Source organism: Paractinoplanes durhamensis (assembly GCF_016862175.1).
Classification (GTDB): Bacteria; Actinomycetota; Actinomycetes; order Mycobacteriales; family Micromonosporaceae; genus Actinoplanes; species Actinoplanes durhamensis.
Genome location: NZ_BOML01000021.1, coordinates 281,290 through 337,061 on the forward strand (window position 1 = coordinate 281,290; position 55,772 = coordinate 337,061).

Genomic DNA, 55,772 nt, shown 5'->3' on the forward strand with positions numbered 1-55,772 from the left:
CGCGCCGCCACGCCTGCTCCACATCGCGCAGCAGCCTGGCCAGCAGGACACGGTTGACGACCTGGATCCCGGTCGCACCGCCCGGACCCATGATCAACAGGGCGCTGCACTGGTCGAGCTCGGCGCTGTCGCCGTCGTACCGAGCATGAATCGCTTGATCGATGATCTGTTCCGCGAGCTCGGTCTGCGCCGGAACACGCGGTGCACCGAACAGGCCCAGCGGATCGGCGTCGGCGGGACCCGCGGACCTCCGGCGTTGCGCGGCTTCCGCCGCCTTCCGCTTGGCCTTGTGCCGCTCGCGACTGTTCTTGCCCATTGATCTCCGCTCCACCCGATTCCGGCAGCCGTCAACGCTACCCAAGCCGCCAAGCTCATGGACGCACTCGATCGGGTGGAATCGGCCTCCTACATGATCTTGCTACGGTCGGACGGTGCTCATTGACCGTCGTCGACTTCTGTCCGGGGCGATCGTCTTGGCACTCACCGTCCTGGGGCTCGGCGCGGCCCGGGCGCGGCTGCCGATGCGCGACGTCCGGCCCGTGCCCGGACCGGCGTCCCCGAGCATTTCGGCCGTCGTGAGCCCGCCGGTCGAAGCCGGCTCGTCGCACGGCGCGATGGAGTCGCTCGCCGGGCCGGCCGCGCGGGCCGACCTGGAGGTCATGACCTTCAACCTGCGCTACGCCGCCGCCGTCGCGCCCCACTCGTGGGCCCAGCGCCGCCCGGTCACGCGCGCGCTGCTGGCCGCCGAGCGGCCGGACCTGATCGGCACCCAGGAGGGGCTTCCCGATCAGTTGCGGGACATCGAGAGCGACCTCGGCCCGGACTACGACCGCATCGGCCTGGGCCGCGACGGCGGCGACCGCGGCGAGCACATGGCGATCTTCTTCGACCGGACGCGGCTGGTCGCGCAGAAGTCGGGCAACTTCTGGCTCTCCGACACACCGTCGGTCCCGGGCTCGATCAGCTGGGGCTCAAGGTCCATTCGCATGGTCACCTGGGTGCTGTTCGCCGACCGGGAGACCGGGCGGCATTTCTACGCGGTCAACACCCACCTCGACAACTACAGCGAGAATGCCCGGCGGCACGGCGCGGCGCTGCTGGCGCAACGAATCGCCACGTTCGGCAGTTCGCCGATCGTGCTGACCGGCGACTTCAATTCCCCGGCGACGTCCACCAGCGCCGTCTACCACCTGCTCGTCGACGGGGCCGGCCTCCGCGACACCTGGATCACCGCGCCGTCGAAAGGCCCCGCGTATGCGACGATCCACAACTTCCAGACGCTGGTACCGAACGGCGTGCAGGCCGACTGGATCCTCACCTCGCCGGGCGTCACCGCGCTGGCCGCGCTGATGAACACCTACCGCCGCGGATCGCAGTACCCCAGCGACCACCTGCCGGTCCAGGTCCGTCTGCGCCTGCCCTGATCGTCAGACATTTGGTGGCGGGTCGCGCGAACCCTCCCGGACAGGGCATAGTGGCCCGCGCGCCATCGACCGGTGTCGCTTGCCTTTGGTGAAGTTGGTGGGACGTGACGACGCGCGTACGTATCCGATGGGCCCGAGTCGCCGCATTGATCGCACTCACCGGCGGGACGCTCGCGGTGTCGGCGGCACCCGCGGCGGCCGCCCCGGAGACCGTCAGCATCGTGAGCGTGTCGGCGGAGAACGTGAAGCCCGGCGAGAAGGTACGCGTGCGATTCCGCGTCACGAACAACGGGAGCGGGGCCGAAACGGCCATCGTGGTGGTCGGCGGCGGCCTGCGATGCACCGCCGGATGCCGGGTGGAGCCGAACCTCGGAGCCGGCCAGGGCCAGACGTTCGACGCGACGGTCGTCGCCCCCGATGCCCGGCCGGGTGAGATCACCGGCCTCAACATCTCGATCGGCGTACGGCTCGGCGGGCAGAACAGCTTCGCCTACAAGATGGTCTACGTCCACGGCGCGGGCGCGTCGTCGCCCGGCGAGGACGAGCCGGCGACCGGGGTGAGCGGGGTCTCCGGCCGGGTCCGCGACACCGCCGGAAAGGCGATCGGCGGCGCGGCCCTGACCATCCGGGACAGCGCCGGGCACGAATACCGGACGACCAGCAACCGCAGCGGCCAGTTCTCGATCACGTCGAGCGCCGGCAAGCCGATCGATGAGGGCTCCATCACGGTCAGCGCGACCTTGGACGGCTACCGCACCGCCCGCACGACCGTCCGGGGCACCGCCGGCGACGTCGCGACCGTGCGGCTGACCCTCGCCGCGGTGGCCGCGCCCACCACGGCACCGCCGTCGTCGGCCGCGGCGGCAGCAAGCCCGCCGGCCGCGGACGAAACCCCCGCGGCCACGCCACCCACCCTCAAGGCCGTCAGCGACGACAGCAGCAGTTCGCTGCCGTTCTTCATCCTGGGCGGCTTGCTGGTCGCCGCGGGCTTGGGAGCGCTCGCGCTGGTGGCGATGCGCCGGCGGACCGCATCGGCCGGGGCGGCGGCCGGCGGGGGAATGGCCGACGCTCCGACCGCGGTGCTGCGCACCGGCCCGTACGGCGGGCCGCCGCAGGGTGGCTACCGAGCCTAAATATCGACGCTGGTCGGCGTCGTCGGGATGCGGGCGGCGGCTGCGGCGACGGTGGCCAGGTCTTTGCCTGCGAAGCCGGCTCGGCTCAGCACGGCCAGGGACTTGTTTGTTGCCAGCGTGCACAACGCCAGCTCGGTCGCCTCCTGCTCGGTGGCCCCCGCCGCCCGCAATGCCTGCGCCAGCCTTGCCAGCAAAAGGTCGATCATGCCGCGGACCATCGCCTGGCCCTCGGCGTCGAGTGCCGGGAACTGTGTTGCCGAAATCGTGAGCAGGCAGCCGTCCGGGACCTTCGGGTCGGCGATGCGGTTCAGGGAGACCTGCAGGAAGGCGGCCATCACGGCGGACGGGTTCGGGTGCGGGCCGGACAGTGCCTGTTCGTACAGCGGGTGGTAGGTCTCGGCGTACCGCAAAAGGCTTTTTCGGAAGAGGTTGCTCTTGTCGCCGAAGGTGCCGTAGAGCGAGCCCCGGCCCAGGCCGGTGCCCTCGGTGAGGCGATCGATCGAGGCCTCCGAGTAGCCCCAGCGCCAGAAGACGAGCATCGCGCGCCGTAGCGCCTCGTCCACGTCGAATTGTTTGCGTCCCGCCATGGTCGTCAGCGTACCCATCTTGTACCGATCGTTCAAACATGGGTATGGTCGGCGGCATGACCAAATTGAGTTCGCTGCGGCTGCCCGATGGGTTCACCGACGTTTTCACCAGCCGGCTCGTGGAGGTGAACGGGCTGCGGCTGCACGCCGTCACCGGTGGCGTCGGCCCGGCGTTGCTGCTGGTCGGCGGGTGGCCGCAGACCTGGTACGCCTGGCGGGAGATCATGCCGGCGCTCGCCCGTCACCACACCGTCGTCGCCGTCGACTCGCGCGGGGCCGGGCTTTCCGACAAACCCGATGACGGGTACGACGCCGGCACGCTCGCCGCCGATCTGGTCGCGTTGATGGCCGCGCTCGGGCACGACCGGTTCGACGTGGTCGGCCACGACATCGGCACGTGGACCAGCTACGCCCTCGCCGCCGATCACCCCGAGCGGGTGACCCGCCTCGCCATCGTCGAGGCGGTGATCCCCGGCCTCACGCCGTCGCCGCCGTTCTTCGGCTCGGCCGCGGCCAACCAGAGGCTCTGGCAGTTCGGCTTCAACCGCCTCACCGACCTCAACGAGGAGCTGGTCCGGGGCCGCGAGCGGCTCTTCTTCGGCTGGCAGTTCGCCACCAAGGCGGCCACTCCGACCGCGATCCCGTCGTACGCCGTGGACGTCTACGTCGACGCGATCACCGCGGATCCGCGCGCGCTGCGGGCGAGCTTCGCGTATTACCGGGCCCTGGACGAGACGATCGCGCAGAACGAGCAGCGCAGCAAAACTCGGCTGACCCTGCCGGTGCTCGGCGTCGGCGGCGCACTGTGGAGCGGCCCGAACGCCGCCCAGACGATGCGCCTGGCCGCCGACGACGTCACCGGCTTCGTCCTCGACGACTGCGGCCATTACCCCGCCGAGGAACAGCCGGCCCGCTTCACCGAGATCCTGGAGGACTTCCTTCGGGTTTGAGGGCAGCGAGGATCGCCGCCGGCCGGTCGTCGAGCGGTCCGCTCAACTCCAGGACAGGGGTGTCCGGCCAGGCGTCGAGCGGGTCGTCGTAGACCAGCTCCAGGAGCGCGTCGTTCATCCGCGAGCGGAGGCCGGGCAACTCCGGGGCAGGCAGGAGCCGCTCGGTCTCCGGCGTGATCACCACAACGACAAGCAGATCGAGCGTCGCAAACGCGAGCCGCAACGCGGCGGCATCGGCCTGCTCCGCTGGATCCGCCCCGCCGGCGGCCAGGTAAGCGAGATAGTCGAGCGGCGTGCGGTCGAAGACGACCCCGGACGTCGCCGGCACCCGAAGGCTTCGAACCGAACAGGCCAGCATCGCCCGGTAATCCTCCGGCGACGGCGGAAGCCCGAACTCATACCCCTCTTCCTCAAGGAGGTAGTACGGCTCGTCGACCATGACGTGCCCCGGCAGACGCGCACAAAGCGCTTCGACCAGCGTGGTCTTCCCGATCCCGTGCGTCCCGGAGACCGCGACCCTCATCCGTGCTCCCACCCCTGATCCGACCCATCGGCAGCGCCGGGTGGCGCGGCGCTGATGGGCCGACTGCCACTCACAATCTACGAGGCGATCGGGAACTCGGCTCGCAGGCCGGTGCCTGTGATCTTGAGGTCGAGCTCGCTTTCCAGGGCGCGTGCCAGGCGGTGCAGCAGAGGAAGTGTCGGGGTGACCGCGCCGCCCTCCAGTCGTGAGATCAGGGTCTGTGTCGAGCCTGCCCGTTTTGCAAGCGCGGCCTGGCTGATGCCCGGGACCGTCCGCCGGTCATAGACGGCCTGACCGACGGCGATTCGAGCGCCAGCTTCGACGTACTCGGGACCTTCCCTGTGTTCGTCGGGAACGGTCCACTTGGTGTGGTAACCCGTCATCGTCAGTCCCCTTCGCGGTCTTTGAGGTGGGGTCCGGAGTCGCTCCAAGGCGGGTGTATGGGCTGGGTGGGAGCGACACGGATACCCGCACGCCTGTGCTCACGACTATAGTCGTTGGCCTAGGGTCGGGGTTTCGAGATGCTGTGCTGAGTCGTGATCTCGCCTTGTGCTAAATAGGGATTACCGGGCGTGCTATCTTGTGATTGGCGCGTGTGTTATTTCGGGATCGGAGCCTTCGTGAGCGCCTACGTTCCTCGCCTCCTCGACACAGAGCTTGGCGCTGTCGCTGCTGCTCATCCCGCAGCTCTCGTCGTTGGTCCGCGTGCCTGCGGCAAGACGACCACGACCCGTCGTCACTCCGGCTCGGTTCTCCGTCTGGATGTGCCCGCCCAGGCCGCCGTCGTCCGGGCCGACCCCGATGCCGCGCTTCGCGGACTTGCCGAGCCCGTGCTGATCGATGAATGGCAGTTGGTGCCGGAGGTGCTCGGTGCCGTCAAGCGTGCTGTGGACGACGATCCTCGGCCCGGGCGGTTCGTGCTGACCGGATCATCGCAGGCTGACCTCACAACTTCAGGCTGGCCCGCAACGGGTCGGATCGTCCGCCTGACGATGTATCCACTCGTCAGCCGGGAACGCCATGGCGACCCCACCTCACCGTCGCTGATCGACCGGATCCTGAGCGACGGCGCGGACGCGTTCGGAAATTCGGCGTCTGGTTGGGACCTGCAGGATTACGTGGACGAGGCGCTCTCCAGCGGTTGGCCCGAGGCGCTGCGGGTGCCCGCCGGTCGCGCGCGCGACCGGTGGCTGACGGGTTACGTCGACCATCTCGCCACCCGGGAGGCGCCGTCGCTCGGTGTCGCGCGCGATCCGGGCCGCATGCGGAAGTACCTCCACATGCTGGCGGCCAACACCGGCGGAGTTCCGACCCACAAACTGCTCTACGACGCCGCCGGCATCGACCGCCGCACCGCCGTCAGCTACGACAATCTGCTCGACAGCCTCATGATCACGCAGCGGGTCCCCGCCTGGGCCGGCAATTTCATCGACCGCGCGGTGCGTCTGCCCAAGCGGTACCTCATCGACCCAGGGCTGATCGCCCCGCTCCTGCGTGTCGATCACCGCCGCACCCTGCGCGACGGCGATCTGCTGGGCCGGATCCTGGACACGCTCGTGGCGGCGCAGTTCCGGGCCGAATGCGCCGTCAGCGTCGTCGGTGCGGACATGTACCACTTGCGAGATGCCAACGGCCGCCGTGAGATCGACCTACTTATCGAGGCGCGAGACGGCCAGATCATCGCGATCGAGGTCAAGGCGACGGCCGCCCCGTCCCGAGAGGATGGCCGCCACCTCGAATGGCTGCGCGAGAGGCTTGGGTCGAGGCTGGCCATGGGACTTCTTGTCCACAGCGGCCCCCGTGTCTTCGGACTGGCTGAACGAATCCTCGCGGTCCCCATAGCCGGTCTGTGGTCACGTTGATGACCACTGCGTCGACATCTTCCGTGTCAAGGAAGGGGCCTATAGCAGCTGCCCTGGGCTGGCAGGGAAAGACACGGTCACTCGCAGGCCGTCGTTTCCGGTTGAGGTGGCGGCGATGAGGCCGTCGTGGGCTCGGGTTATCGAGCGGGCTATTGCCAAGCCCAAGCCTGCACCGCCGCTGTGGTCTATTCGGGCTGCGGCTCGGCGGCGGAACGGCTCGAACAGGGCGGAGACCTCGTTCGGTGGTACGTCGTCGCCGGTGTTGGTCACCACCAGGGCCGGGGCGTCGGCTACCTCGATCTCGACCGTGCCGTCGGGGCGGTTGTACTTCAAGGCGTTCTGGAGCAGGTTGGTGACCAAGCGCTCCAGCAGCACCTGCTCGCCCAGGACGATTCGCGGCTGCAGCGTCGTGGTGATCGTGATGCCGGCCTCGGCGGCCGCCATCTCGTGCTTCTCGACCACCTCGGCCACGATCTCGTCCAGCCGCAGGGGAGTCCGGGCGATCAAGCCCCGGTCGCTCTCGCTCAGCACCAGTAGGCCCTCGATCAAGCGCTCGTTGCGCTCGTTGGTCTCCAGCAGCTGGGCGGTCAGCAGGGTCAGCTGGTCGTCGGTGAGGGCCCGGGCCATGCTCACCTCGATCAGCGTGCGCTGCACCGCCAGTGGGGTGCGCAGTTCGTGGGATGCGTCGGCGGCGAAGCGGCGCTGCGCCTCGTAACCGATCGCGATCCGGTCCATCATCTCGTCGATCGCCCGGCCCAGGACGGCCAACTCGTTGCGGCCGGGGCCGGGGCGCAAGCGGTGGCCGAGGTTCTGCGGGCCCACGTTGGCGATCACCGGGACCAGGTCGAGGACCGGGCGCAGGCACCAGCGCACCAGGAACCAGCTGGCGGCCAGCAAGGCTGTCAGCACCACCAGCAGGGTGACCGCCGGGACCAGGCTCCGGAACTGGGAGAGCACGTCCCCGCAGGTGGTGTTCCATCGGCACCAGGACGGCCGGTAGGCCATGCCGGTCTGGAAAAGCCAATCCGCCACCGACGGGGCGAACTGGGCGGCCAGCAGCACTATCGCGCAGAGCAGGAGGATGCGGCGGGCGGGGGATCGCATGCTCATGCGCCCAGCCGGTATCCGGTGCGGGGCACGGTGTGGATCACCGGTGGGTCGCCCAGTTTGCGGCGCAGGGTCATGAGCGTCATCCGGACCGTGTTGGTGAACGGGTCGGTGTTCTCGTCCCACGCCTGTTCCAGCAGCTCCTCGGCGCTGACCACCCGGCCGCCGGCCCGCAGCAGCACGTGCAGGACGGCGAACTCCTTCGGGGAGAGGGTCAGCACGCCGCCGTCGCGGGTGGCGGTGTGCCTGGTGACGTCCAGGACGATGCCGTCCTGCTCCAGCACCGGTGGCAGGGCCGGGACCGACCGCCGGGACAGTGCCTGCAACCTGGCCACCAGCTCGGCGAACGCGAACGGCTTGGTCAGGTAGTCGTCGGCGCCCAACCCCAGGCCCTCGACCCGGTCCCGGATGCCGGCGGCGGCGGTCAGCAGCAGCACCCGGCTGGTCAGGCCGGAGGCGGCCATCCACCGGCACACCTCGTCGCCGGTCTTGCCGGGCATGTCCCGATCCAGCACCACCACGTCATAGCGGTTGACGCCCAGGCGTTCCAGGGCGCTGTCGCCGTCGTAGACGACGTCGACGGCCATCGACAGCCGGCGTAAACCCTCCGCCACCGTATCGGCCATCAGCTTCTCGTCCTCCGCCACCAGCACCCGCACGCCACGACCCCCTTAAAAGCAAAACCCTGGCACAGCCGGGATAAAGGATTCATAAGTACGCCGTTGACGGGCACCTGACGGCCGGATCACCACGATGGTCACCCTCCACCCGATCGACCGGAGGGCCCCTTGTTCAAGATCCTGCGCACGTGTCTGGTGGTCCTGCTGGCGACCGCGGGCTTCGCGGCCGGGGGCGCACGGCCCGCGGAGGCGATCGCGAACGGCCAGAACGCGCGCGACGGAGCGTATCCGTTCGCGGCCCGGCTCACGATGACCGGGCTGCCGGCCGACAACGGGGAGACCCGGGACAGCTCCTGTTCCGGCGCGCTCGTCGCGCCACGCTGGGTGATCACCGCGGGGCACTGCTTCCGGGACCGCGGCGGCCGCCGGGTCAGCCGAACGGTGGCCCGGCGGACCACGGCCACGCTCGGCCGCACCAGGGTGGCCGGGCCGGGTGGTCAGGAGATCGAGGTGGTCGCGGTGCGGCAGTCGGACACCGCCGACGTCGCCCTCGCCGAGCTGAGGACGGCGGTCACCGGCATCACGCCGCTGCGGATCGGCACCACCGAGCCGGTCGTGGGGGAGGTGGTGCGGCTGGCCGGGTTCGGGCTGATGACCGACAGCGAGGACAACCCGGCAACGAGACTGCAAACGGGGCAGTTCACCGTCGGCAGCGTCGGGCCGGCCCTCATCGAGACCTCCGGCCGGGCTCCGCACGCGGACACCAGCCCGTGCCGGCACGACTCCGGCGCCCCGTACTTCCGGGAGCTCAACAAGAACAAGGAACTGGTCGCCCTGGTCAGCTCGGGTCCGGCCTGCCCGCATCGGGGTGGCGACTCCAGCGCCCGGATCGACAACATCAGCGGCTGGATCGGCGCCACCATCGCCACCGAGCCGAGCGGGACGGCCGACCGCTGGTGGCTCTGGCCGGCCGTGCTCGCGGTGGTTGTGCTGGTCGCGATGCTCGGTCTCCTCAGGTTCCGTCCGCGCCGCCCGATGGTGGTGGATCGGACGGTGCATTACCGAGGAGACCTTCATGGTGCAGCAGCGCAGCGAGACCGGGCAGCAGCTCGCTGATCTCCTTCGGGCCGCCCGGTCGTCGCTGGGGCTGAGCCTGGCGTTCCTGAGCCGGATGGACGGCGTCACCCAGCACATCGAGGTGGCCGAGCCGGCGACCTCTGCTTACCTGTGCGACGGGTCCACCCGGGTGCAGGAGACCTCGATCTGTCAAGCGATCATGGAGGGGCGGCTTCCGGCGGTCATCGGGGACATCACCGAGTTCCCGTCGGCGGCCGAGCTGCCGGCGGTCCGGGACGGGATCCGCAGCCTCATCTCGGTGCCGGTGGTGCTCAGCGACGGGTCGGTCTACGGGACCTTCTGCGCCGCCGGGTTCGCCGCCTCCCGGGACCTGGCCGAGCGCGACCGGGCGCTGATGGAGGTCCTGGCGCACGCGGCCGCGATGATCATCGAGCCGGACGTGCGGACCGACCGGCGCAACGCCGAGATCGGCAGCCGGCTCGAACCGGTGATCCACGGCGGCGGGCCGGTCGTCCTGCTGCAGCCGATCGTCGACCTGGCCACCGGGCGCCGGATCGGATCCGAGGCGCTGAGCCGCTTCCCGTTGCAGTGGAACCTGCCACCCGACCTGGTCTTCGCCGAGGCCGCGCTGATCGGGCAGCGTGAGCGCCTGGAGGTGCTGGCGCTGGAGCAGGCCGCGGCCCACCTGCCGCACGTCTCCGGCTACGTCGCGATGAACGTGTCGCCCCGGACCCTGACCACCCCGGACTGCCTGGCCGTACTGGGCCGGATGCCGCTCGACCGGGTCGTGCTGGAGCTCTCCGAGCATGACCCGATCGAGGACTACGACGGCCTGCGGCTGATCCTCGCGCCGTTCCGGGCCCGCGGGATGCGGCTCGCCATCGACGACGTCGGCGCCGGCTTCTCGTCGCTGCGGCACATCGTGGCCGCCGCCCCGGACGTCCTCAAGCTCGACCGCAGCATCGTCACCGGGGTGGCCGGCGACCCGGTGCTGAGCGCCGTCGTCCGGGCGCTGACCGAGTTGGCCGGCGTCATCGGCGCGGCCGTGGTCGCGGAGGGGATCGAGACCGGCGCGGACGCCGCCACCCTCACCGGCCTGGGCGTCGGCCTCGGCCAGGGCTGGCACTTCGACCGGGCCACCACCCCGGAAGCGCTGCGTGACGAATACCGCGCTGGAATTCTGCACTTCTAGTGCACTATCGTCGAGGGCATGCCTCGGTCATGGACCTTCGCGGTCGCGCGAAAAGATCTCGGTCGGACGACGCTCGTCGAGGGCGAAGTGCCGGAGGAGGGCGAGGTCGTCCTGAAGATCGACCGCGTCGGGCTGACCGCCAACAACATCACCTACGCGGTGCTCGGCGAGCAGATGCGCTACTGGGAGTTCTTCCCACCGGAGCCGCGCGGCCTGACCGCCGACTGGGGGCTGCCGCCGCTGTGGGGGTTCGCCGAGGTGGTCGCGTCCGCGGTGCCCGAGGTCAAAACCGGGGAGCGGGTCTACGGCTACCTGCCGCCGGCGAGCCACCTGGTGGTGCGGCCGGACCGGATCGACGACACCGGCTTCCGTGACGCCAGCGCCCATCGGGCCGATCTGCCGTCGCCCTACAACGTCTACCGGTCCACCAAGGGCGATCCGGTCTACCGGCCCGAGCAGGAGGACCTGCTGATCCTGTTCCGGCCGCTGTTCTACACCTCGTTCATGCTCGCCGACCAGGTCGCCGACAGCGACTTCTACGGCGCCGAGGCCCTCGTCCTGTCGTCGGCGTCGAGCAAGACGGCGTACGCCGCGGCGCTGGAACTGCAGGGCCGCGGCCCGCGCCTGATCGGGCTCACCTCGCCGGGCAACGTCGCGTTCACCCGGTCGCTCGGCTGCTACGACGAGGTCGTCTCCTACGACGACATCGGCGCGCTGGCCAACGTGCCGACCGGCTACCTCGACCTGTCCGGTGCGCCGGCCACCCGCGCCGCGCTGCGGGCGCACCTCGGCGACCGGCTGGTCCGGGACGTCGCGGTCGGGCTCACCAGCCAGGTCCCGAACGCGGCCGCCGCCGGCGAGGTCTTCTTCGCCCCGGTCCAGATGCGCAAGCGTCGCCAGGACTGGGGTCGCGACGGCCTCGAACAGCGGTTCGCCGAGGCCTGGCAGCGGTTCGCCGGGGTGGCGAGCGGGTTGATCGACATCAGCGTCGGGGAGGGGCCGGAGGAGCTGAGCCGGGTCTGGCTCGAGGTCCTCGACGGCCGCACCCCGCCGCGGGTCGGGCACATCATCCGGATGTGACGGCCAGGTGGTGCAGGACGCCGCCGGTCCACGCCGGGTATCCGGCGGCAAGAACGGAGGCGACGTCGGCGCCGGCCGGGTCGACGACGAGACCGGCGTCGATTGCCCTGCGGGCGGCGGTGGTCATGGCTTCCGGGTCGGGTCCGGCTTCCTTGAGCGTACGGATGAGGGAGCCGCTGCCCGCCCGGATGACGACCGGGATGCCGCCTTTCGCGCGGACCTCGGCGGCCGCGGTGCCGGGGGAGTCGCTGCGGATCTCGACGACCGGGGCGTCCGGCGCGAAGAACACGGCGGCCAGCGGATTCGCGACGACCTGCGGGAACTCGCTCAGGTCGGCCGGGTGCGATCCGTCCGCGGCCGGGGTGTCGGCGAGCGTGCGCATGGCGAAGAAGAGGTAGCTCAGGGCCGGAATTTCCGGGGCGCTCAGGAGCGTACGAAATGCGGCTGTCTCGATGGTGAAAGCATCTTCGGCCGAGGCTGTTGCGCTGCGGGAAGCCACGTCCAGCACCGCGGCCAGGGCGCGGACCGGTGAACCGGCCGAGCGGCGGCGCACCTCCTCGGCCAGCCCGGCCGGCTGCGCGGTGCCGCCCGGGATCTCGTAGCCGGGACGCTCCCAGCGCTGGGTGAACCACCCCGCCGGCTGGGCGAGCACCCAGGCCCGGGCGGCGGCCACCACGTCGTCGGCGAGCTCGTCGACCAGGCCCGCCGCCAGGGCCGACGAGGGGTGGAAGGCGGTGCCGGGGCCGACGATGTCGAGCACGGTCGCGGCGATGCCGGTCATCCGGGTCACCCGGACCACCCCGCCGCCACCGGGCATGATGCCCATCCCGGTCTCGGCGAGCGACCAGATCACCGACGGATCCACCGGCCCGACCCGGTAGTGGCAGGCCAGTGCGATCTCGAAGCCGCCGCCGAGCGCCGAGCCGTTCAGCGCGGCGGCGACCGGCCGGCCCAGCGTCTCCAGCCGGCGCGCCTGGTCGCGCAGCGGCACCAGCAGCTCGTAGGTCGCGGCCGCCTCGTCCGGGGTGATCTCGGCCGGGACGAACTCCGGGCCGGCGATGAACGAGCGCTTGGCCGAGGTGAGCACCACGCCGCGCAGCCGGTCCCGGTGGGCGGTCAGGTCGTCGAGGCAGGCGCCGAGGCCGTCGAGGTGCCGCCGGTTGAGCATGTTGGCGGTGCGGCCGGGATCGTCGAGGGTCACGGTGACCACGCCGTCGGCGTCCCAGACCCAGCGGACCGACCCGAACTGTTGGATGTTCGTCATACCGTCAGGCTAGGCGAAGGTATGATGAACGTCCAACGGTAGTCTGTGGAGCATGGCGAGCGACGACGATCCGGTCCCGGACATCTCCGGGGTCGCGCTGGTCGACGTGCTGCGGGCGGTCGCCGACCCGATCCGGCTGCGGATCGTGCAGACCCTCGCGGACGGCCGGCCGCACGCGAAATGCGGCACCCACTGGAATTTCGGCGTCCATAAAAGCACGATGACCCACCATTTCCGTACGCTCCGCGAGGCCGGCCTGACCCGCACCACGGTGACCGGCCGCACCCACACCATCGAGCTGCGCCGCGCCGAGCTGGAGACGCGTTTCCCCGGCCTGATCGACGCGCTGGCGACCGGGGACGCGGCGTAACCTGGGGTTTTCCGTTTGGCACACGGTATGGTGCCATTCTGGCTTGCTTGTGTGCCACGGCTGTGCCACGATGGCACACATGGACCTGACCCCGTATGTGAGCAACCTCGGCCGCGAGTTCGCCACGCTCGCTGAGGCCGGCGGCCCGGAATCGCGTGCGCTGGTCGAACGCCTGAGCGGATCGCTCGAATCGGCGATCCGGATCACCCTGCTGGACGCGCTGTCGGCCGCCGCCGACGAGATCACCCGGGACATGGCGCCCGGCTCGGTGGAGGTGCGGCTGCGCGGCCGCGAGCCGGGCTTCGTCGTGACCCAGCCGGCCGCCCCGGCGGCCGTCGAATCCGATGCCACCGACCGCGAGCCGGACGCCGACCTGGCCTTCGCCGAGGACGGCCCGGCCGCCCGGATCAACGTCCGCATGCCCGAGCAGCTCAAGGGCGCGATCGAGGAGGCCGCGGCCCGCGAGGGCCGGTCGGTCAACGCCTGGCTGGCCCGGGCGGCCGCGGCCGCCCTGCAGCGGTCCGATCCGCAGCAGCGCCCCGAGCCGCGCGCCGCCGAGAAGCGAAGCACCCAGCGGTTCACCGGATGGGTTCGCTAGAGCCCGTCCCACCAGCCAAAACACTTCACCTACTCAGGATGTGGGGACCACCATGCCCAAATTCGAGACGCCCGAACCGATCTCCGTCAATCTCGAGTTCGCCGCCGGCAGCGTGCGGATCGTCGCGAGCGACCGCACCGACACCGTCGTCGAGGTCCGCCCGGCCAACCCGGCCGAGGAGTCCGACGTGAAGGCGGCCGAGCAGATCCGGGTCGACTTCACCGGCGGCACCCTCCAGCTCATCGGCCCGAAGCGGGTCTTCGACTTCTCCCGCAAGACCCGGGCGGTCGAGGTGTCCATCGAGCTGCCCACCGGCTCGCAGATCGCCGCGCACCTGCAGTGGGGCGAGTTCCGCTGCGTCGGCCGGCTCGGCGAGTGCCGGATCAAGTCGACCGGCAACGTCGTGCTGGAGCGGACCGGCCCGCTGCACCTGCACACCGGGCACGGGCACATCACCGTCGACGGTGTCGCCGGCGACGCCGAGATCTCCACCGCCTCCGGGAAGATCCGGGTCGGCGAGATCGCCGGCGGCGCCGAGGTCAAGAACTCCAACGGCGACACCCGGATCGACGCGGTCGGCGGCGACGTGCGGGTCCGCAACGCCAACGGCGACATCGCCATCGAGCACGCCGGTGCCGGTGTCGACGCGAAGACGTCCAACGGCGGCATCCGGCTCGGCGAGGTGGTCCGCGGCTCGGTCGTGCTCGGCGTCGCGGCCGGCGACCTGGACATCGGCATCGCCGCCGGCACCGCCGCCTGGCTCGAGGTCTCCACCGGGTTCGGGCAGGTCCGCAACGAGCTGACCGACGCGCTCGGGCCGGACGAGGCCGACCGGACCGTCGAGGTGCGGGGCCGCACCGCGTACGGCGACATCACCATCCGCCGCGCCCGTTCGGAGGGACAGTCATGACGATCGCCGTGACCGGACTGCGCAAGTCGTTCGGCGACCAGGTCGTGCTCGACGGCATCGATCTGAGCGTGCCCGCCGGAACCGTCTTCTCGCTGCTGGGCGCGAACGGCGCCGGCAAGACCACGACCGTGAAGATTCTGTCCACATTGCTTGGTGCCGACGCCGGTGACGCCCGGGTCGCCGGGCACGACCTCGCCCGTGAGCCGGACGCCGTGCGCGCCGCGATCGGCGTCACCGGGCAATTCTCCGCGGTCGACAAGTTGCTCACCGGGGCGGAGAACCTGCGGCTGATGGCCGACCTGCACCACCTCGGCAAGAGCGCGGGCCGGCGGCGGGTCGCCGAGCTGCTCGACCAGTTCGACCTGGCCGAGGCGGCCGGCAAGCCGGTGTCGTCCTACTCCGGCGGCATGACCCGCCGGCTCGACCTGGCGATGACCCTGGTCGGCAGCCCCGAGGTGATCTTCCTCGACGAGCCGACCACCGGCCTCGACCCGCGCGGCCGCCGGGACATGTGGCAGATCGTCCGCGACCTGGTGGCCGGCGGCGTCACCATCTTCCTGACCACGCAGTACCTGGACGAGGCGGACGAGCTGGCCGACCGGATCGCGGTCCTCGACCACGGCCGGGTGGTCGCCGAGGGAACGGCCGAGGAGCTCAAGCGCCGCATCCCCGGCGGGCACGTCCGGCTGCGGTTCGCCGGCGAGCAGGACCGGGACGCCGCCCTCGGCATCCTCGGCGAGGCCTCGCGGGACAACGACGCGCTCGTCCTGCGGGTGCCCAGCGACGGCAGCCTGGGCGCGCTGAAGACCCTGATCGACCGGCTCGACGACCGGTCGGTCGCGGTCGACGAGCTGTCCCTGCACACCCCCGACCTCGACGACGTCTTCCTCGCCCTCACCGGCCGGCCCACCGACGAGAAGGTGACCCGATGACCACCCCCGCCCTGACCGTTCACCCGCTGCGCGACTCGGCGACGATGCTGCGCCGCAACCTCAAGCGCATGCAGCGTTATCCGTCGATGACCGCGACACTGATCCTCATGCCGGTCGTCTTCCTGCTGCTCTTCGTCTACGTGCTCGGCGGCACGCTCGGCGCCGGGCTCGGCGGCGGCCGGGCCGAGTACGCCAACTACGTGGCGCCCGCGATCATCCTGATGACGGTGATGTCGACGGTCCAGGGCACCGCGATCTCGATCGCGATGGACATGACCGAGGGCATCATCGCCCGGTTCCGCACCATGCACATCGCCCGCGTCTCGGTGCTGACCGGGCACGTCCTGGGCAGCATCCTCCAGGCGATGTTCGCGGTCGCGATCGTCACCGGTGTCGCGCTGCTGGTCGGCTTCCGGCCGCACGCCGATCTGCTCGGCTGGCTGGCCACGGCCGGTTTCCTGGTGGCGGTCGCGCTCGCCTTCGTCTGGCTGTGCGTCGCGCTCGGCCTGGCGGCCAAGACCGTGGAGACCGCGAGCAACACCCCGATGCCGCTGGTACTGCTGCCCTTCCTCGGCAGCGGCTTCGTCCCGACCGACTCGATGCCGGCCGGCCTGCGCTGGTTCGCCGAGTACCAGCCGTTCACGCCGATCATCGAGACCCTGCGCGGCCTGCTGATGGCCGAGCCGGTGGGCAACAAGCCGTGGATCGCCCTGGCCTGGTGCGCGGCTATCGCCCTCGGCGGTTACCTCTGGTCGAAGCGCCTCTACAACCGCTGAGGCGAGGCGTCCGGCCCCGTGGGGGACCGGACGCCGAAGCCTGTCCGGTCAGGCGCGGCCGAGGTGCCGGGCCAGGAACTTCTCGTCGAGGCCGAGCCAGCGCACGGTGCGGTGGTCGCCCGGGTTGGCGTGCAGCGTCTTCTCGGTCGAGGCGAACGCGTCGAACAGGTCGAGCGCGGACTGCCGGTCGACGTGCTCGTCGTCCCACGGGAGCAGGAACTGGACCGGGACGGTGACCCGCCGGGCGGTCTCGATCAGCGCCGGATGGGCGAAGAACCCGCCGCCGAAGACCGCGGCGGCGATCCGGGGGTCGGCCGCGGTCAGCGGGATCCCGATCGCGGTGCCGAGCGAGATGCCGCCGCCGTAGCCGATCGGCGCCGCCGGGCCGATCTCCGGCAGCTCCTGCAGAGCATCCAGAACTTCCTGCCATTCCGGTACGGCCTGCTCGGCCAGCCCGGTGCTGTAGCGGATGCTGACCTCTTCGAACCGCTTGTTGTCGCCGGCCATCACCGCTTCGCGGATATCGGTACGGGCCTGGTCGTCCACCGCACGGCGCGGGCGCTCGCCGTGCCCGGGGGCGTCGATGGCGACCACGGTGAATCCGGACGAGGTGACGGTGTCCCGGGCGCGGGCCACCAGGCCTGGTGCCTTCTTGTGCAGGCCGCCGCCGTGGCCCATCAGGACCAGGGCGGTGTGCTCGGCGGCGGGGGACCAGAGAACGCCGGTGATCGCACCCAGCGCGAAGTCGCGCTCGAGGATGCCGGCCGACGAGGTCTCCGCGGTGAACTGGAGCTTGTGCATGGTTGTTGCCTTTCGGGAGTGCCGGTGCGGCGCTCCCGGCGACAACTACGTCAGTCGCCCGACCGTGCAGTCGGAGAGCACCCATCGCATAACCACGGACATGGGTCTCACCTCCTCGCGTGCTGTCACGGCGGTCCGCATGCTACCTGCTCAGCGCGCGGCCCGCGGGACCGGCGTTGCGGCTCAGGTGGTCGATCATCTCCGCGTGGTGGGCCGGGTGATGCCGGCCGCGCAGGGCGTGCAGGCCGAGACCGGCCACCACCAGCAGTAATCCGAGTACGGTCTGCCACCACGTGATGAAGGCCAGTTGGGCGGCCGCGGTGAGCAGGCCCAGGGCCGGCAGCAGCGGGCCGCCGGGCAGCCGGATCCCGCCGGCCGCCGGGTCGCGCTGGGCCTTTACGGCCGCGGCGTTGACCAGCACCATGGCGGCGATCGCGGCCACGTTGCCGAGCGCGACGATGGTCTGGATGTCGCCGGTCAGCAGCAGGGCGACCGAGATGACCGCGCCGGCCAGGACGCTCACCGCCGGATGGCCGTGCCAGAGCCGGCCGGCCACCGTCGGCACCTGCCGGTCGGCGGCCAGCCGGACCATCACCTCGGAGCAGCCGAGCGTGTTCGCGTTCGCCGCCGACAGCGTCGAGATGAGCGCGCCGATCGGGATGAGGATGCCGCCCCAGCCGCCGATCAGGTTTTTCGCGGCGGTGCCGACGCTGGATTCGTCGTAGCCGGTGATGCCGCCGGCCAGCAGCGCGACCACCACGCCCGCGTAGATCAGGGCGACCACGCCCATGCTGATCAGGATGGCGAGGGGGATGGTCCGCTGCGGGCGGTCGACGTCGCCGGCCATGTTGGTCACCACGTTGAAGCCCAGGTAGGCGACGAACAGCAGGCTGCTGGTGGTCAGCACCGAGCCGGTGCCGTGCGGGGCGAACGGGGTGAAGTGGGCCCGGTCCAGATGCACGAAGGCGAAGACGATCAGCAGCGCGAGGATGGCGACCTTGACGCCGACCAGGGTGGTCTCGGCCCGGCCGATCAGACTCGCCGGGCCGAGGTTGAGGGCGGCGATCACCACCGCGGCGACCAGCGCCACCGCGAGCGGGGGCAGACCCGCGGCGAAGAAGTCGTGCAGGTAGCTGCCGAACGCGTTCAGCACGAACGCGACGCCGATCACGCCGCCCAGCCAGAACGCCCACGATGTCAGGAAGCCCAGTTGCCGGCCGAGGGCGGTGCCGACGTAGGCGTATCCGGAGCCGCCGGGCGGGGCCAGGCCGGCCACCACCGCGAACGACAGGGCGGACAGCAGCACCAGCAGGCCGGCCAGCGCGAAGGAGAGGATCGCGGCCGGGCCGGCCCGCTCGACGGCGAGGCCGGACAGGACGAAGACGCCGGCCCCGACCATCGTGCCGACCGCGAAGGCGACACACGTCAGCAGCCCGATCGATCCGCGACTCGTCGACACGGGCCGACCCTATCGGTCAGTAGAAGATCGAGCCGGGGACGATGCCGCTGCTGTCGTCCACGTCCCAGGCGAGTTTGTCGACCACCTCGGCGACGCCGGCGACCTGGCGAGCCCGGCGGGCCGCCTCGTCGGCGGCGGTGAAGCGGTCCAGGCGGCCGGTCAGCGTCACCACGCCGTCGGTCACCTCGACCGTGACGGCCGGGGGCACGCTCGCGGTCACGTCCTGCTGGATGTCGTCGTCCGGGCGCAGGTGCACCTTCAGCAGGTCGCCGCGGGACACCACGCCGATCAGCCGGCCCAGGTCGTCGATGACGGGCAGGCGCTTGACCGACTCCCGGTCCATCAGGCGGGCCGCGGCGGCGAGAGTGGTCCCGGAGAGGACGACCACCGCCGGCGTACTCATCAAGTCGTGGGCATTGCCGGCCAGAGCTTTGGTGCGCTCGCCGCGGCGGCGACGGCTCTCGAACATGCGCGGGTTCTCGTCTCCGGCGTACTCGATCTTGCGCAGTAGGTCTGCCTCGGAGACGACGCCGAGCACCCGGGCGAAGTCGTCGACGACCGGCACGGCGCTGAAGCGGTTGATGGTCAGCAGATCGACCACGGATCGGTAGGAGGCGGTCTCCTTCACCGACACGACCGCCTTGGTCATCACGTCGTCCACTTTCCAGGTCCTCATCACGGCCTCCATTCGTCAGCTTCGACGTTAGGAGCCGTCCGATCTGCCGGGCAGGGTCGTTCGGCCCCTGACGAGGGTCGGGACCTTCGGCCCGTCCGGCTGTGACCGTTCGCCCTGATCATCGGCGTCGATGCCGTTGAGGATGAAAGCGACACCCGAGAAGGAGCGCCCGTCATGAGCGGCAAGAAAATCATCATCGGCTACGACCGTTCCGCAGACTCCAAGGCCGCGGCGGCCTGGGCCCTCGACGAGGCCGGCCGGACCGGCGCGCCGGTCGAGTTCTTCTTCGCCTATGAGTGGCCGACCTGGGCCCCGGCGAACTCCACCATCGCGGCCCCGCCGGTGTGGCCCGGCGGCGAGACCGACCGGGCCGTCAACGGCATGCTCAACGAGGCCGTCGCCACCGCCCGGCTGACCCACCCCGAGGTCAGTACCAGCATCTCCATCGAGCGGGCGAGCGCCGCCGGCACGCTCATCGAGCGGTCCGCCGAGGCCGGCCTGATCGTGCTCGGCAGCCGCGGGCACAGCGCCGTCACCGGCCTGCTCGGCTCGGTCAGCGTCGCGGTCAGCGCCCAGGCCGCCTGCCCGGTGATCGTGGTCCGCGGCGACCAGCAGCCGGCCGCGCCGATCGTGGTCGGTGTCGACGACTCGCCGTCGGCGCAGGCCGCACTGGCCTTCGCCGCCGAACTGGCGGCCGCCCGCAACGTGCCGCTCCGAGTGATCCACGCCCGGCCGCCGGTGACCAGCCCGTGGGACTTCACCCCCGGCGAAGCCGCCTTCGACGCTGCTGACAACCCCCTCGCCGGCTGGGCGGAGAAATACCCGCAGGTCGAGTTCGTGGCCGAGGCGGTCACCGAGCACCCGGCGGCGGCGCTCGCCGCCGCGAGCACCACCGCTCAGCTGCTGGTGGTCGGCACCCGCGGCCGCGGCGCGGTGCGCGGCATGCTGCTCGGCTCGGTGAGCCAGCACGCCCTGCGGCACAGCGCCTGCACCGTCGCGGTCGCCCACTCCTGAGCAGGGCTTATTCGAAGAGCTTGGCTGCGGTGATCACCGTCTGGACGATGCCGTAGCCGAGCAGGACGGCGACCAGCAACCACGAGATCAGCAGGCGGATCGACGGGGTGTTCATGCGGCGGCCTCCTTCTTCAGCGGAGTAATGGTGCTGGGCGGCTCGTGGTAGCGGGCCGGCACCGGGTGGATCAGCAGGTTGGCGACGAAGCCGATGGCCAGGACGCCGACCATGGTGAACAGGGCCGGCTGGTAGGCCGACGACGTCAGGCTGCCGGGCTTGCCCTGGGCGTCCAGGAAGCCGTTGATGATCAGCGGGCCGGCGATGCCCGCGGCCGACCATGCCGTGAGCAGGCGGCCGTGGATGGCGCCGACCTGGTAGGTGCCGAACAGGTCGCGCAGGTAGGCCGGAACCGTCGCGAAGCCGCCGCCGTAGAACGACAGGATCACCCCGGCCAGCACCACGAACAGCGCCGTCGCGGCGTCGCCCACGGTGGCCAGCAACAGGTACATGGCCATGCCGGCGCCCAGGTAGAGCATGTAGATCGGGCGGCGGCCGAGCAGGTCCGAGGTGGACGACCAGACGAACCGGCCGGCCATGTTGAACAGCGACAGCACGCCCACGAAACCGCCGGCCGCCGCGACGCTCACGCTGGAGACGCCGCCGGAGCGGAAGAAGTCCTGGATCATCGGGCTGGCCTGCTCGAGGATGCCGATGCCCGCGGTCACGTTGCAGAAGAGCACGATCCACAAGAACCAGAAGCTGCGGGTACGGATGGCCTTCGCGGCCGACACCTGAGCGTTCGTGACCAGGGGCTTCTCGGCGACAGCGGCCGGTTCGAAGCCGGCCGGCCGCCAACCCGGTGCGGGCACCCGGATGTTGGCGACCCCGAACATCATGATCAGGAAGTACGCGATGCCGAGGGTCAGGAACAGCAGCACCAGCGCACGTCCGTCGGCGACCGAGGCGGCCACGCCGGAGTTGTAGCTCGGGTCGTACGCGGAAAGCAGCTGTCTCGAGGCCGGGCTCGCGATCAGCGCCCCGCCGCCGAAGCCCATGATCGCCAGGCCGGTGGCCAGGCCGGGCCGGTCCGGGAACCATTTGATCAGGGTGGACACCGGCGAGATGTAGCCGATGCCGAGCCCGATGCCGCCGATCACGCCGTAGCCGAGATAGACCAGCCACAGCTGTTTCGTGCCGATGCCGAGCGCGGCCACCAGGAAGCCGGTGGCCCAGAAACTGGCCGACACGAACATCGCCTTGCGGGGCCCGTTCGCCTCGACCCAGGTGCCGCCGAACGCCGCGGAGAGACCCAGCATGACGATCGCGATGCTGAAGATGATGCCGATCGAGGTCTGGCTGGCGTCGAAGTGCTTGATGAACGAATTCTTGTAGACGCTGGTCGCGTAGACCTGGCCGATGCACAGGTGGACGGCGAGCGCGGCCGGCGGAATCAGCCAGCGGCGGTAACCCTCGGGCGCGATGGTGTGCTTGCGGTCGAGTGCGGTGAGCAGGGACATCCCGGACTCCCAACCCCTCGTAAGGCATTGATGAACATCATCGGCCGGATCTTCCCGCTGGGCAACCCGGCGCTTCGTGCAAGTTCTGATGTATTGCCGCTGGTCAATATCGAGGGCTGATGCTTGAATCACGGGGAGGCTTCTGGGAGCGCTCCCAAACGTCCGGGCCTCGACCCCGTCTGGAGAGACTGCATGAGCGAACATCAGGCTGGTTGGCGGCGACTCGTCCTCGCCGCGCTGACCGCCACCGGCATCGCCGCCCTGGTCCTCGGTGCCCTGACCGGCCCGGCCTCGGCCGCCGCACCCGCGGCCGGGTCCACCGTGGCCGTCGGCTACGCGCACACCTGCGTGATCCCGGCCGACGGCACACTGTGGTGCTGGGGTGGCAACTACAGCGGCTCGCTCGGGGACGGCACCAGCGCGGCCCGGAGCACCCCGGTGCGGATCGGCACCGCCACCAACTGGGCGACCGTCGACGCCGGCACCACGCACACCTGCGCGACCCGCACCGACGGCTCGCTCTGGTGCTGGGGCAGCAACCGCCGGGGCCAGCTCGGCGACGGCACCACCACCAACCAGAACACGCCGACCCGGGTGGGCACCGCCACCAACTGGGCCACGGTCAGCGCCGGCGACGCGCACACCTGCGCGGTCCGCACCGACGGCACCCTCTGGTGCTGGGGCTTCAACCGGCTCGGGCAGCTCGGCACCGGCTCGTCGATCTACTACGAGACCGCCCCGGTGCCGGTCGACACCGCCACCACCTGGGCGAGTGTCACCACCGGTTACGCACACACCTGCGCGACCCGCACCGACGGCACCCTGTGGTGCTGGGGGGACAGCACGAGCGGGCAGCTCGGCGTCGGCATCCTCTACTACAAGGCCACCCCCGCGCAGGTCACCGGCACGACCTGGACCGGCGTCAGCGCCGGGTACGCCTACACCTGCGCCACCCGCTCCGACGGCACCCTGTGGTGCTGGGGGGAGAACGGTTACGGGCAGCTCGGCGGCACCAGCACCTACCAGACCCTGCCGCTGCAGACCGGCACCGCCACCAACTGGAGCAAGGTCGGCGCCGGCGACAACTCGGTGTGCGCCACCCGCACCGACGGCAGCCTGTGGTGCTGGGGCAACAACATGGCCGCCCAGCTCGGCGACGGCACCACCACCAGCCGGTACGCCCCGACCCGGGTCGGCACCGCCACCACCTGGTCCGGTGACTTCGCCGTCGACTACCACAGCTGCGGGCTGCGCACCGACGGCACGCTGTGGTGCTGGGGCAACAACGCGAACGGCCAGCTCGGCGACGGCACCACCACCCAGCGCTCCGCCCCGGGCCAGGTGACGCTGAGCTAACCCGCGTGGGCCCGGGACCGGCGGTGGGCCACCTTCTCGGCGTACATCTCCGTGTCGGCCGCCCCGAGCAGAGCGTCCGCGCTCGGGCGGTCGGTCGGGCCGCACGCCGCCAGCCCGACGCTGACCCCGAAGTGCAGGGTCTCGTCGTGCCATCGGACCGGCTGCTCGGCCAGGGACCGCAGCCGGTCCGCGAACGCCCGGGCGCCCGCCTCGTCGACGACCTCGGTGGCCAGCACCACGAACTCGTCGCCGCCGAGGCGGGCCGCGGTGTCGCCGGGGCGGATGGTCGCGGCCAGCCGGCGGGCGAACTCGACCAGGATCTCGTCGCCCGCGGCGTGGCCGTACCCGTCGTTGACCTGCTTGAAGCCGTCGAGGTCCAGATAGAAGACCACCGGACCGAACCCGGTCGCCCGGAACAGCTCCAGCTCCACCTGGGCGCGCAGCGCCGCCCGGTTGGACAGGCCGGTGAGCGGGTCGTGCTCGGCCTGGTGGGCCAGCGCCGACCGGATCCGTTCCTGCTCGCGGACCACCGAGACGAAGCGCACCAGGATCAGCGTGGTCAGCAGGGCGATCGAGATGAACAGCGAGACCCGGCTGGCGACCGTGCTGAACGCGTGCACACCGGACACCGTCGGCAGCACCACCAGCGCGATGCCGAGGAACACCACCCGCGCCGGGTGCAGCCGCTGATCGGTCTTGTTGTCCGGCACCGCGACCCGGGCCGCGTCCCGGTGCACCACGGCCGCCGCGAGCAGGCTGTTCGCGAGCAGCAGCAGCCCGTCGAAGCGGTCGGCCTGACCCGAGCGGGACAGGTCCGGGAACACCACCGGCAGCAGCGAGATGCTGATGTCCCCGATCAGCGTGAGGACCAGCGCGGTGACCAGGTAGCGGGCCGGGCCGCGGGTGGAGCCGGGCGCGAACACCAGGATCGCGGTGGCGGCGAAGAACATCACGTCGCCGAACGGGTAGAGCGCCCCGACGATCACCGGCAGCGACAGCGTCTGTTCCTCGACCGCCGGCAGGATCAGGAACTGCCAGAACAACCAGGCCACCACGGTGGTCATGGCGGCCGCGTCGAGCAGACCTTCGCGCAGCCGGCCGGGCGCCCGCAGCCGGACCAGCTTGACCATGCCGGCCACCAGGAACGGATAGCCGGACAGCCACAGCAGATCGGACGGGGTGACGTCGCCGAGCGGGCCGGCGAACCGGTCCAGCAGGTCGTAGAGGATGTCGCCGACCAGCCAGACGGTCAGCGCGGCGGTGATCAGCCGGTAGGCGCCGAGGCTCGGGCCGGAGATGTGGCGCAGGCCCAGCCACGCGCAGGCCACCACGACCGTGAAGCCGGTGAGGTAGGCGATGTGCGCGGCGTTGGTGCCGGGCGCGAAGACCGACACCGACCCGGCGAGCGCGGCGAAGACCGGCACCGCGGCGGCCGGGACCCGCCGGTCAGCCGGCGCGAACAAGGTCACGACCGTCCTGCTTGGCCCGATAGAGCCCCTCGTCGGCGCGGCCGAGCAGGGTCGCCAGGTCGTCGTCCGGCTTGAGGTCGGCGACCCCGATGCTGATCGTGACGGCCACCCGGCCGGCCGGCCCGCGGATGTCGAGTTCGGCGACGGTGCGGCGCAATCGCTCGGCGATTTCCATCGGGTCGCCCTCCATCTCGCTCATCACCAGCGCGAATTCTTCGCCACCGTAGCGGCACAGAGCATCGGGTTCACGTACCACCGCGCGGAGCGCTTCGGCCACTGCCCGGATCACCTCGTCGCCGATCCCATGGCCGTACGTGTCATTGATGTTTTTGAAGTGGTCGATGTCCACCATCAGCCCGGCGAGCGAGCGGTTGTTGCGCCGCGCCGTGGCCAGCTGGTTGCCGGCCCGCTCGGTGAAGTGCCGCCGGTTGAACAGGCCGGTCAGGGCGTCGGTGATGGCCAGCTGCTGCACCTGGGCGAACAGCCGGGCGTTGTCGTAGGCGGTCGCACCCTGCCCGGCGAGCGCGGCCGCGATGTCCAGCTGCGCGGCGTCGAACTCGGCGCCGCCGGCCACCAGCACACCGTGGGTGCCGCCGCGGGTGTTCAGCGGGACGGTCAGCCAAGCGGGCGCGCCGCCGAGCAGATCGGTGACGTCGGCGGGGGCATCCGCGGCGGTGCCGTTGCGGGGAACCGCGACCGCGCGGTCCGAGGGCGCGTCGACGATGTGCACGCTGTCCGCGCCGATCGTCCGCCGCACGAGATCGCGCAGCAGATCCAGGACCTGGTCGGGGTCGAGGGTGGCGGTCAGTTCCAGCATCGCCACCCGCAGCGTCTCGGCGGTGTCCCGCTGCCGGCGGGCCGCGTGCACGGCCACCTCGAGCTGGGCGGTCCGGGCGGTCTCCAGCGACACCGCGACCTGGCTGGTCACCGCGGCGAGGACGTCGACGTCCTGATCGGTGAAGACCCCCTTGGCGACCCGGCTGTCCAGGTAGACCACGCCGAGCAGACGGCCGTCCAGCTCCAGCGGGGCGATCATGATGCTGCGCAGGCCGTGCACGATGGCGCTCTCCGAGCCGAGCGCGGCGCCCTCGTCGCCGCCGGTGACCACGATCGGCTGCCGGTCCAGGCTTACCCGCTCGACCAGGCTGGCCGAGTAGCCGGTCAGCTCGGTCAGGTCGCCGTCGGCGGTGCGGCCGACGCTGAGCTGCAGCGCACCGTCCGCGCCGGTCAGGAACAGCACCGCGCGCTCGGCGGCGAACATGTGCAGGGTCTCGTCGAGGGCGATCCGGGCCAGCCGCTGCGGGTCGAGGACCCGGGCCGCGGCCGCGTTGACCTGCTGCAGCGCCTCCAGCCGGCGCCGGTAGCGGTCGGCACCGGCCGCTGACAGGCGCTGCCGCTGGGTGTCGTTGCGCCGATCCGGCACCACACCGGCGGACCGGTTGCCCCACTCCTGGTGGATCCACTGGGCCCGGCGCTCCCAGCCTTGCCGCTCGGCCAGCAGCAGCGCGAAGTCCGCCTGCTGCCGGCTCAGCTTCTCCTGCCCGGTCGCCCGCAGTGCCCGGGCCCGGACCCGGGCGGCCTCGTAGTGGGCGAGCGGCGCGTCCAGGCCGGCCAGCACCCGTTCGGCCCGCGCCAGCCGGGCCAGCGCGCGGTCCGGCCGGCCGGACAGCTCGGCCAGGTTCGCCTCGACGATCTGGTGGTAGGTGCGCAGTAGCGGGTCGTTGGCCGCCTTACCCAGCCGCCGGGCGGCCGCGGTGGCCGCGCCGAGCAGCTCCGGCCGGCGGCGAGCCTGGGTGATCCGGCCGAACGACTCGTACACGAAGATCATCCGATGGGTGCCGAAGAGTGGGCCCAGCGGAACGCCGAACCGGTCGAAGGCGGCCATCGTGTCGTCCAGCACCGTGCCCAACTCGTCCTGCTCGACGGCGATCTGCATCGCCGCGGTCAGGTAGTGCACCCAGTACCCGATGTCGGCGCCCTGCGGTGCCACCCCGGCCGGGATGAGCGGGGCGTCCGGCGTGCGGCCGAGGAGGCTGTGCGCCATCGCGGCGGCCAGGTCGTGCCCGATGAACGCGGCGGAACCGGACAGCCGGGACCGGCCGCGGGCGTTCCAGTCGAGCGCCTCCCGGGCGTACCCCTGGGCCAGTAGTTCGTGGGTGCGCAGCAGCGCCATGTTGGAGTAGTAGTCGAGCTCGATCCAGCGGCGTTCGGTCTCGATCAGCCGGCCCATCCCGGCCCAGGTCTTCTCCTCGCCGGCGGCCTTCGCGAACGCGTGCATCCAGGCCACCGTCGCCGACAGCTTCGGGTCGTGCATCGTCGCGGCGAGCGCCGCGCCGCGCCGGAAGATCCGGTCGCGCCGGCCCGTCAACTGCATGAAGCCGGCGAGCAGGCTGGTGCCGGTGTAGGCGAGGGCATACTCCGGTCCCGCGCCGAGACGATGCGCGGCGAGCGCCGGGCGCAGAGTCAGGACCGGTGCGAACTGCGGCTGCAGACCCATCGAGGCCACGGTGACGCCTGTCTGGCACAACGCCATCTCCAGCAGCAACCGTTCGGCCGCGGCGCCGGTGACCGGCTGCCGGCGCGGCCGGGGCACCCCGGTGAACACCCACCGCGCCAGCAGGCCGGCGGTCAGCAGGCCGAAGGCGGCCGGGTGGGTGGGCAGCGGCCGGCCGAGTTCGGACAGGCCACGATGGACGTACGTCATGGAGAGCTCGAGCTCCCAGCGGAGGCGGGCCGCGTTGGCCAGTTGCAGCAGCAGGGCGGCCCGGCGCAGCGGTTCCGTCTCCCGGGCCAGGGCCGGCTCCAGCCGCTCGCAGGCCGCCTCGGCCTGGCCCGCCGCGAGGTACGCGATGGCCAGCGCCTCGTCGAACCGGCTGTCCGGCACACCGCCGCCGGCCTCGGCGACCGCCACCGCGGCGCGCAGGAAGGAGAGGGCGGCCCGCGGCGCGTTCTCGGCCAAGGCGAGCTGCCCGGCGGCCCAGCCGGTGGCGATCACCCGGTCCGGGGTGCGGTCCCGCTCGCCCTGGGCGTAGTGGCCGGCCACCGCGTAGACGGCGGCCGGGTCGGTGCCGGCCCGGGCGTCGAGGACCTCGGCGATGCGCTGGTGCAGCCGCCGCCGGCCGGCCGGGTCGACCGCGGACAGCAGCGACTCGCGGATCCGGTCGTGCACGAAGGCGTAGCCGTCCGGGCCGGCGTGCAGCACCCCGCGCCGGGCGCCACCGGTCAGCGCCGGGCCCGGGTCGTGGCCGGCCACCTCGGCGAGCAGTCCGGCGTCGAACACCGAGCCGATCGCGGCGGCCGTGGTGAGAATCTCCACGACCGGCTCGCCGAGCCCGCCGATGCGAGCCAGCACCAGCTCGAACACGTCGGTGGGCAACTCGATCGACTGCAGCCGGCCGGTGTCGAGCTGCCAGCCGCCCCAGGACGGGCGCAGGGCGCCGGCGTCGACGAGCGCGTGCAGGTATTCGAGGGTGGTGAACGGGTTGCCGCCGCCGCGGGCGGCCAGCTCGGCCATCACCCCGGCGCTGACCGCCGACCCGGCCAGGTAGCCGGTCACCAGCTCGGCGATGCTCGCGTCGGGCAGCCGGCCGACCCGCACCCGCAGGTCGATCAGGTCGCCGAGGGCCGCGTCGAACGGCGCGACCGGGTCCGGGTCGTCGTCCCGCGCGGTCGCCAGGATCAGCAGCGGCGCGTCCGCGAGCTCGTCGGCGAGCCGGCGCAGCACGGCGCTGCTGGTCGCGTCCAGCCACTGCACGTCGTCGATCACCAGCAGCAGACCGCCGCGCCGGGTGGCCAGCGCGGTCAGGAACGAGGCGACCGCCGCGGCGAACTGGTCGTGCCGCTCGTCGGCGGCCAGCCGGGGTGCGTCCAGCATCAGCGCCAGCGTCGGCGACAGCGGGCGCAGCAGGCCGGCCCCGACGCCGGCCGCCTCGCGCAGCGCCTCGACGGCGGCCCCGCGCTGCTCGGCCGGCAGGTTGTTGATGGTGCGGAGGTAGCCGTCGATCGCGGCCCGCAGCGGCGCCAGCGGCAGCGCCGAGTCGTCGTCGCACTTGCCCGCCAGCACCAGGGCGCCGGCCGCCCGGGCCGCGTCGCCCAGCTGGGCGGCCAGCACGCTCTTGCCGCTGCCCGCGGAGCCGTGCAGCAGGACCGCACCGCCGCGGCCGTCCCGGGCCCGCTGCCAGCGCTCGGCCAGGGCGGCCCGCTCCCGGTCCCGGCCGACCAGCCGGGGCCCGTCACCGGCCGGCTCGGCGGTCAGCTCCTGGGCGGTCTGCACCCGATCGTCCGGATCCTTGGCCAGCAGCCGGCCGATCAGCTCGGCGAGGTCGGCGGGCAGGTCCGGCCGCCAGGAGCGGGGGTCGGGGGCGGGCGTGCCGGCGTGCAGGGCGAGCAGCTGCCCGACGTCGTCGGCGCTGAACGGCAGCCGGCCGGTCGCGCTCTGGAACAGCACCACGCCGAGCGAGTACAGGTCGGCCCGGCCGTCGACGGCCCGGGTCAGCATGCCGGTCTGCTCGGGGGCGGAGTAGTTGAAGGTGCCGATCACGGCCTCGTCCGGCGAGATGCTGGAGCGGGCGGCGGCCAGCCCGAAGTCGATCAGCCGGGCCCGGCCCGAGCCGGTGATGATGATGTTGGCGGGCTTGATGTCGCGGTGCACCAGGCCGGCCCGGTGGGCGGCGGCCAGCGCGCCCGCCACGTCGGCGGCCAGCCGGCGCAGCTCGATGTCGGTCAGCGGCCCGGCGGTCAGCCGCTGGGCGAGGGACTGCCCGTCGACGAACTCCAGCACCAGGTAGGGCGTCCCGTCGGTGGAGCCGGCGTCGAACACCCGCGGCACTCCGGGGTGATCGAGGCGGGCCAGCAGGGCGGCCTCGCGCTGGAAGCCGGCCGCCGCGGTGTCCGCGCCGGCGTCGCGCAGCACCTTCAGCGTGTAGTCCACGCCGTCGCGCCGGATCCGGTACACCGCGGTCTCCGCGCCGCGCCCGAGCTCGGCAACGAACTCGACGTCGTCACCGAAGCCCTCGGGCAGGCGGACCGGTGGCGCATACGCTGTCTGTTGCCGCTCGTTCACGGCGTCTTTTTCGACCGCGCCGGTCCGGACCTGAACAGACGTATGGTCGGACGTTTTGCCGGACCGGCCCCGCCGCTCCGCCGCGGCGGGGCCGATTCCACTATCCGCCGGCGCCGTAGACGCCGACCTCGACGGTGTCGACGTACGAGCAGCCGCTCAGGTCGCTCGGGCAGCTGCCGCCCTCGTCGGCGACCTGGGTGCCGAGCATCGTGTAGCGCACTAACCGCACGCCGGTGGTGCCGGCCGACAGCGGCACCGCGGTGGCCCGGTCCCGGTCGGCCGGGCCGAAGTGCCCGCTCGCGGCCACCGTCCAGGCGGTGCCGTCCGGCGACGTCTCCACCCGGTAGTCGCCGGTCGACGCGCTCGCGTCGTCACCGCAGTTGCCGGTCGGGTTGATCTCGACCGAGGTCAGGTCGATCGCGGCCGGCAGCTGGACGGTGATGAACCGCGGCTCGATCGCCGTGCCCTCGGTCAGCACCGCGTCGGTGCTCCAGCCGCTGCCCGGCGACATGTCGATCGCCTGGCCCGGGCCGCAGCCGTACGCGGTGTAGTCGTCACCGCTGAAGTCGACCAGCTGCGCACCGCCCTGGGAGGCGGCCCAGTCCCGGCGGACCGCCCAGTCGACCGTGCCCGGCTGCTTGGTCACGGTGACCGTCCGGACCTGTCGTTCGTACCCGTTGCCGCTGGCGGCCACCTTGGGATACGTACCCAGGAAGACGTTCTTGATCTGGTAGTTGCCGGCTGCGTCGGTGACCGCGGCGTAGGAACCGGCGAACCCGGAGCTGTGCCCGCCGAAGGTGACCGCGACCCCGGCCGCCGGAAGCCCGGTGTCCCGGTCGGTGACCACGCCGGCGATCGAGCTCTTGGGCGAGCCGGCCGCGGGCGGCAGCGCGAAGTCCTCGATCGGCTCGGTGTCCGAGCCGTCGACCGTGGCGGCGAAGAAGCCCATGCCGCGCTTGGCGAAGACCTTCCAGATGCTGCCCTGGTGCTTGCCGCCGGCCACCACGCGGTCGGCGATCAGGATCGCGTTGCGCATGTCGAGGTACGACGGGTCGGCGGGGGAGAGCTCCATCGCCCGGGTGACCAGCGACTCGGACAGCCGGTAGCCGAGCGCGGTGCGCAGGTCCCACAGCGTCTGCGCCCAGATCTCGCCGTCCGCGTGCACCTCGGCGCCGCGCCGGGAGATCTTGCCGAAGTCGCCGTATGTGTATCCGCCGGTCCCGGCGGTCGCGGTGCCCGGGCAGACGGTCGCCGGAGCGCCGACCGTGCAGTCCAGCGGCTCGGTGCGGATCGTGTTCGCCCCGGCCGTCGTGTACTCGAAGACGACCAGCTCGCCCGGCTTGGCGGTGTCCTTCTCCAGGCCTTCCTTCTGCAGGTAGTCGTAGGCGTACCAGTCGCTCCAGGCCTCACCCATGGCGCCGGACTGCGGCCCGTTGAGGGTGGAGACGCCGGCCGCGTCGACGACGAGCCGGTTGGACAGGCCGTGGGTGTACTCGTGGTAGACCGAGGACGCCTCGTTGCCGGTGTCGGACGGCACGTACGGGTCCTCGTCCGGGGTGGTGTTCGCGGCCGGCTGCAGGTACATCTGCATGGTCGGCGGGGTGCCGTCCGGCGGGGTCGCCATGTTGGCGTTGTCGACGTGCGCGCCGTCCGGGAAGCCGTTGTCGGTGTCCGCCCCGTCCAGGTCGTTGACCTCGACCTGGTCGCCGTCGCGGGTCTCGAAGTTGCCGGCCGCCCGGGTGAACCCGATCGGCGCGGCCAGCAGGTGGTCGTGGAAGACCGAGGTGAAGTAGAGCAGCTGGGCACCGTCCATCGCCCGGTTCGCCTGCCACGAGTACGCCACCGCCGGGTCCCACGTGCACCGGAACTGCGCCGAGCACAGCGGCCCGGTGAACTCCTTGAACGGGTAGGTGAAGTGACCGGGCGAACTCGGCCCGACCTCTTCGCCGGCGTCGGCGACGTCGTTGTCGTTCACGTCCGAGAACACGTGCGACGAGTTGCCGGTCAGCGTCGTCGCCGACGGCGAGATCCAGCTGCCCAGGGAGACCCGCCGCTGCTTGCCGCCGGCCGGCGCGCCCGGGTAGTTGTCCCAGACCAGCGCGTCCGGCCCGGTGTCGTGGTCGGTGAGGCTCTGCCGGTAGAGGATCCGGCCGCTCGCCGCGTCGACGACGTGCAGGTAACCCGACTGCATGGTGAGCGTCTGATAGCCCAGCCGCAGCCCGCCGCTGGTCGGGAAGGCCACCAGGTGCGCCGTGTCGCTCGGCGTCGACCGGGTCTCCCGGGCGTCCCGGCGGGCGGTGTCCAGGGCCTGGCTGCCGGTCAGCTTCGCGCCGGCCAGCCCGGCCGGCACCTGCCGCACCGGCGAACCGGTCACCTGGATCAGCGCGCCGTTCCTGGCGACGTCGGCCCGGATGCCGTTGCCGAACACCGGCACGTCGCCGACCTGCTGCCGGAAGCTCAGGTGGTGGGTGCCCTCGATGTCCACATAGTCACGGCCGAGCTTGAGCGTGGCCGGGTCGACCCCGAACAGGTCGGCGTGCGCCGTGAGGTAGTCGCGGGCGATCCGCACGGCCGGCTTCCGGGACGGCCCGGTGAGGAAGCCGTCCAGCTTGGCCACCTGCCGGGGGGTGCCGGTCAGCGCGTCCATGTCGACGATGCCCTGCAGGCCGAGCGCGGCCCGCATGCTGCTGACCGCGGCCGGCGGCTTGGCCGCGAGCAGGGTCGCCGTGGCGTCGAGCAGCCCGGCGGTCGCCGGGTCGTGCCGCGCGTCGTAGTCGGCCGGGACAGGGGTCTTGCCCGGCGCGGGAGTGGGGTGGGGTGCCGCCGTCGCCGAGCCCGCGACGGTCACGGCCGGAACGAATCCGATGGCCAGGACCGCGGTGGCGGCGAGAAGCGTACGTCTGAGGTCGGTCGTCACCGCGCCAGCCTGGCAAAGCCATCGACCGCTATCAACAGCGGGATCACGATCAATTTCGATACGTGCCACGATGGCGGCTGGTTCCTGGCTTCGACCCTCCTGAATGGAAGGACGTGACATGACCCTTGCCCGACCGCTCCGCCGGGCTCTTGCCGTTCCGGCCGGTGTCCTGCTGGCGCTGGGTGTGGCGGTTGCCCCGGCTGCCGCGACCGCCGGCCTGCAATGGGCCGCCTGCACCGAGGCAGCGCTGGCCGGTTTCGACTGTGCCACCCGTGAAGTGCCGCTCGACTACGACAAACCGCGCGGCGCCACCACCACGATCGCGCTGGCCCGCCGGCCGGCCGACGACCCCGCCCACAAGATCGGCACCATCTTCCTGAACCCCGGCGGCCCGGGCGGTGCCGGTCGCGGCATGGTCACCGCGGCCCCTCGGATCGTCGCCCCTGATGTGCTCGCGCGTTTCGACCTCGTCGGCTTCGATCCGCGGGGGATCGGCGCCAGCGATCCGGTCCAATGCTTCCCGACCGATGCGGAGGCCGCGGCGCTCTTCGCCCGGATGAAGATCGTGCCGCTGTCCAAACCCGAGATCAACAGCACGATCCAGGCCAATCTTGCGTACGCCGATGGCTGCGCCCGTAACGCCGGGCCGCTGTTGGAGCACATGAGCACGCTGAACGTCGCCAAGGATCTCGACCAGCTGCGGGCGGCGGTGGGTGATCGCCAGCTCAACTACATCGGCTACTCGTACGGCACGCTGATCGGCGCCACCTACGCCAACCTGTTCCCGGGCAACGTCCGGGCCGTGATCATCGACGGCAACGTCGACCCGGACCAGCGCACCAACCACCGGATGGACAACAAGTTCGAGCGGGCCGGCGGCTTCGAGATCGTGCTCGGCGGCTTCCTGGCCGAGTGCGACAAGGCCGGCGTCGCGAGCTGCGCGTTCGCCGGGGGCGCCCGCACCAAGTTCGACGCCCTCCGTGACCGGCTCCGGCAAGGGCCGGTCGACGTGCCCGACCTCGGCGGCACGGTGACCATCGACGACCTGACCGACTTCATCTCCGGCACGATGTACAACATCGCGTCCTGGCCGAGCGCCGCGGTCACGCTGCAGGTCGCGTACGACGGGATCGTCGGCGGCGGCACCGCACCGGCCGCCCTCGCCGCCCGTCCGTTCCCGAAGGCGCAGCCCGGCCCGGGGTGGTCGGCGGACGACTACGCGTTCAACGGCAACGACTCGTTCCTCGCGGTGAACTGCGCGGACACCCGGGTGCCGCGGGACCCGGGCGCCTACCCGCGGATCGCCGCCGACTTCGAGCGGGCCAGCCCGACGTTCGGGCGGGCTGAAGCGTTCGGCGAGGTGGCCTGCGCCAACTGGCCGCGGATCACCGAGCGCTACCACGGGCCGTGGAACGCCCGGACGGCGAAGACGGTGCTGGTGGTCAACCCGACGTTCGACCCGGCCACCCGCTACGACTTCGCCGAGCGGATGACCGGGGAGCTGGGCAATGCCCGGCTGCTGACGCTGGACGGGTACGGCCACACCACCCGCTACAGCGCGTGCATCACCGGCTGGTACAGCAGGTATCTGATCGACGGCGCGCTGCCGCCGGTCGGCACCCACTGCACGCAGGATCGGGCGCCGTTCCCGGCGGTCTCGTAACCGGCCGCACGGCGGCCGCGGGGTGACCCCTGCGGTCGTTGTGCGCTGGTGGGACGGCTGCGCTTCCCGACGGACCGGGCGTACCAGTCGAATTCCGCTTTTCGGTCATTTCATGAATTGTCCGGGTTGCCTATCGTGGGAGGGACCGACGATGGAGGAACCCCCATGACTCAGGACCGCCGCAGGACCCTTCGTGCGACGCCCGATCGCCGGAGCACCCTCCCCGGTCAGCCGCGCCGGCTACCCCTGGTCAGCGTGGTCATCCCGACGCTGAACGAGGAGATGAACCTGCCGCACGTGTTCGGCGCGCTGCCGGCCGGCCTGCACGAGGTGATCCTGGTCGACGGCGGTTCGGTCGACAACACCGTGGCGGTCGCCCGCGAGCTGCGGCCCGACGTCGTGGTGGTGCAGCAGACCCGTACCGGTAAGGGAAATGCTCTGGCCGTGGGTTTTGCCGCGTGCACCGGCGACGCCATCGTGATGATCGACGCGGACGGCTCCACCGACCCGGCCGAGATCACCCGCTTCGTCCAGGCGCTGATCGACGGCGCCGAGTTCGCCAAGGGCTCGCGCTTCGGCAAGGGCGGCCACAGCCACGACATCACCCCGCTGCGCCGGGCCGGCAACAAGGGCCTCAACCTCTTCGTCAACACGCTGTTCGGCACCAGGTTCACCGACCTCTGCTACGGCTACAACGCGTTCTGGCGGCGCGCGGTGCCGGTGATGGAGCTGCCCGCGACCGACCTGCCGCGGCCCGCCGACGGCCGCAAGCTGTGGGGCGACGGCTTCGAGATCGAAACCCTGATCAACATCCGGGTCGCGTCCAGCGGCATGCGGGTGAAGGAGGTGTCGAGCATCGAGCACCTGCGCATCCACGGCACCAGCAACCTCAACACGTTCCGCGACGGCACCCGCGTGCTGCGCACGATCCTGAGCGAGTTCCACCGCCGCGCCGCCAAGCGCCGCGCCGAGGCGAAGGCCCCGCGCCCGCAGATCGTGCCGGTCCTGGCCGTCCCGGGCGGCAAGTGGTACGGCCAGGTGGACGCCCTGCTGACCAGCGAGGAGCAGGCCGCGGCCTAGTGCGGAACGCCGGCGGCCGCGGTGACGATGCGGGATTTGTCCGGCGCGGGGAGGGTCAGATCAGGCTGTCGTCGAGCTTGCCGCGGAGCTTGGTGAGGGCCTTGGTGAGCAGCCGGGAGACGTGCATCTGGGAGATGCCGATCTGGTCGGCGATCTGCGACTGGGTCAGGTTGCCGTAGAAGCGCAGCGTGACGATCTTCTGCTCGCGCTCGTCGAGCAGGGCCAGCGCCGGGCCCAGGCTCGCCCGCAGGTCGACGGCGTCGTAGTCGTCGGCCTTGTCGCTGATGGTGTCGCCGAGCTCGGTGTTGCCGTCGGCGCCGATCGGGGTGCTCAGCGAGGTGGTGTTGTAGGCGCGGGCGCCCTCCAGGCCTTCGAGCACGTCCTCCTCGGTGATGCCGAGGTGCACCGCGATGTCGGCGACCAGCGGCGGCCGGCCCAGCTGGTGGGTGAGGGTGCTGTTCGCCTCGGAGATCTGCAGGCGCAGCTCCTGCAGGCGGCGGGGCACCCGGATCGACCAGGTGCGGTCGCGGAAGTGCCGCTTGACCTCGCCGACGATGGTCGGGATCGCGAAGCCGGCGAAGTCGACGCCACGGCTCGCGTCGAACCGGTCGACCGCCTTGATCAGCCCCATCGTGGCGACCTGGACCAGGTCGTCGGTGGGCTCGCCGCGCCCGGTGTACCGGTTGGCGAGGTGCCGGGCCATCGGCAGCCAGGCCTCGATGGTGCGGTCCCGCAGGGCCGGGCGGGACGGATGACCGACCGGCATCGCGGCCAGCGCGTTGATCAGGTCGCCGGCGACGTCCGCGGCGCGCTCGCTGGTCAGCGTGTCACGCTCGGTGGTGGTCGACCGGGTGGTCGTCGCGACAGGTGTCGTGGTCATGGGTGGGCCTCCGATGCTCCTGCCAGCCCGGTTATCCGTTCGGCGTCAAGACCATAACCGAACGGTCCAGCAAATGCTAGCCGAAAGTATGAGTCACGCTCAGTATTCATGGGCGTACCCGAACCGGATTGTGATCTACTTTGGAAACCCGCTGACCTGCGGAAACGCGGCGGTCGATCGCTATGTGACGGTCCACATCTGGTGCCGGAACCGGCGCGGCGCTAGGGTTTGGCTCGCTCGTTCGGTGGCGGGCCGGCGCGGGAGTTTTCCGTCGGCTTCGGGGCGCCGTGTGCGAATCCACCTCTATCCGGATTGGATGAACGTTGACGTCCACATCGGCCGGTCCGGCGACCAAGCGAGATCAGCGGCAGCAGTCCATATCCCGGCGGGTGGTGCGACTCGTCCTGGTGCCCAGTGTGGTGGCCCTGCTGATCTGGTTCGCCGCCTCCGGCTACCTGGTCTTCCAGGGCTTCTACAACCGCGCGGTGGCCAACTCGGTGCGCCAGGTCTCCATCCCGGCGGTGGCCGCACTCTCCTCGCTGCAGCAGGAACGCCGGCTGAGCGTGGCCTACCTGGCCCACCCGTCGAGCGGGCTCGACTCGCTGCTCGACCGCCGCCGGCAGACCGACGATCAGGTGGTCGCGCTGCGCAAGGCCGCGGACGGAGCGCTCGGCCTCGCCCCGCAGTCGATCAAGAAGCGGTGGGCGAACCTGTCCGCCTATCTCGACCGGGTGGCCACCACCCGCAGCGCGATCGACGCGCGGTCGATGAGCGGTGCGAACGCCTACGGCTTCTACAACGGACTGCTGGACACCGCCACCGAGCTGTTCGACAACCAGGCACGGGTGGTGCCGGACGCGACCGCGACCCAGGGCGGCATCCTAGCCACCGAGGTGTTCCGGGTCAGCGACCAGATGTCCCGGGCCGGCTCGCTGATCGACGGCGCGCTCGCGGCCGGGCCGCTCAGCCAGGCCAACTACCTCGAATTCGTCCGGCTGGTCGGCGCCTACCACGCCGGGCTCGCCAACTCCGTCGGCCACCTCGAGCCGGACGTGCAGAAACGCTACGCCGAGATCGAGGCGAGCGACGGCTGGAAGCAGCTGACCCGGGCGGAGAGCGGCATCATCACCGGCGGCCCCTGGGCCAAGCGGGTGCCGCCGGCCCTGAACCTCGGGGTGGACCGGTGGTCGCAGCTGACCGGCGAGGTCTCCGGCGACCTGATCGACCTGACCGTGCGGCAGGCCGACCAGGTCTCGGCCAAGGCCCTGCGCACCGGCAACAACCAGTTGCTCACCGCATCGCTGGGCTCGGTGCTGGCCCTGGCCATCGCGGTGGCGGCGATCCTGTGGGCGGTCCGGCAGTCCCGGGTCCTGGTCGACCGGGCCCTGTCGGTCCGGCTGGCCCGGCTCGGCACCGACGCCGACGCGCTGGTCGACCAGCGGCTGCCGGCCGTCATGGAGCGGCTGCGCCGCCGCCAGCCGGTCGACCTGGCCGAGGAGTTCGCCGCCCCCGACTACGGCGCCGACGAGATCGGCCAGGTGGCCCGGGTCATCAACCGGTCGCTGCAGGCGGCCGCCGGTGCCGCGGTCGACGAGGCCAAGGCCCGCGCGGCCGGCATGGCGATGCTGATGGGCGTCGCCCGCCGTCCGCAGCGCCCGCTGCAACGCGGCCTCAAGGTGGTCGAGGACCTGCAGGTGCAGGTCGGCGACGAGAAGATGCTGACCCACCTGTTCGACATCCACCACCAGCTCAACCAGACCCGGCGCTTCCTGGAAAACCTGGTCATCCTGGCCGGTGGGCAGATCGGCCGGCGCTTCCAGAACCCGGTGCCGCTGCGCCGGGTGCTGCTGGCCGCGTTCGCCGAGGCCCGCAACTACCAGCGGATCACCCTGCGCAGCGCGAACGACGTGGCCCTGGCCGGGCACGCGGTCGCCGAGGTCATCCACCTGCTGGCCGAGCTGCTGGACAACGCGCTGGCGTTCTCGCCGCCGGAGACCACGGTCTGGGTCACCTCGAGCCGGGTCCAGCACGGCGTGGCGGTGGAGATCGAGGACGCCGGGGTGGGCATGTCGGCCGAGGCGGTCGACGCGGCCAACACGCTGCTCGCGACCGCGCCGACGCCGGACGTGACCGAGTTGCGGGACGGCGCCCAGATCGGCCTGCACGTGGTGGCCGAGCTGGCCAAGCGGGAGGGCGTGCAGATCAGCCTGCGGCGCTCGGCGTACGGCGGGCTGCTGGCCATCGTGCTGCTGCCGGAGCGGATCCTGGTCGGCGGGGACAACGACGGCGCGGCGGACACCCGCGCGATGCCGGTCGTCCCGGCCGCTCAGCCCACCGAGCTGCCGCCGCCCGGCCCGGCCGCGGCGGCACCGCAGGCCGGGAGGTCCGCGGTCGGCGTGCTGGAGGCCGAGGCGGAGGAGAAGCCCGCCGCGCCGCCGGGCCGGCCGCCACTGCCGCACCGGCGTCCGCAGCAGCACCTCGCGCCCGGCCTGCTGGAGCAGCTGGAGAGCGGGAAGGCCGAAGCCCCGGCGCCGGCCGGCCCGGTCCGGTCGCCGGACGAGGCCCGTAATCGGTTCGCCAGCTACCAACGGGGATGGGCCGAGGGTGCGGCGGCGGACCGTGACGACACCATCAACAACGCTGAGCAAGGCGGAAACGCGTGACCAATCCGACCACCCCGACCGACCTGCCCTGGATGCTGGACGACCTGGTCGAGGTTCCGCATGTCGTCTCCGTCGTGGTCCTCTCCACCGACGGGCTGATCATCCAGAAGTCGACGTTCATGTCGCAGGACCTGGCCGAGATCCTCGCTGCCGGCGCCTCCTCGATGTACAGCGTGGCAGCCGGTACCGGGCGCCGGTTCGAGAGCGGCCCGGTCCATCAGGTCGTCATCGAGTACAGCGGCCGCACCCTCTTCATCGCGGCCGCCGGGCAGAACGCGCGCCTGGCCGTGCTGTGCGAGGGCGACGTCGACATGGGCCTGGTGGCGTACGAGGTGAGCCGGCTCGTCACCAGGATCGGTGACTATCTGGGCACCGGCGCCCGGGGCGGCAGCTCGTGACGTTGGAGACCTGGGACGGCGACGACGAATCGGCCGCGGGCCGGTTCGTCCCGTTGTACGTCCTGGTCAACGGCCGCACTGCCCCGCGGGACTCCACCCTCGACCTGGCCACCCAGGTGGTCGCTCTGCCGGTGGACACCCGCCGGCTCGAGCCGGAGTACGTCGAGATCGTGCACCGCTGCGCGAGCTGGATCTCGGTGGCCGAGATCGGCGCCTACCTGCACCTCCCGCTGGCCATCACCAAGGTGATGGTCGACGTGCTGGTCGAGCAGGGCTACCTGAGGGTCGGCATCCCGGCCCAGCAGAAGATCTTCGACCTGCACCTGCTCGATTCGGTGCTCGCCGGTCTGGAACGGCTGTAGGACTCAGGTCCTGTTTCGTAGCCCGGCCAGGGCTACGGAGAGGCCCAGAGCGCGCCTGACAGCGGCGGCGGAATGCCCGAATACAACACCGGTATGCGGACATTCCGCCGCCGATGCCAGCCACACTCTGGACCTCGCCTCGCGCTTGGCCGGACTACGAAACAGGACCTGGGAGGGAACGTGGACCGGACATCGGTCAAGATCGTCGTGGCCGGCGGTTTCGGCACCGGCAAGACGACGCTGGTGGCGTCGGTGAGCGAGATCCCGCCGCTGACCACCGAGGAGATCCTGACCGAGGCCAGCGTCGGGGTGGACGACCTCACCGGGGTGGAGGGCAAGTCGACCACCACGGTGGCGCTGGACTTCGGGCGGATCACGATCAGCCCGGACGTGGTGCTCTACCTCTTCGGCACGCCCGGGCAGGACCGGTTCTGGTTCATGTGGGACGAGCTGGCCCAGGGCGCGGTCGGCGCGATCGTGCTGGTCGACACCCGCCGGCTGGATGCCAGTTTCCCCGCCGTCGACTACTTCGAGCGGCGGGGCATTCCGTTCGTCACCGCGGTCAACCGGTTCTTCGGCGAGTGCGCCTACACCGAGGAGGAGATCCGCGGTGCGCTGGAGCTGGACCCGCGCACGCCGCTGGTCTGGTGCGACGCGCGCGACCGGCCGTCCAGCAAGCTCGCGCTGATCACCCTGGTCCGGCACGCGATGGCCAAGCTCACGGCAACGGCGCCAGCCTGACCTTGAAGTGCCGCAGGATCGGCGGGGTCGACACGATCCGGTAGCCGGTGATCCGCTCCGGGTCCTTGGCGATCGCGGCGAGCGTCTCCGCCACGTACTCGAAGTGCTCCTGGGTGTAGACCCGGCGCGGGATGGCCAGCCGGACCAGCTCGAACGGGGCCGGCGTGACCAGCCGGTGCTGCTCGTCCATCGTGCCCAGGTAGAGCGACCCCAGCTCGGCGCAGCGGATCCCGCCGTCGAGGTAGAGCTGGCAGCCGAGCGAGTGCCCGGGGAACTCGGCGGCGGACAGGTGCGGCAGCAGGCGCCCGGCGTTGAGGTAGAGCGCATGGATGCCGGCCGGCTGGACGATCTCCACGCCCGCGTCGGTGATCATCCGGGCCAGGTTCGCGGTCGCGGCCGCCCGGGCCCCGAGGTATGCCGGGTCGACCACCTCGCGCACCCCGACCGCGAGCCGCTCCAGATCGTGCCCGGCCAGCCCGCCGTACGTCGAGAAGCCCTCGGTGGCGATCAGGTTGGCCTCGCAGCGGGCGTGCAGGTCGTCGTCGCGCAGGCCGATGCACCCGCCGATGCTGGCCAGGCCGTCCTTCTTGAGGCTGATCACGCAGCCGTCGGCGAGGTCGAACGCCTCCCGGGCGATCTCCCGCGGCGTCCGGCCGGCGTAGCCGGGTTCGCGCTCGCGGACCAGCCAGGCGTTCTCCGCGAAGCGGGCGGCGTCCAGGAAGAACGGCACGCCGTGCTCGCGGCAGAGCGCGCGCACCGCCCGCAGGTTGGCCATCGAGACCGGCTGGGCGCCGAGGCCGTTGTTGGTGATCGTCATCAGCACCAGGCCGACCCGTTCGCCGTCCGGCCCGGCCAGCAGCGCGGCCAGGGCGGCCACGTCGATGTTGCCCTTGAACGGCTCCCGGCTGTCCAGGTCGGCGGCCTCGGCACAGGGCAGGTCGCGGGCCTCGGCGCCGGACAACTCCACGTTGGCGTGGGTGGTGTCGAAGTGGGTGTTGCTCACGCAGATCTGGCCCGGCCGCAGCAGCGTGCCGAAGAGGATGCGCTCGCCGGCCCGGCCCTGGTGCACCGGCAGGACGTGCGGGTAGCCGGTCAGCGCGGCCACCTCGTCGAGGAACCGGAACCAGGAGCGGGCCCCGGCGTACGACTCGTCGCCGACCGCGGCCGCGCCCTCCTGGGCGGCCGAGGTGGCCCCGGTGCCCGAGTCGGAGAGCAGGTCGACGGTGATCTGGTCGGCCCGCAGGTTGAACGGGTTGTAGCCGGCGGCGCCGAGGGCGGCGGCGCGTTCCTCGGCGCTGAGGAACGCGATGGGTTCGACCACCTTGATCCGGTACGGGGGCAGCGGCACGGTGACTCCTGACGGTTCAGGCGGCGGGGACCCACACCGAGCGGGGTGGGGTGACCTGGTAGGCCTCGGCGGACAGATAGACGGTGACCCCGGGCCGGGGCGGGCCGAGCCGCAGTGAGACGTGCGCGATGAGCCCGACCCCGGCGGCGAGCGGGCGGCGGGACACCGCGGCGACGCACCGGTGCAGCAGCGCGGTGCCGAACCCGTACCGGGCGAGGACCGCGGCGACCCGGTCGCGGGCCTCCCGGTCGTCGTCGACGTAGTCGCGGATCGGGACGTAGATGCTGTAGCCGACCGGCTGCCGGGCGCCGCCGGCCAGGGTGTAGCTGCCGACCAGCGGCCGTCCGTCGAACCGGCCGGGCCCGCCGGCGGCGAGGCAGAACGCGGTCACCTCGGCCGGGTCGACGCCCGGCACCACGGCGGCGGCCCGGGCGGCGTCGGCGGCGTCCGCGTCGTGATGGCTGAGGTACAGCTTCACCCGGGCCTGCGGGCCGTCGTGCAGGTCGAGGGCGAAGAACGACAGCCGGTCGCGCCGGCCGAGCTCGCCGGGGCGGATCGAGCGGGCCAGCATGGTCCGGTAGGAGTCGCCCAGCCCGAGCCGGCCGAGCGCCTCGGCGACCAGCTCCGGGGCCCGGTCGACGCCGGCCACCTCGGGGTTGAGGTAGACCTTGAACTCGGGTCGGCGGCCGGACCGGAACACCAGCGAGCACCACAGCGCGAAGCTGCCCGGCGGCACGTCGGCGGTGAACAGGTCGCGGACCGCGTCGAGGCGTGCGATGGCGAGGCCGTACCGGCCGGCCGCGCCGGCCAGGAAGTCGTACCCGGCCTGAGCGCCGCCCGGCACCTCGGCGAGCAGGCGCAGGGCCGGTGGCTCGTGGTCGTTGAAGGCGACCGAGAACTCGATCGGTGAGTGGTCGTCGGCGATATCGGAAGGCCAGGCCGGTGGGTCGGCGAGCGAGCGGGCGCCGTGCGGCCCGAGCACTCCGGCCAGAAGGTCCAAGGGAGTGGCCGGGTCCATCTCGAGGACCCGGCACAGTGGATTCAGCTGCCCGGCCAGATGCTCCAGAACCGAGAAGTCGCGCATGAAGTTTTCCTGTTCCGCGGCGGGGGGACCGCTGCCAGGTGTGGATCACATGGGACTCACCTATCGTGAGTGGACGATCACTCTTAGTCGAGTGAGAGATGGATCACAATGCATCGAGCGACCGATGCGGATTACGTTTCGTGGTGCCCGAAGCTGCGGAAACGGACAACCATGGAACATGTAGTCCTGCTCGACGAGTCCGGCCGTGCCCGGGGGCGCCACGACAAACGCACCGTGCATACCGCCGACACCCCGCTCCATCTCGCCTTTTCCTGCTACGTCTTCGACTCGGCCGGCCGCTTCCTGCTGACCCAGCGGGCCGCCGGCAAGCAGACCTGGCCGGGCATCTGGACCAACAGCGTCTGCGGGCACCCGCAGGAGGGCGAGTCGATGCGCGCCGCGGTGGCCCGCCGGGCCGAGTTCGAGCTGGGCCTGGCGCTCGACGAGATCCGCCTGGTGCTGCCCGGCTTCCGCTACCGGGCCGAGCTGGACGGGGTGGTGGAGAACGAGATGTGCCCGGTCTTCTACGCCACCGCGTCCGTCCCGCCGCGGCTCAACCCGGCCGAGGTCGGCGCCGTCCGGTGGGTTCCCTGGGATGGTTTCCTGTCCGGCGTGCTGGCCGACGACCCGGCCTACTCGCCGTGGTGCCGCCTGCAGGCGGTCGCGCTGACCGCCCTCGGCCCGGCCCCGCGGGACTGGCCGGCCGGGGACGCCGCCGCCCTGCCGCCGGCGGCCGGCCTGTGACGGCGGACCTGCTGCCTGGCCGGTGGCGGGTGCTGGCCACCACGTTCCCGATGTGGCTGTCCGGCCGGCGACTGCGACCGATCTTCACCTACGAGCTGCTGTCGGATGCGCCGCTCACGCTGCGTGACGTGGTCGGCTATCAAACGCGGTCAGGCGCGACGAAAACAATTACCGGCATCGATCGGTTCGACGCCGGGACCGGCGTGTTCACCTGGCGGGGGAGCGGCGTCCTCGGCGTGCTGACCAGCCGGTGGCGGGTGGCGCACGTCAGCGACGAGCGGGACCTCATCGTGCTCACCTTCGAGCGGTCCCTGGTCACCCCGGCCGGGATGGACGTGATCGGCCGCGGCCCGGACGAGCGGCCGGACGCCCGCGACCGGGTCGCGCCGGGCCTGCCCGCGGATGTTCGGGCACAGTTCGACGCGCTGTCCTGGCTGAGCTGACCACCACGGTCCAAGATGGAGCGATGAATCCGAGCCCGCCGCTGGCGCCCGGCCTGCCCGTGCTGGGCAACGCCCTGCGGATGATGGGTGACGTCCAGCAGTTCCTGGTCGACACCTACCGGCAGATGGGCCCGGTCTATCGGGTCCGGGCGCTCAACCAGGCGTTCGTCATCATGGCCGGCGAGCGCGCCAACCGCTTCCTGCTGGAGCGCGGCGACGAGGTGTTCTCCAGCGAGGTGAGCTTCGGCGGGCTGAACAGCGAGTTCGGGATGCGGGTGCACGTGCTGCGCGGCCGGCCGCATCGGCACCTTCGTAAGGTGCTGGCCACCGGCCTGTCCCGGGACCTGCTCGCCGCCCGCTGGGACGACGTGACCGCGGCGACCGAGCGGGAGCTGGCGCAATGGCGGGGGCAGCGTGCGCTGCCGGTGGTCGACCGGTGTCAGCGGCTGGCCGCCGCCCAGCTGTCGGTCGCCTTCACCGGGGCGAATTCCGCGGCCCGCTTCGCGACCCTGCGGTCGGCGTTCGAGCTGGTCCTCGACGTCACCATCGCCGGCAAGTGGCCGGCGGCGGCGCTGAAGCTGCCGGCCTACCGTCGCGCCCGCGCCGAGATCCTCGCGTTCGCCCGGTCCTGTCTGGCGGAGCGCGCGGCGCATCCGACCGGCGGTCCGGCCGACCTGCTCGACCGGGCCAACGAGGCGAAGGACGAGAACGGCAACCCCTATCCCCTTGAGGTACGGGCGGGGATGGCGCTCCAGGGCTACTTCGCCGGCATCAACACGGTCGCGTATCTCTACAGCTTCATGATGTACGCGCTGGCCCGGCACCCGGACGTGCGGGCGCGGGTGCTCGCCGAGGTGGACGCCGCCTACGACGGGGACCGGCTCGACTTCGAGCGGCTGCGCGGCCTCCCGGCGCTGCACGGGCTGGTGCTGGAGACGCTTCGGGTCTATCCACCGGCGCCCGGCTCCGCCCGTACGGTGCTGGAAGATTTTGATTTCGAAGGTTTTCGGATCGAACGCGGGAAGCGGGTGCTGGTCGCCACCTCGGTGCCGCATCAGCTCGCCGAGCACTTCCCGGAGCCGGAGCTCTTCGACATCGACCGGGACTTCGCGGCCGGGCGGCGGGCCTCGGTCTACGCGCCGTTCTCGGTCGGCAGCCACACCTGCCTCGGCGCCGGGATGACCGAGGTCCTCGCGGTCGCGACGGTGGCGATGATGGTGCGCCGGCTGACCGTGACCGCGCCGGACCGTCCGCTTCGGATCACCGCGACCCCCGGCCCCAACCCGGGAAGACGGTTCGCCGTGACGGTCGCCGGGCGGCCGAAGATCTGAGACCGTCACGGATCCGTCATATTTCCGCCCAGGCTCCGCCACATCCTTCGGCGATCCTTTCGGTACGCGGGACAACCGGTCGTCCCGCCGCCGAGGGGAGCGGATATGACAGCCGTGCCGACCGTGCAGGTGGTCACGCTCAGCCTGACCGCGTCGACGGCCGTGGTGCGGGTGGACCGCGACATCGACCCCGAGGTGGTCCCCGAGCTGCGCGTCGCGCTCGACGAGGCGGTGCGGGCGCGGCCCCGGGTGGTGGTCGATCTCGCCCGGGTGCACGTGATCGAGGCGACCGGGCTGGGCATCCTGGTGCGGGCCCGCAGCGCGGCCCGGCAGCGGGAGGGTGAGCTGGTGCTCGCCGCGCCGTCCCGGTTCGTGCAGACCGTGCTGCACACCATGCGCCTGCACACGGCGTTCCCGCTCTACGAGTCGGCCGACGAGGCCGTCGAGGACGCTCAGGAGCCGATCAGCCCCGCGTAGTCGGCGATGGTGAGCGGGTCGGCGGAGAGCGATCCGTCGCCGCGCGGGACCCCCAGCTGCCGGCCGTCGCTGGTGAACGCGACCGTGCCGACCTCGGCACCCTGGCTGGTGAGGGTGCAGACGATCTGGCCGTAGGCGAGGATCTCGTCGCTGCGGGCGCCCTGGCCGGCGGTCTCGCCGATGGCGATGACGGCCCGCCGCTGCACGACGGTGATCCCCTCGACCTGCATCGTGCTCAGCGCACTGCTCAGCCCGTCCTCGTGCTCCTTGGCGGTCGGCCCGGCCAGGAGATCCTGCACCATCTGCGCGGGCGTCCGCGGGGCCGGCACCTGCCGGATCACCCGGCTCAACTCGCCGTCGCGGACCAGGTAGAGCCGCTCGACGGCGGTGCCGAGCTGGTCGCGGGCCGGGCCGCTGGACCCGAACGGGAGGGCGGGGGCGGTCAGATCGCGTGGCTCGCTGTCCACCGGCACGCCGCAGCCGCCGAGCAGCAGCACGGCCGCCAGAAGCAACCTGGCCCTCATGCCGTGCTCCCGGGCAGGTCGACCCGGAACCGGGCGCCGCCGCCCGGCCGGTCCAGCACGGTCGCGGTGCCGCCGTGCGCGAGCGCGTGCTGGGCGACGATCGCCAGGCCGAGCCCGGTGCCGTCGGTGCCGCCCCTGGTCCCGGCGGCCCGGCCGCGGACGAAACGGTCGAAGATCTCGGCCTTGTCCTCGGGACTGACCCCGGGCCCCTCGTCGTCGACCTCGATCCGGCCGAGCCCGTCGTCGAGGGTCAGCCGGATCGCCACCGCCCCGCCGCCGTAGGCGGTCGCGTTGTCGAGCAGGTTGCCGAGCACCTGGCCGATCCGGCGGCGGTCGACGGTCCAGCTGGGTTCGCCCTCGGCGTGCACGATGCTCTCCGGCAGCCCGCGTTCCCGGCAGGCCGAGCGGGCCAGCCCGGCGACGTCGACCGGCGCCCGCTGCGCCGCCCGGTCGCTGCGGGCCAGCGTGATCAGGTCGTTGACCAGCTGCTGGAAGCGGGCGATCTCGTCGGCGACCAGACCGGCCGCGGTCGCGGTGCGCTCGTCGAGGTGCGCGCGGCGGCGGGTGAGGACACTGGCGGCGGCGGAGAGCGTCTGCAACGGGGAGCGCAGCTCGTGGCTGACGTCGGCGGCGAACCGGCGGTCGCGTTCCAGCCGGGCCGACAGCTCGTCGACCATGGCGTTGAACGAGGACGTGAGGCGGCCGAGGTCGGGCTCCTGGGCCGGGTCGAGGCGGGCGTCGGACGCGCCGGTGGCGATGTCCTGGGCGGCCTGCGCCACCCGCACCAGCGGCCGCATCACGTAGCGGCTCGCGTAGAGCCCGAGGCCGGCGCCGGCCAGGGCGGTGGCGATCGCGACCGCGGTCAGCACGATGGTCAGCACCCGCAGCGTGTGGTCGAGCTCGGCGAGCGAGTCGACCTCGTAGAACACCGTGTCGGTGGCGATCGGCACCGCCACCACCAGGGTCGGGGCGCCGTCGGCCCGGACCCGCTGGACCGAGGCCCGGCCGGACCGGGCCTGCTCCTGCAGCGCGGCCGGGACCGCGCTGGTGGTGCCGAGGTCGGCGCTGCGGGCGAACCACTCGCCGTCGCGGTGCAGCAGCGCACGCCGGTTCTCGCCGGTGTCCAGCGCGCGCAGCAGGGCGACCAGGTCGGGGTCGGCGGTGGCGACGATGCCGGCCCGGATCACGGCGGCGTCGTAGTAGGCGGCCCGGATGGCGGTGCTCTCCCGCTCGCCGAGCAGCGAGTGCCGGACGATCTCGTACGACGCGAAGGCCATCGTGGCGGACAGCGCGAGCGCCCCGGCGGCGAAGCCGGCGATGACCCGTGCGCGCAGCCCGGCCCGGATCATCGTTGCAGCTTGTAGCCGAGGCCGCGGACGGTGACGAGGTGCTGGGGCGCGGCCGAGTCGTCCTCGATCTTCTGCCGCAGCCGGCCGACGTGCACGTCGACGAGGCGTTCGTCGCCGCCGTCGTACTCCCAGACGCGCTGCAGCAGCTGCTGGCGGGAGAGCACCCGGCCCGGGTGGTCGGCCAGCTCGCAGAGCAGCTGGAACTCGGTGCGGGTGACCGCCACCGGCTCGCCGCGCCGGCGCACCTCGCCGGCCTCGGGCAGGATCTCCAGCTCGCCGAAGCGCAGCACCGGCACGGCCTCCGGGGTGACCGCCCGGGCCCGCCGGCGCAGCGCCCGCAGCCGCGCGGTCAGCTCCTTGACCGCGACCGGCTTGACCAGGTAATCGTCGGCGCCGGCCTCCAGCGCGGCGACGATGTCGTGGGTGTCGTCCCGGGCGCTGATCACCACGATCGGCACGTCGTCGGTGCGCCGCATCTGCCGGATGCACTCGAAGCCGTCGATCCCGGGCAGCATCAGGTCGACCAGCACGGTGTCGGCGGGCGACCGGCGCTGGAGCTCCAGGCCCTCCTCGGCGGTCGGCACGCCGGACACCGCGTAGCCCTCGTCCTCGAGCGCGAGCACGAGGGAGAGCCGGATCCGGTCGTCGTCCTCGATCACCAAGACTGCTGACACCACCTCATCATGGCTGGTGGGCAGGGGAGCGGCGAGCGCGGGCGGCCGGATCGGCGGGACTGTCACGGAACTGTCATGGGGCTGTGGAGAAGCTGCCACACCCGGCGATGAATCTTGGCGCATGGCGGAACACGAGATACCCGAGGCGGTGGTGGTCGTCACCGAATCGTTCGACGGCCTCGCCGTCGAACGGTGGGAGCGCCTGATCGCCGGTGCGGTGGAGATGCGCCCCCGCCGGCTGGTCATCGATCTGCGGGACAGCCCGCTGATCGACGCGGCCGCGATCGGGGTTCTGCTGCGGGCCCACCGCGACATGATCAGCAGTGGTGGCCGGCTGGTGCTGCGCGGGCCGACCCCGCGGGTGCAGCGGATCCTGCACCTTGCCCGGCTGGGCCACGTCTTCGACGTCGCCGCCACGGCGTAGGGCCGCCGGTCTCGGTTCGAGACCGGCGGCCCGGTCATTTACGCCAGGGCGAACTTCTGCGCCGCGGCGCCGTTGCAGTCCCAGATCTGCAGGCGGGTGCCGTTGGCGGTGGCACCGTTCGGCGAGTCGATGCACCGGCCGGTGGTCGGGTTGGAGATCGAGCCGTTGGCGTTGGCCACCCAATTCTGGTAGCCGCTGCTGTTGCAGGTGGCGAGCTGGAGCTTGGTGCCGGCCGCGCTGGCGCCGCCCGCGATGTCCAGGCACTTGCCCAGCGTGCGCAGGGTCTGGCCGGTCCAGGTCCACTTCTGGTCGGCCGAGGTCGCCTGCTGGCAGTCCCAGAGCTGGATGGCGGTGCCGTCGCTGCCGTTGTCGTCACCGGCCACGTCCACGCACTTGCCGCCCGGCCCGTAGATCGGGGTGCCGATGGCGAACTTCTGGGCGGCGGCGCCGTTGCAGTCCCAGATCTGCAGCCGGGTGCCGTTGGCGGTGGCACCGTTCGGCGAGTCGATGCAGCGGCCGCTGGCCGGGTTCTTCAACGAGCCGTCGGACTGCCGCACCCACGCCTGGTAGCCGCCGCTGTTGCAGGTGGCCAGCTGCAGCTTGGTGCCGGCCGCGCTCGCGCCGCCGGCGATGTCCAGGCACTTGCCGAGGGTCTGCAGGGCCTGCCCGCTCCACGTCCAGTGCTGGTCCTTGGCCGCCGTCTGGCAGTCCCACAGCTGGACCGCGGTGCCGTCGCTGCCGGTGTCGTCGCCGGCCACGTCCACGCACTTGCCGCCGGGACCGGTGATGGCCTGGCCGGACGTCGTGCCGCCGGAACCGCCGGTCGCCTTGTTGTAGACCGCCACCGAGTCGATGATCAGCTTGCCGCCGGAGACGGTGGCCGCGTTCGGGCCACCGCCGAACGCGTCCGGGAAGCCACCGCCGATCGCCAGGTCGTAGATGATGAAGAACGGGTGGTCGACCGCGTCCGACCAGGTGGTGGCGTCCACCTGGTTCGCGTTGATCGTGTAGTAGTTGTTCCCGTCCAGGTAGAACCGGATCTGCTCGGGCGACGTCGACCGGTCGATCTCGACGGCGTAGTCGTGGAAGCCGGTCTGGCAGCCTCCGCAGGCCCGCTCGCCGGACGTGATGCCGGTGGACTCGTTGCACGGGCCGCCCGGGTTGACGCCGCAGTGCAGGGCGCCGAAGACCGAGCTGCGGCCGTTGATGTCCTCCATGATGTCGATCTCGCCGGACTTCGGCCAGGTGACCCCGGACCGCAGCGGCGCGCCGAGCATCCAGAACGCCGGCCAGTAGCCCGCGCCGTTCGCGGTGGTCACGTTGGGCTGCTGAAGAACGGATTCCATGCGTACGACGCCGCCCGCGGCCGCGCCGAAGGTGGCCGCCTGGGTCTCCACCCGACCGGACGTCCACCCGGCCCGCGGGTCGGAACCGGCGTGGTTGGCCTGCAGGACCAGGTGGCCCTGACCGTCGTAGTAGACGTTCGAGGTGCTGTTGGTCATGGTCTCGATCTCGCCGGTGCCGAAGCTGCTGCCCGGCCCGGTGTCGTACTTCCACAGACTCTGGTCGATGCCGGTGCCGGCGGCACCGTTGAAGTCGTCGCTCCAGGTGAGCGTGAAGCCGGACGGCGTCGGGGGCACCGCGGCCTCGGCGTTCAGCGTCACGACGGCGGCGGCAACCAGGGGGATCGCTACGACGGGAACCAGGAAGAGCGCTCTCTTCCAACCCTTTTTCGAGCGCATGTGCAGGACCTCCGGGGGAAATATGGGGAGACTCATGGTCTGGAGCGGTCCGACATTTAACAAGCTTTAATGACTTGCACTGCCCGATGTACGGGTCGGCGTGCCCGTCAGTCGCTCAGGACACCGCCGCGGCGGTGATCAGGATCAGGGCGGCCGCGGTCGTGTAGCGCGCGCCGCTCACCAGCAACTCCTCGGCCAGGACGACGAGGGTCAGGACAGCCGTCAGCAGCAGGTGCGGGTGGGTGGCGGCGGCCATCGGCAGCATCACCGCCCAGCACGCACCGGCCCCGGCCAGCCCGTGCCGCAGGCCGGCCCGCAGGCAGGCGAGATCGGCCCGGCGCCCGTCCGGCGGCAGCGGCGGGCGGCGCCGGCACTTGCGCAGCCGGCCCCGCTTCCACGGGGTGAGCTCCCAGGCCGCCGCGATCAGCAGGGCCACCGGCACGGACAACCCCAGCAGCCGGGCGGCCGGGATGGCGACCAGCCCGTACGCCGCCCAGAGCAGCAGGTAGCCGGCCGTGAACAGCGCGACGGTGCGCGGCCGGCGCCGCCACTTGCCGGTCAGCGCGGCGTGCCGCACCGCGGGCAGGGCCGGCGGGAGCATCATCGCCGCCGACATCAGGAGCCAGCCGGTCACGACCGCCCCGGGGCCGGGCGCGGGTGCGTGCTCGGCGTGCGGGCCGGTGTGCCCGGCGACGAGCGACACCCCGGCGGCCGCGGCGACGACCAGGACCGGCCACTCCGGATGCCGCCAGGTGTACGCCCGGAACCGCGCGACCGCACGCCGGCCGACCGCCTCGGTCGCGGTGGCGCTCATCGACCACCGCCGGTCGTGGTGGCGTTCATCGGCCGCCGCCGGTCGCGGTGGCGTTCATCGGCCGTCGCCGGGGGTGATGCGCAGGAAGCGGGCCTGGGCGGCGGCCGGGCCGGCGTGTTCGTAGACGTAGTTGGCCAGGTCGAGGGCGTCCTCGCCGCGCCCGCTGGCGGGTCGCAGGACGAGCTGGCCGGGCCGGGTCTGCTCGACGTCGACGTCCCCCTCGTAGGCCGCGGCGGCCGCCCGGACGGTGGCGGCCGTCCCGGCGCCGCCGGTGTCCACCCGCACCTCGGGCAGCACCACCAGCAGGGTGTCGTCGTGTTCGAGGACCGGGTGGGCCGCACCGGCCTTCCGCAGCCGCTCGATCAGCTGCGGGGTCAGCGCGGCCGCCGGCACCAGCACGATGCCGCCGGTCACCGGTTCCCCGGTCACGTCCCCGCTCCACAGCTTCGCCCGCTCGGCGGCGGGCACGTCGACCGCGACGAGCCGGGTGGCGGCGAGCGGAATTCGTTGCTTGCCCGCCCAGTAGTAGGCCACGGGTCACCTCCGCCGGGCGGCGCGCAGGGCGGCGAACGCGTTGAGCCGGCCGAAGCCGACCTGCGGGTCCCAGCCGGTCGGGCCCATGCTGTCGGCCATCCCGGTCAGCAGGGCGCGGACCTCGGCCTCGGTGAGGTCGGGCCGGACCGACATGACCAGGGCGGCGGCCGCGGCGGCGAACGGGGTCGCCGCCGAGGTGCCGTTGAACCGGCCGGTGGTCGGCCCCGGGTCGCTGCCGGCCGCCCCGGCCAGGTCGGTGGTGCGGATCTGCACGCCCGGCGCCATCAGGTCGAGGCCCTGGCCGGAGTTGCTGCCCCAGGTGGTCTCGCCGTCCCGGGAGGTGCGGGTCTTGCGCTCGTCCCACTGGTTGGAGGCGCCGACGGTGAGGATGTCGGGACCGTCGCCGGGATAGACCATCGCGGGGTCCTCGTGGTTGCCGGCCGCCACCACGATCAGCGTGCCCTTGCCGCCGCGGCCCCGGGTGCGGGCCCGGGTGATCGCCTGGATGACCAGGTCGCTCGGCGGGCCGCCGCCCCAGGAGTTGGAGAGGACCGCGGCGCCGGCGGTGTCCCAGCACCAGTCGATCGCGTCGGCGACCGAGAAGTCGTCGGCGAGCCAGCCGGCCCCGATGTAGCCGCCGATCCGGCAGGCCACCAGGGAGACGCCCGGCGCCAGCCCGCGGACCGTGTCGTCCCGGCTGAGGATGATGCCGGCGCAGGCGGTGCCGTGCGACTCGTCCCGCTGGGGTGCGGCGAGGTCGTCGCCGTCCCGGAAGTCGCGCTCGGCGACCAGCGCCGGCTTGAGGAACGGGTGCGACGTGTCCACGCCGTCGTCGAGGACCGCGACCCGGACCTCGGGATCGCCGCGGGTGATCGTCCAGGCCGCCTCGGCGGCGACGTCGGCGCCGACCACGCCGGGGTCGCCGGGATTGTTCAGCCCCCACTGGGTGGCCGCGGCCGCACCGGGCGCGGGCGGCGGCGCCATCAGACGGCTGAAGTTGGGCTGGGCGGACTCGACGAGGCCCCGCTCGACCAGCGCGGTCGCCGCCCGGGCGACCAGGCGGATCGGGTCGGTGGCGCCGGCCGGGGCGGCCAGCAGGACCTTGCCGTGGCTGCCCTCGGTCACCGTGGTGATGCCGAACTCGGCGCGGAGCCAGGCCAGCTCGGCCGTCCGGGCGCCGCCGACCGACATGGTCGCGGTGGGGATGACGGTGGCCGCCTCGGCGGTGGGCGGGCTCATCGGCGCGGCCCGCCGGGCGGTCGGCTCGGCCAGCGTTATCCGCCGTTTTCGTCCGCCGGCGTAGTACTCGATTCGCATGGCACCTCCGAGGGGAAGCCTTTCCTGTTTTGTGGGCGCCGAACACGATGCGATCATCCGAAAATGTTGACCGATAGAACCAGTGAATCGGTCTGCTCTTTCCGCCGGGTTCGCGCTATCTGAACGGCTGATTGCGCCGGATTCGATCGGGCGGGGAGAAAGAAACGGTTCGGTTGTCATGTGCGAAATGATCGATCGGCCCGATCGAGAGGAGATAACGTGAATAAGGTCCGCGTCCGCGAGGACATCTGGGAATTGGAAAGCCAGCAGGAGTGGCATCCGATCACGTTCGCGTACGCCCTGGCGGTCGGCGAGATGCAACGTCGCTCCGAGGCCGACCCCGGCGATCCGACCGGCTGGCTCTACCAGTCGTCGGTGCACTCGATGAACCTGCCGCCGACCGAACCGCCGGACGTCTGGCGGCATCAATGTCAGCACACCAGCTGGAATTTCCTGCCATGGCACCGGATGTACCTTTACTGGTTCGAGGAGATCGCCCGGTCGATCATCGAGGCGTCCGCGGAGATCGACCGGGGAACGAAATCGACGTGGGCGTTGCCGTACTGGAATTATGATCGGCGCGGCGTGACCAACACGCTGCCGCCGCCGTTCCGGGCGAAATTTCTTCGCGATGGCCGGCCCAATCCGCTATTCGTCGACGAACGGAACAAAGCACCGGGCCGCGATCTCAACAACGGCGACGGAATGCGGGACGGACGGCAGGGCCCGATTTCGGTGACGACCGCACGATTCGCCCTTCCGGCGACGGTCTTCGCGGGTCTCGGCAGCTTCGGTGGCCCGCGGACCGGGTGGCATCACATGTTCGAGAACGGCATCCGGACCTCGGGCCTGCTGGAGGCGACCCCGCACGGCTCGGTGCACACCGAGGTGGGCGGGGCCGACGGCCTGATGAGCGCCTTCGACACCGCCGCGCTCGACCCGATCTTCTGGCTGCACCATGCGAACATCGACCGGTTGTGGTCGGTCTGGCTCGCCCAGGACCAGCCGCCGCGGGCCAACCCGACCGAGGCCGCCTGGCTGACCATGGAGTCGCACTTCCACGACCGGACCGGCGCCGACCTGAAGCAGCGCACCGAGAAAGTCCTCGACGAGGTCGCCGACCTGGGCTACCGGTACGCCGAGGTGACCCCGCCCGCCGGACCGATGGAGGCGAAACCGATGTCGTCCGGACCGGCCCCCGAGCACCCGGCCGAGCTGGTCGGGGCGACCAGCGAACCGATCACCCTGGCCGGCCGCCGGTCCACCAACCGGTTCCCGATCTCGCCGCCGGCCGGCCCGCTCGCCGCGACCGCGGGCAGCACCCCGTCCCGGGTCGTGCTCACCGTCGAGGACATGCGCGCCGGGCGGAATCCGGGCTACTCCTACGCGGTCTACCTGAACGTCCCGGACGATGACGACGACCCGGCCAACGACACGCACTACGTCGGCAACGTGTCGTTCTTCGGGATCGAGGAGACCACCCGGTTCGGCGGCGAGCACGCCGGCGCGATCAGCCAGGCGCTGGATGTCACCGCGCTGTACCACCAGCTCCGGGACGACGGGCAGTGGGACGACAGCCTGGTGACGGTCACCTTCGTGCCGATCCTCCCGGACGCCGGCGACGTCGCCGGGCCGGAATCGCAGCCGGTGGAGGTCGGCCGGATCGGCCTGTTCTTCCAATGACGAAGCTGGGCATCGATGGGCGTGCCGTTGTACAAACGTGCACGTTCATCGATGTCTTATTGAGTGGATCTAGGCGGCGAGCATAGGGTCCGAAGTGGACGTTTTGAAACGTTCAAATCGCTCTTCGCTCCCCGGGAGATCTGCATGAAACGCAAACTCCTACTCGTCCTCCTCCTGATCGTCACGTCCGTCCTGGTCCCGGCGGCCGCCGCCACCGCGGCGCCGGCCGGCCTCGACAACGCCCACTGGATCTGGTTCCCGGAGGGCGACCCGGCGGTCACCGCGCCGGCCGCCACCCGCTACCTGCGCCGGGAGTTCACCGCCCCGGCCGGGCCCTGGACCGACGCGCAACTCGTGGTGACCGGCGACGACACCACCGACGTCTGGCTCAACGGCACCTACCTGGCCGGCTCGCCGCGCACCACCGACGCGTGGAAGCAGGCCCGCTACGTCGACCTGGCCGCCGCGCTGCGGGCCGGCGCCAACACCCTCGAGATCGCGGTGCGCAACACCAGCACCGGGCCGGCCGGATTGCTCGGCCATCTGCGGGTGGCCGCCGCGGCCGGGACCGTCGACCTGGTCACCGACGGGGCGTGGCAGGCCGCGAACGCCGTACCCAAATCCTGGGTCTCCGCCAAAGAGCTCGGCGTCTACGGCAGCGGGCCGTGGGCCCGCAATGTCGCCGCCCCGGACCCGAGCCGGGCCTCGCCGGTCACCGTGACCGGCCTGACCGCGCAGCGGCAGACGAATCCGCTCGGCGTCGACGCGGCCCGGCCGCTCCTCGGGTGGAAGCTCGTGGCCGGTGCGCCGGGTCAGGTGCAGG

At 71.8% G+C, this 55,772-nt stretch carries 52 protein-coding genes (2 of these 52 only partly in view); 27 read left to right on the forward strand and 25 right to left on the reverse strand.

Annotated elements, in window-relative coordinates:
* Positions 1 to 316, reverse strand: partial view of a DUF2786 domain-containing protein gene (locus Adu01nite_RS13270; protein WP_203726922.1) — the start only. Its footprint begins 1,040 nt before the window's first position; only the first 316 of its 1,356 coding nucleotides appear in the window; the start codon lies at positions 314 to 316; the stop codon falls past the left edge of the window.
* Positions 317 to 431: 115 nt separating this feature from the next.
* Here Adu01nite_RS13270 and Adu01nite_RS13275 point away from each other — a divergent pair, with 115 nt between their 5' ends.
* Positions 432 to 1,424 carry an endonuclease/exonuclease/phosphatase family protein gene (locus Adu01nite_RS13275; RefSeq protein ID WP_239132364.1) on the forward strand — a complete coding sequence of 331 codons (993 nt, stop codon included), beginning with the start codon at positions 432 to 434 and terminating at the stop codon, positions 1,422 to 1,424.
* A gap of 104 nt (positions 1,425 to 1,528) precedes the next feature.
* Entirely contained in the window at positions 1,529 to 2,557 is a 1,029-nt protein-coding gene (locus Adu01nite_RS13280) for a carboxypeptidase-like regulatory domain-containing protein (protein WP_203726923.1), read from the forward strand.
* Here the strand turns inward: Adu01nite_RS13280 and Adu01nite_RS13285 are convergent.
* A complete protein-coding gene (locus Adu01nite_RS13285; protein ID WP_203726924.1) occupies positions 2,554 to 3,144 on the reverse strand; it encodes a TetR/AcrR family transcriptional regulator in 591 nt (196 codons plus the stop codon). The two genes, Adu01nite_RS13280 and Adu01nite_RS13285, sit on opposite strands and share 4 nt — an antisense overlap.
* Positions 3,145 to 3,200: 56 nt before the next feature.
* Here Adu01nite_RS13285 and Adu01nite_RS13290 point away from each other — a divergent pair, with 56 nt between their 5' ends.
* Complete coding sequence (locus Adu01nite_RS13290) at positions 3,201 to 4,094, forward strand: alpha/beta fold hydrolase (protein WP_203726925.1); 894 nt, start codon at positions 3,201 to 3,203, stop codon at positions 4,092 to 4,094.
* Here Adu01nite_RS13290 and Adu01nite_RS13295 read toward each other — a convergent pair.
* Both Adu01nite_RS13295 and Adu01nite_RS13300 read right to left on the reverse strand, forming a co-directional pair.
* Positions 4,060 to 4,617, reverse strand: a complete 558-nt coding sequence (locus Adu01nite_RS13295; RefSeq protein WP_203726926.1) for an ATP/GTP-binding protein — start codon at positions 4,615 to 4,617, stop codon at positions 4,060 to 4,062. The genes Adu01nite_RS13290 and Adu01nite_RS13295 overlap by 35 nt on opposite strands.
* 77 nt (positions 4,618 to 4,694) lie before the next feature.
* Complete coding sequence (locus Adu01nite_RS13300; RefSeq protein WP_203726927.1) at positions 4,695 to 5,000, reverse strand: helix-turn-helix domain-containing protein; 306 nt, start codon at positions 4,998 to 5,000, stop codon at positions 4,695 to 4,697.
* Positions 5,001 to 5,237: 237 nt separating this feature from the next.
* On the opposite strand from Adu01nite_RS13300, the gene Adu01nite_RS13305 reads away from it, so the two are divergent.
* Positions 5,238 to 6,479: an ATP-binding protein gene (locus tag Adu01nite_RS13305; RefSeq protein WP_203726928.1), complete on the forward strand. Its 1,242-nt coding sequence runs from the start codon at positions 5,238 to 5,240 to the stop codon at positions 6,477 to 6,479.
* 39 nt (positions 6,480 to 6,518) lie between these two features.
* On the opposite strand, the gene Adu01nite_RS13310 is transcribed toward Adu01nite_RS13305, so the two are convergent.
* Together Adu01nite_RS13310 and Adu01nite_RS13315 are read right to left on the reverse strand one after the other, a co-directional pair.
* A complete protein-coding gene (locus tag Adu01nite_RS13310) occupies positions 6,519 to 7,589 on the reverse strand; it encodes a HAMP domain-containing sensor histidine kinase (protein ID WP_203726929.1) in 1,071 nt (356 codons plus the stop codon).
* The gene (locus tag Adu01nite_RS13315) at positions 7,586 to 8,245 is read right to left on the reverse strand and encodes a response regulator transcription factor (protein WP_203726930.1); all 660 of its coding nucleotides are present in this window, start codon (positions 8,243 to 8,245) and stop codon (positions 7,586 to 7,588) included. Before Adu01nite_RS13315 ends, Adu01nite_RS13310 begins: the two co-directional genes overlap by 4 nt.
* 129 nt (positions 8,246 to 8,374) lie before the next feature.
* Here Adu01nite_RS13315 and Adu01nite_RS13320 point away from each other — a divergent pair, with 129 nt between their 5' ends.
* Genes Adu01nite_RS13320 through Adu01nite_RS13330 form a run of 3 tightly spaced genes read left to right on the forward strand, consistent with a single transcriptional unit; the run spans position 8,375 to position 11,555 of the window.
* Entirely contained in the window at positions 8,375 to 9,322 is a 948-nt protein-coding gene (locus Adu01nite_RS13320) for a S1 family peptidase (protein WP_239132365.1), read from the forward strand.
* Positions 9,282 to 10,475, forward strand: coding sequence for a sensor domain-containing phosphodiesterase (locus tag Adu01nite_RS13325; protein ID WP_239132366.1), 1,194 nt, complete (start codon positions 9,282 to 9,284; stop codon positions 10,473 to 10,475). Before Adu01nite_RS13320 ends, Adu01nite_RS13325 begins: the two co-directional genes overlap by 41 nt.
* A gap of 18 nt (positions 10,476 to 10,493) precedes the next feature.
* The gene (locus Adu01nite_RS13330; RefSeq protein WP_203726931.1) at positions 10,494 to 11,555 is read left to right on the forward strand and encodes a DUF2855 family protein; all 1,062 of its coding nucleotides are present in this window, start codon (positions 10,494 to 10,496) and stop codon (positions 11,553 to 11,555) included.
* On the opposite strand, the gene Adu01nite_RS13335 is transcribed toward Adu01nite_RS13330, so the two are convergent.
* A complete protein-coding gene (locus tag Adu01nite_RS13335) occupies positions 11,542 to 12,819 on the reverse strand; it encodes an enoyl-CoA hydratase/isomerase family protein (protein ID WP_203726932.1) in 1,278 nt (425 codons plus the stop codon). The genes Adu01nite_RS13330 and Adu01nite_RS13335 overlap by 14 nt on opposite strands.
* 52 nt (positions 12,820 to 12,871) lie before the next feature.
* Between Adu01nite_RS13335 and Adu01nite_RS13340 the strand changes: the two genes are divergently transcribed.
* From Adu01nite_RS13340 to Adu01nite_RS13360, 5 genes are all read left to right on the forward strand, one after another.
* A complete protein-coding gene (locus Adu01nite_RS13340) occupies positions 12,872 to 13,189 on the forward strand; it encodes an ArsR/SmtB family transcription factor (protein WP_203726933.1) in 318 nt (105 codons plus the stop codon).
* Between the two features lie 79 nt (positions 13,190 to 13,268).
* Complete coding sequence (locus tag Adu01nite_RS13345; protein WP_203726934.1) at positions 13,269 to 13,787, forward strand: Arc family DNA-binding protein; 519 nt, start codon at positions 13,269 to 13,271, stop codon at positions 13,785 to 13,787.
* Positions 13,788 to 13,839: 52 nt separating this feature from the next.
* Positions 13,840 to 14,697 (forward strand): DUF4097 family beta strand repeat-containing protein, encoded by an 858-nt coding sequence (locus Adu01nite_RS13350; protein ID WP_203726935.1) that lies wholly within the window; start codon positions 13,840 to 13,842, stop codon positions 14,695 to 14,697.
* The gene (locus Adu01nite_RS13355; RefSeq protein ID WP_203726936.1) at positions 14,694 to 15,629 is read left to right on the forward strand and encodes an ATP-binding cassette domain-containing protein; all 936 of its coding nucleotides are present in this window, start codon (positions 14,694 to 14,696) and stop codon (positions 15,627 to 15,629) included. Before Adu01nite_RS13350 ends, Adu01nite_RS13355 begins: the two co-directional genes overlap by 4 nt.
* Positions 15,626 to 16,405 (forward strand): ABC transporter permease, encoded by a 780-nt coding sequence (locus tag Adu01nite_RS13360; RefSeq protein ID WP_203726937.1) that lies wholly within the window; start codon positions 15,626 to 15,628, stop codon positions 16,403 to 16,405. The genes Adu01nite_RS13355 and Adu01nite_RS13360 overlap by 4 nt, the downstream gene beginning before the upstream one ends.
* A gap of 48 nt (positions 16,406 to 16,453) precedes the next feature.
* Here Adu01nite_RS13360 and Adu01nite_RS13365 read toward each other — a convergent pair whose 3' ends face one another.
* The 3 genes from Adu01nite_RS13365 to Adu01nite_RS13375 form a co-directional block, all read right to left on the reverse strand.
* A complete protein-coding gene (locus tag Adu01nite_RS13365) occupies positions 16,454 to 17,206 on the reverse strand; it encodes an alpha/beta hydrolase (protein ID WP_203726938.1) in 753 nt (250 codons plus the stop codon).
* Between the two features lie 142 nt (positions 17,207 to 17,348).
* Positions 17,349 to 18,665 carry an APC family permease gene (locus Adu01nite_RS13370; RefSeq protein ID WP_203726939.1) on the reverse strand — a complete coding sequence of 439 codons (1,317 nt, stop codon included), beginning with the start codon at positions 18,663 to 18,665 and terminating at the stop codon, positions 17,349 to 17,351.
* Positions 18,666 to 18,681: 16 nt separating this feature from the next.
* Entirely contained in the window at positions 18,682 to 19,341 is a 660-nt protein-coding gene (locus Adu01nite_RS13375) for a CBS domain-containing protein (protein ID WP_203726940.1), read from the reverse strand.
* 174 nt (positions 19,342 to 19,515) lie between these two features.
* Here Adu01nite_RS13375 and Adu01nite_RS13380 point away from each other — a divergent pair, with 174 nt between their 5' ends.
* Entirely contained in the window at positions 19,516 to 20,355 is an 840-nt protein-coding gene (locus tag Adu01nite_RS13380) for a universal stress protein (RefSeq protein WP_203726941.1), read from the forward strand.
* Between the two features lie 7 nt (positions 20,356 to 20,362).
* Here the strand turns inward: Adu01nite_RS13380 and Adu01nite_RS49105 are convergent, their stop codons facing one another.
* On the reverse strand, positions 20,363 to 20,470 hold the full coding sequence (locus tag Adu01nite_RS49105) for an MFS transporter small subunit (RefSeq protein ID WP_438871076.1): 108 nt from the start codon (positions 20,468 to 20,470) through the stop codon (positions 20,363 to 20,365).
* Entirely contained in the window at positions 20,467 to 21,870 is a 1,404-nt protein-coding gene (locus Adu01nite_RS13385; protein ID WP_203726943.1) for an OFA family MFS transporter, read from the reverse strand. The genes Adu01nite_RS49105 and Adu01nite_RS13385 overlap by 4 nt, the downstream gene beginning before the upstream one ends.
* Before the next feature lie 192 nt (positions 21,871 to 22,062).
* Here Adu01nite_RS13385 and Adu01nite_RS13390 point away from each other — a divergent pair, with 192 nt between their 5' ends.
* Complete coding sequence (locus Adu01nite_RS13390) at positions 22,063 to 23,226, forward strand: RCC1 domain-containing protein (protein ID WP_203726945.1); 1,164 nt, start codon at positions 22,063 to 22,065, stop codon at positions 23,224 to 23,226.
* Here Adu01nite_RS13390 and Adu01nite_RS13395 read toward each other — a convergent pair.
* The 3 genes from Adu01nite_RS13395 to Adu01nite_RS13405 form a co-directional block, all read right to left on the reverse strand.
* Positions 23,223 to 24,695: a GGDEF domain-containing protein gene (locus tag Adu01nite_RS13395; RefSeq protein WP_203726946.1), complete on the reverse strand. Its 1,473-nt coding sequence runs from the start codon at positions 24,693 to 24,695 to the stop codon at positions 23,223 to 23,225. The two genes, Adu01nite_RS13390 and Adu01nite_RS13395, sit on opposite strands and share 4 nt — an antisense overlap.
* Positions 24,673 to 29,757, reverse strand: coding sequence for a diguanylate cyclase (locus Adu01nite_RS13400; RefSeq protein ID WP_203726948.1), 5,085 nt, complete (start codon positions 29,755 to 29,757; stop codon positions 24,673 to 24,675). Before Adu01nite_RS13400 ends, Adu01nite_RS13395 begins: the two co-directional genes overlap by 23 nt.
* A 100-nt stretch (positions 29,758 to 29,857) precedes the next feature.
* The gene (locus Adu01nite_RS13405; protein WP_239132367.1) at positions 29,858 to 32,674 is read right to left on the reverse strand and encodes a M36 family metallopeptidase; all 2,817 of its coding nucleotides are present in this window, start codon (positions 32,672 to 32,674) and stop codon (positions 29,858 to 29,860) included.
* A 118-nt stretch (positions 32,675 to 32,792) separates the two neighbouring features.
* Between Adu01nite_RS13405 and Adu01nite_RS13410 the strand changes: the two genes are divergently transcribed.
* Both Adu01nite_RS13410 and Adu01nite_RS13415 read left to right on the forward strand, forming a co-directional pair.
* A complete protein-coding gene (locus tag Adu01nite_RS13410) occupies positions 32,793 to 34,337 on the forward strand; it encodes an alpha/beta hydrolase (protein ID WP_203726950.1) in 1,545 nt (514 codons plus the stop codon).
* Between the two features lie 165 nt (positions 34,338 to 34,502).
* Positions 34,503 to 35,417 carry a glycosyltransferase family 2 protein gene (locus Adu01nite_RS13415; RefSeq protein ID WP_203726952.1) on the forward strand — a complete coding sequence of 305 codons (915 nt, stop codon included), beginning with the start codon at positions 34,503 to 34,505 and terminating at the stop codon, positions 35,415 to 35,417.
* 55 nt (positions 35,418 to 35,472) lie between these two features.
* On the opposite strand, the gene Adu01nite_RS13420 is transcribed toward Adu01nite_RS13415, so the two are convergent.
* A complete protein-coding gene (locus Adu01nite_RS13420; RefSeq protein WP_203726953.1) occupies positions 35,473 to 36,297 on the reverse strand; it encodes an RNA polymerase sigma factor SigF in 825 nt (274 codons plus the stop codon).
* A gap of 323 nt (positions 36,298 to 36,620) precedes the next feature.
* On the opposite strand from Adu01nite_RS13420, the gene Adu01nite_RS13425 reads away from it, so the two are divergent.
* From Adu01nite_RS13425 to Adu01nite_RS13440, 4 genes are all read left to right on the forward strand, one after another.
* Complete coding sequence (locus tag Adu01nite_RS13425; protein WP_239132368.1) at positions 36,621 to 38,960, forward strand: sensor histidine kinase; 2,340 nt, start codon at positions 36,621 to 36,623, stop codon at positions 38,958 to 38,960.
* On the forward strand, positions 38,957 to 39,358 hold the full coding sequence (locus Adu01nite_RS13430; RefSeq protein ID WP_203726954.1) for a roadblock/LC7 domain-containing protein: 402 nt from the start codon (positions 38,957 to 38,959) through the stop codon (positions 39,356 to 39,358). Before Adu01nite_RS13425 ends, Adu01nite_RS13430 begins: the two co-directional genes overlap by 4 nt.
* Entirely contained in the window at positions 39,355 to 39,720 is a 366-nt protein-coding gene (locus tag Adu01nite_RS13435) for a DUF742 domain-containing protein (RefSeq protein WP_203726955.1), read from the forward strand. Before Adu01nite_RS13430 ends, Adu01nite_RS13435 begins: the two co-directional genes overlap by 4 nt.
* 180 nt (positions 39,721 to 39,900) lie before the next feature.
* On the forward strand, positions 39,901 to 40,461 hold the full coding sequence (locus Adu01nite_RS13440) for a GTP-binding protein (protein WP_239132369.1): 561 nt from the start codon (positions 39,901 to 39,903) through the stop codon (positions 40,459 to 40,461).
* On the opposite strand, the gene Adu01nite_RS13445 is transcribed toward Adu01nite_RS13440, so the two are convergent.
* The gene (locus Adu01nite_RS13445) at positions 40,439 to 41,809 is read right to left on the reverse strand and encodes a tryptophanase (protein WP_203726958.1); all 1,371 of its coding nucleotides are present in this window, start codon (positions 41,807 to 41,809) and stop codon (positions 40,439 to 40,441) included. The two genes, Adu01nite_RS13440 and Adu01nite_RS13445, sit on opposite strands and share 23 nt — an antisense overlap.
* A 16-nt stretch (positions 41,810 to 41,825) precedes the next feature.
* A complete protein-coding gene (locus Adu01nite_RS13450) occupies positions 41,826 to 42,893 on the reverse strand; it encodes a hypothetical protein (RefSeq protein ID WP_239132370.1) in 1,068 nt (355 codons plus the stop codon).
* 171 nt (positions 42,894 to 43,064) lie between these two features.
* Between Adu01nite_RS13450 and idi the strand changes: the two genes are divergently transcribed.
* The 4 genes from idi (at position 43,065) to Adu01nite_RS13470 (ending at position 45,888) form a co-directional block, all read left to right on the forward strand.
* The gene (gene idi / locus Adu01nite_RS13455) at positions 43,065 to 43,637 is read left to right on the forward strand and encodes an isopentenyl-diphosphate Delta-isomerase (RefSeq protein WP_203726959.1); all 573 of its coding nucleotides are present in this window, start codon (positions 43,065 to 43,067) and stop codon (positions 43,635 to 43,637) included.
* Positions 43,634 to 44,080, forward strand: coding sequence for a hypothetical protein (locus tag Adu01nite_RS13460; RefSeq protein WP_203726960.1), 447 nt, complete (start codon positions 43,634 to 43,636; stop codon positions 44,078 to 44,080). Before idi ends, Adu01nite_RS13460 begins: the two co-directional genes overlap by 4 nt.
* 23 nt (positions 44,081 to 44,103) lie before the next feature.
* The gene (locus tag Adu01nite_RS13465) at positions 44,104 to 45,411 is read left to right on the forward strand and encodes a cytochrome P450 (RefSeq protein WP_203726961.1); all 1,308 of its coding nucleotides are present in this window, start codon (positions 44,104 to 44,106) and stop codon (positions 45,409 to 45,411) included.
* A gap of 105 nt (positions 45,412 to 45,516) precedes the next feature.
* Complete coding sequence (locus tag Adu01nite_RS13470) at positions 45,517 to 45,888, forward strand: STAS domain-containing protein (RefSeq protein WP_203726962.1); 372 nt, start codon at positions 45,517 to 45,519, stop codon at positions 45,886 to 45,888.
* On the opposite strand, the gene Adu01nite_RS13475 is transcribed toward Adu01nite_RS13470, so the two are convergent.
* From Adu01nite_RS13475 to Adu01nite_RS13485, 3 genes are read right to left on the reverse strand one after another with little or no spacing between them, the layout of a single operon-like run.
* On the reverse strand, positions 45,864 to 46,412 hold the full coding sequence (locus tag Adu01nite_RS13475; RefSeq protein WP_203726963.1) for a GerMN domain-containing protein: 549 nt from the start codon (positions 46,410 to 46,412) through the stop codon (positions 45,864 to 45,866). The two genes, Adu01nite_RS13470 and Adu01nite_RS13475, sit on opposite strands and share 25 nt — an antisense overlap.
* Positions 46,409 to 47,761 carry a sensor histidine kinase gene (locus Adu01nite_RS13480; protein WP_203726964.1) on the reverse strand — a complete coding sequence of 451 codons (1,353 nt, stop codon included), beginning with the start codon at positions 47,759 to 47,761 and terminating at the stop codon, positions 46,409 to 46,411. The genes Adu01nite_RS13475 and Adu01nite_RS13480 overlap by 4 nt, the downstream gene beginning before the upstream one ends.
* Complete coding sequence (locus tag Adu01nite_RS13485) at positions 47,758 to 48,435, reverse strand: response regulator transcription factor (RefSeq protein ID WP_203726965.1); 678 nt, start codon at positions 48,433 to 48,435, stop codon at positions 47,758 to 47,760. Before Adu01nite_RS13485 ends, Adu01nite_RS13480 begins: the two co-directional genes overlap by 4 nt.
* Before the next feature lie 121 nt (positions 48,436 to 48,556).
* On the opposite strand from Adu01nite_RS13485, the gene Adu01nite_RS13490 reads away from it, so the two are divergent.
* Entirely contained in the window at positions 48,557 to 48,859 is a 303-nt protein-coding gene (locus tag Adu01nite_RS13490) for an STAS domain-containing protein (protein WP_203726966.1), read from the forward strand.
* Between the two features lie 38 nt (positions 48,860 to 48,897).
* Here the strand turns inward: Adu01nite_RS13490 and Adu01nite_RS13495 are convergent, their stop codons facing one another.
* The 4 genes from Adu01nite_RS13495 to Adu01nite_RS13510 all read right to left on the reverse strand — a co-directional run bounded on the left by Adu01nite_RS13495 (position 48,898) and on the right by Adu01nite_RS13510 (position 53,266).
* Complete coding sequence (locus Adu01nite_RS13495; protein ID WP_203726968.1) at positions 48,898 to 50,601, reverse strand: ricin-type beta-trefoil lectin domain protein; 1,704 nt, start codon at positions 50,599 to 50,601, stop codon at positions 48,898 to 48,900.
* A 115-nt stretch (positions 50,602 to 50,716) separates the two neighbouring features.
* Positions 50,717 to 51,415 carry a copper chaperone gene (locus tag Adu01nite_RS13500; protein WP_203726969.1) on the reverse strand — a complete coding sequence of 233 codons (699 nt, stop codon included), beginning with the start codon at positions 51,413 to 51,415 and terminating at the stop codon, positions 50,717 to 50,719.
* A gap of 54 nt (positions 51,416 to 51,469) precedes the next feature.
* On the reverse strand, positions 51,470 to 51,949 hold the full coding sequence (locus tag Adu01nite_RS13505) for a hypothetical protein (protein ID WP_203726970.1): 480 nt from the start codon (positions 51,947 to 51,949) through the stop codon (positions 51,470 to 51,472).
* A 3-nt stretch (positions 51,950 to 51,952) separates the two neighbouring features.
* Positions 51,953 to 53,266 (reverse strand): S8 family serine peptidase, encoded by a 1,314-nt coding sequence (locus Adu01nite_RS13510; protein WP_203726971.1) that lies wholly within the window; start codon positions 53,264 to 53,266, stop codon positions 51,953 to 51,955.
* 219 nt (positions 53,267 to 53,485) lie between these two features.
* On the opposite strand from Adu01nite_RS13510, the gene Adu01nite_RS13515 reads away from it, so the two are divergent.
* Both Adu01nite_RS13515 and Adu01nite_RS13520 read left to right on the forward strand, forming a co-directional pair.
* Positions 53,486 to 54,949: a tyrosinase family protein gene (locus Adu01nite_RS13515; protein WP_203726972.1), complete on the forward strand. Its 1,464-nt coding sequence runs from the start codon at positions 53,486 to 53,488 to the stop codon at positions 54,947 to 54,949.
* Positions 54,950 to 55,093: 144 nt separating this feature from the next.
* Positions 55,094 to 55,772, forward strand: the 5' portion of a protein-coding gene (locus Adu01nite_RS13520) for an alpha-L-rhamnosidase (protein WP_203726973.1). Its footprint extends 2,876 nt past the window's final position; only the first 679 of its 3,555 coding nucleotides appear in the window; it begins with the start codon at positions 55,094 to 55,096; its stop codon lies off the right edge, out of view.

What these genes read in the sequence shown, in the direction of transcription:
- Adu01nite_RS13350 (WP_203726935.1), top strand. Translation starts at nt 13,840, where the DNA reads ATGCCCAAATTCGAGACGCCCGAACCGATCTCCGTCAATCTCGAGTTC.
- Adu01nite_RS13415 (WP_203726952.1), top strand. Translation starts at nt 34,503, where the DNA reads ATGACTCAGGACCGCCGCAGGACCCTTCGTGCGACGCCCGATCGCCGG.
- Adu01nite_RS13330 (WP_203726931.1), top strand. Translation starts at nt 10,494, where the DNA reads ATGCCTCGGTCATGGACCTTCGCGGTCGCGCGAAAAGATCTCGGTCGG.
- Adu01nite_RS13480 (WP_203726964.1), bottom strand. Translation starts at nt 47,761, where the DNA reads ATGATCCGGGCCGGGCTGCGCGCACGGGTCATCGCCGGCTTCGCCGCC.
- idi (WP_203726959.1), top strand. Translation starts at nt 43,065, where the DNA reads ATGGAACATGTAGTCCTGCTCGACGAGTCCGGCCGTGCCCGGGGGCGC.
- Adu01nite_RS13355 (WP_203726936.1), top strand. Translation starts at nt 14,694, where the DNA reads ATGACGATCGCCGTGACCGGACTGCGCAAGTCGTTCGGCGACCAGGTC.
- Adu01nite_RS13285 (WP_203726924.1), bottom strand. Translation starts at nt 3,144, where the DNA reads ATGGCGGGACGCAAACAATTCGACGTGGACGAGGCGCTACGGCGCGCG.
- Adu01nite_RS13495 (WP_203726968.1), bottom strand. Translation starts at nt 50,601, where the DNA reads ATGCGCTCGAAAAAGGGTTGGAAGAGAGCGCTCTTCCTGGTTCCCGTC.
- Adu01nite_RS13465 (WP_203726961.1), top strand. Translation starts at nt 44,104, where the DNA reads ATGAATCCGAGCCCGCCGCTGGCGCCCGGCCTGCCCGTGCTGGGCAAC.
- Adu01nite_RS13345 (WP_203726934.1), top strand. Translation starts at nt 13,269, where the DNA reads ATGGACCTGACCCCGTATGTGAGCAACCTCGGCCGCGAGTTCGCCACG.
- Adu01nite_RS13300 (WP_203726927.1), bottom strand. Translation starts at nt 5,000, where the DNA reads ATGACGGGTTACCACACCAAGTGGACCGTTCCCGACGAACACAGGGAA.
- Adu01nite_RS13490 (WP_203726966.1), top strand. Translation starts at nt 48,557, where the DNA reads ATGGCGGAACACGAGATACCCGAGGCGGTGGTGGTCGTCACCGAATCG.
- Adu01nite_RS13360 (WP_203726937.1), top strand. Translation starts at nt 15,626, where the DNA reads ATGACCACCCCCGCCCTGACCGTTCACCCGCTGCGCGACTCGGCGACG.
- Adu01nite_RS13475 (WP_203726963.1), bottom strand. Translation starts at nt 46,412, where the DNA reads ATGAGGGCCAGGTTGCTTCTGGCGGCCGTGCTGCTGCTCGGCGGCTGC.
- Adu01nite_RS13470 (WP_203726962.1), top strand. Translation starts at nt 45,517, where the DNA reads ATGACAGCCGTGCCGACCGTGCAGGTGGTCACGCTCAGCCTGACCGCG.
- Adu01nite_RS13295 (WP_203726926.1), bottom strand. Translation starts at nt 4,617, where the DNA reads ATGAGGGTCGCGGTCTCCGGGACGCACGGGATCGGGAAGACCACGCTG.
- Adu01nite_RS13365 (WP_203726938.1), bottom strand. Translation starts at nt 17,206, where the DNA reads ATGCACAAGCTCCAGTTCACCGCGGAGACCTCGTCGGCCGGCATCCTC.
- Adu01nite_RS13340 (WP_203726933.1), top strand. Translation starts at nt 12,872, where the DNA reads ATGGCGAGCGACGACGATCCGGTCCCGGACATCTCCGGGGTCGCGCTG.
- Adu01nite_RS49105 (WP_438871076.1), bottom strand. Translation starts at nt 20,470, where the DNA reads ATGAACACCCCGTCGATCCGCCTGCTGATCTCGTGGTTGCTGGTCGCC.
- Adu01nite_RS13500 (WP_203726969.1), bottom strand. Translation starts at nt 51,415, where the DNA reads ATGAGCGCCACCGCGACCGAGGCGGTCGGCCGGCGTGCGGTCGCGCGG.
- Adu01nite_RS13510 (WP_203726971.1), bottom strand. Translation starts at nt 53,266, where the DNA reads ATGCGAATCGAGTACTACGCCGGCGGACGAAAACGGCGGATAACGCTG.
- Adu01nite_RS13450 (WP_239132370.1), bottom strand. Translation starts at nt 42,893, where the DNA reads ATGCGCGACTTCTCGGTTCTGGAGCATCTGGCCGGGCAGCTGAATCCA.
- Adu01nite_RS13310 (WP_203726929.1), bottom strand. Translation starts at nt 7,589, where the DNA reads ATGAGCATGCGATCCCCCGCCCGCCGCATCCTCCTGCTCTGCGCGATA.
- Adu01nite_RS13335 (WP_203726932.1), bottom strand. Translation starts at nt 12,819, where the DNA reads ATGACGAACATCCAACAGTTCGGGTCGGTCCGCTGGGTCTGGGACGCC.
- Adu01nite_RS13380 (WP_203726941.1), top strand. Translation starts at nt 19,516, where the DNA reads ATGAGCGGCAAGAAAATCATCATCGGCTACGACCGTTCCGCAGACTCC.
- Adu01nite_RS13390 (WP_203726945.1), top strand. Translation starts at nt 22,063, where the DNA reads ATGAGCGAACATCAGGCTGGTTGGCGGCGACTCGTCCTCGCCGCGCTG.
- Adu01nite_RS13290 (WP_203726925.1), top strand. Translation starts at nt 3,201, where the DNA reads ATGACCAAATTGAGTTCGCTGCGGCTGCCCGATGGGTTCACCGACGTT.
- Adu01nite_RS13420 (WP_203726953.1), bottom strand. Translation starts at nt 36,297, where the DNA reads ATGACCACGACACCTGTCGCGACGACCACCCGGTCGACCACCACCGAG.
- Adu01nite_RS13375 (WP_203726940.1), bottom strand. Translation starts at nt 19,341, where the DNA reads ATGAGGACCTGGAAAGTGGACGACGTGATGACCAAGGCGGTCGTGTCG.
- Adu01nite_RS13410 (WP_203726950.1), top strand. Translation starts at nt 32,793, where the DNA reads ATGACCCTTGCCCGACCGCTCCGCCGGGCTCTTGCCGTTCCGGCCGGT.
- Adu01nite_RS13325 (WP_239132366.1), top strand. Translation starts at nt 9,282, where the DNA reads ATGGTGCAGCAGCGCAGCGAGACCGGGCAGCAGCTCGCTGATCTCCTT.
- Adu01nite_RS13385 (WP_203726943.1), bottom strand. Translation starts at nt 21,870, where the DNA reads ATGTCCCTGCTCACCGCACTCGACCGCAAGCACACCATCGCGCCCGAG.